The sequence below is a fragment of the Kitasatospora sp. NPDC059747 genome (assembly GCF_042732955.1).
Classification (GTDB): domain Bacteria; phylum Actinomycetota; class Actinomycetes; order Streptomycetales; family Streptomycetaceae; genus Kitasatospora.
On record NZ_JBHWGV010000022.1, the window covers coordinates 1586 to 58448 of the forward strand.

Sequence of the window (56863 nt, forward strand, 5' to 3'; positions counted from 1 at the left end):
TCGGGGCGCGGGGGGGGGGGGGGGGGGGGGGGCGCGGGGGGGGGGGCCGGGGGGGGGCCCGGGGGGGGGGGCCCCGGCCCGGCGGGTCGGCCGACTCGGCGAGCCGACCGACGATCACGCGACCGCTCAGGCGGCGTTGGTGACGATGTACTCGACGGCGTCGCCGACGGTCTTCAGGTTCTTGACCTCGTCGTCCGGGATCTTGACGTCGAAGCGCTCCTCGGCGGCCACGACGACCTCGACCATGGAGAGCGAGTCGACGTCCAGGTCGTCGGTGAACGACTTGTCGATCTGGACGTCCTCGGTCGGGATGCCGGCGATCTCGTTGACGATCTCGGCGAGACCTTCCAGGACCTCGGCCTTGTCCATAGCCATACTGGCTGCTCCTCTTCGGTGTTGAACGCGTCCGACCGGCGGACGGACGCAGGCTTGCGGATGAGTGGGGCGAAACGCGCCTAGGGGAGCGTAACGACTGCCGCGGCGTACACGAGACCCGCCCCGAACCCGATGATCAGCGCGAGGTCTCCGCTGCGGGCCTCGCCGCTCTCCAGCATGCGCTCCATCGCCAACGGGATGGAGGCCGCCGAGGTGTTCCCGGTTTCGGTGATGTCGCGGGCGACCGGCACCGAGTCGGGCAGCTTGAGGGCCTTGATCATGGCATCGGTGATGCGCATGTTGGCCTGGTGCGGGATGAAGGCGCCGAGCTGGTCGGCGGTGATGCCGGCGGCGTCCAGCGCCTGCTGGGCCACCTTGGCCATCTCCCAGACGGCCCAGCGGAAGACCGTCTGGCCCTCCATCCGCAGGGCCGGCCACTTGGCCTCCTCACCCGCGCCGTTGACGGCGTCGGGCTTGGCGAACGCGGTGTCCCAGGCCTGGGTCTGCGAGATGACGTCCTTCTGCGAGCCGTCCGAGCCCCAGATCACCTTGCCGATGCCGGGGGTGTCGGAGGGGCCGACGATCGCGGCGCCGGCGCCGTCGCCGAAGATGAACGCGGTCGAGCGGTCCGACTGGTCGGTCAGGTCGCTCAGCCGCTCGACGCCGATCACCAGCACGTACTCGGCGCTGCCGCCGCGGATCATGCCGTCGGCCAGGCCCAGGCCGTAGCCGAAGCCGGCGCAGGCGGCCGAGATGTCGAAGGCCGGGGCGGTGCCGCAGCCCAGGCGCTCGGCGATCTCGGTGGCGATCGCGGGGGTCTGCTTGAGGTGCGAGACGGTCGCGACGATGACGCCGCCGATCTGGTCGGGGGCGATCCCGGCCTGGGCGATGGCCTTGCCGGCGGCCTGCACCGACATCTCGGCGACGCTCTCCTCCGGACCGGCCCAACGGCGCTCGGCGATGCCGCTGCGGGTGCGGATCCACTCGTCCGAGGACTCGATCCACTCCAGGACCTCGGAGTTCGGGATCACGCGGACGGGACGGTAACCGCCCACGCCGTGGATCCGTGAGTACTCGGCCCCGGTCGAAGGACGAATCTGCGGCTTGCTCATGCGGCCACCTCGCTGCGCTCGGCGGTCGCTTCGCAAGATGCGCACCTGCCGATCATTCGTTCGCTGCGCTCACTCATGCCTGGCTCTCCTGGTCCTTACCGCCGTGCTCCGCGATCAGCTCGCGAGCCTTGTCGAGGTCGGCGGGGGTCTTGAGGGCGAGCGTCGCCACACCCTTGAGGTTGCGCTTGACCAGGCCGGTGAGCGTGCCCGCGGGGGCCAGCTCGATCACGGCGGTCGCGCCCAGCGCGGCCAGCGTCTCCATGCAGAGGTCCCAGCGGACCGGGTTGGAGACCTGCGACACCAGACGCTCCAGCACCTCGGTGCCGGAGGAGACCACCGCGCCGTCCCGGTTGGAGACGTAGCGCACCTGCGGATCGGCCACGGTCAGGGTCGGGGCCAGCTTCGCCAGCCGCTCGACGCCCGGGGCCATGTGCTCGGTGTGGAAGGCGCCCGCCACCTTCAGCGGGATCAGCCGGGCGCCGGTCGGCGGGTCCGCCTTCAGCGCCTCCAGCTGGGCGAGCGTGCCGGCAGCGACGATCTGGCCGCCGCCGTTGTTGTTGGCCGGGGTCAGGCCGTGCTCGGTCAGCTTGGCCGCGACGGCCTCCGGGTCGCCGCCGAGGACGGCGGTCATGCCGGTCTCGGTGACGGCGGCGGCCTCGGCCATCGCGCGGCTGCGCTCCCGGACGAAGGTCAGCGCGTCGTGGGCGCCGAGCACACCGGCGCCGGCGGCGGCGGTGATCTCACCGACGCTGTGGCCGGCCACGGCGCCGACCAGGGAACGGGCGGCGGTCTCGTCGGGGAAGAGCGCGCGGGCGGTGACCAGGCCGGCGGCGACCAGCAGCGGCTGGGCGACGGCGGTGTCCTTGATCTCCTCCGCGGAAGCCTCCGTGCCGGCGTGCAGGAGGTCGAGTCCGGCGACCTCCGACCAGCCGCTCAGGCGGTCGGCGACACCGTCGACCTCCAGCCAGGGGCTGAGGAAACCGGGGGTCTGGGCACCCTGTCCAGGGGCGACGATTACGAGCACGGTTCAACCCTCTCTCGCCAGGCGCCCGGGGGCGGGTAGGCGACGGTAACGAAGAAAACCATCCGGGATTGTAAGTTCCCTACATCCTGGTCAGCCCTGCTCGCCGACGGACGTCAGTCGGCCGAGGGCCAGGGCGATCCGCAGCGTGAACGCCGATCGAACGTCCGATGGCGCGTAGCCCGTGACGTCGGTCACACGTCGGAGCCGGTAGCGCACCGTGTTCGGGTGGACGAAGAGCATCCGGGCGGCGCCCTCCAGCGAGGAGGCCTGCTCCAGGTAGACGCTCAGCGTCTCCAGCAGGGCCGAGCCCGCCTCGTCGAGCGGTGTGTAGATCTCCTCCACCAGCTGGCGGCGGGCCGCCTCGTCGCCGGCGAGCGCGCGTTCGGGCAGCAGGTCGTCGGCCAGCACCGGGCGGGGGGCGTCCGGCCAGGCGGCGCAGGCCCGCAGGCCGGCCGCGGCGGCGTGCGCCGAACGGGTGGCCGAGAGCAGGTCGGGCACGGTCGGGCCGACCACGACCGGGCCCGGCGCGAACTGGCCGATCAGCGCCCGGGCCGCGTGCACCGGCTCCTTGTCGCCGCCCACCACGACCACCAGGCGCTTGCCCAGGACGCCCGTCAGCACGTTCAGCTTGGCGTAGCGGGCGGCCCGGCGGATCGCCTCGACGACCAGCTCGCTGTCGCCGTCCGGGGCGCTGCCCATCACCACCCGGACCTGGCTCGGCTGGCCCCAGCCGAGCGCCGCGGCGCGCGAGAGCACTCCCTCGTCCGCATCGCCGGAGAGCAGCGAGTTGACGACCAGCGCCTCCAGCCGGGCGTCCCAGGCGCCGCGCGCCTCGGCCGCCTGGGCGTAGACCTGGGCGGTGGCGAAGGCGATCTCCCGGGCGTAGACCAGCACGGACTCGCGCATGTCCGCCTCGTCGCCGGGGGCGGCCACCTCCTCGATGGCCTCCTCCATCACCTCGATCGTGGTGCGGATCAGCTCGACGGTCTGGCGCAGCGTGATCGCCCTGGTCAGCTCGCGCGGGGCGGTGCCGAAGACGTCGGTGGAGATCGCCTGCGCGGCCTCCGGCTGGCGGTACCACTCGGTGAAGGCGGCGATGCCCGCCTGGGCGACCAGGCCGATCCAGGAGCGGTGCTCCGGCGGCATCCGCCGGTACCAGCCGAGCTGGTCGTCCATCCGCGCGATCGCGGCGCTGGCCAGCTTGCCCGAGGACTTCTCCAGCCGCTTGAGCGTCGCGGCCCGGCGCTCGGCGCGGTCCGCGGCGTTTCTGCGCTCCTGCGGGGTCAGGCGCGGCGCGGAGCGGCCGGGGCGGTGGCGGCCCGGTGCGGAGGCCGGGGCCTTCCCGCCCGGCGCGGGATTCTCGGTGGGGTCGCTGGTGGCGTCTGAGGAAGCGGCTGGCACAAGGACAAGACTGCCTCACGTGAGTCACTGCTCGTGCACACCCCCCGGCGGAGCGCCGCGGTGGCACCCGTCACACCGGTTACGGTGGGGCCGTGACCGACGCCCCCGCCCGCCCCCGCGCGGACCACCGCCGCACCGCCGAGCGCTACCTCTCCACCCCGGCCGAGGGCGTCGAGACCAGGCACGCGTTCTCCTTCTCGGGGCACTACGACCCGAAGAACACGCACTTCGGCGCGCTGCTCGCCTGCAACGAGGAACTCCTCGCGCCAGGGGCCGGGTTCGACGAGCACAAGCACCGGGACACCGAGATCCTCACCTGGGTCCTGGAGGGCGCGCTGGCGCACCGGGATTCGCACGGCCACAGCGGCGTCGTGCGCCCGGGGATGCTCCAGCACCTGAGCGCGGGCTCGGGCGTGACCCACACCGAGCGCAACGTCGGCGGTGCCGAGGGGCCGGTCCGGTTCGTCCAGATGTGGCTCCAGCCGGACGCGTTCGACGCGCCCCCGGCGTACGGGCTGCGCCGGGTGGAAGCGGCCGCGGGCGGGTTGACGCTGCTGGCCTCCGGGCTGGAGCGCGACGCCGGGGCGGACGTCCTGCGGCTGCGGCGCAGCGACGCCGCGCTCTGGCTGGCGACCGCGGGGCCGTGGCAGCCGCTGCCCCGACTGCCCTCCGCGGCTTGGCGCTACGCGCATCTGACGGCCGGCGCGCTGGGCTACCGGACGGTGCCGGGCCCGAAGGGCGAGGGGCGTTCGATGGTGCCGGGGGACAGCGTGCGGATCACCGGTGACGCGTTCGCGGACCCGTCGGCCGGTGAGACCGGCGCCGAACTCCTGCTGTGGGAGATGCACTCGCCGGTCTCGTACGGCTGACTCGGCCGGCCAGCCCCCGGCAGCCAGGCCAGTCCCGGCAGCCAGGCCAGTCCCGGCAGCTAGGCCAGCCCCGGCAGTTCGGCCAGCACCGCGTCGGACAGCTGCGGCCAGGCCTCGGCCGCCCAGGGGCCGAAGTCCCGGTCGGTGAGGGCGATGCAGGCGGCCCCGGCCGCCGGGTCGACCCACAGGAAGGTGCCGGACTGGCCGAAGTGGCCGAAGGTCGCGGGGGAGTTGGCGGTGCCCGTCCAGTGCGGGGTCTTGCCGTCGCGGATCTCGAAGCCGAGGCCCCAGTCGTTGGGGCGGCGGTGGCCGTAGCCGGGCAGCACGCCGCTGGTGCCGGGGAAGGCGACCTCGCGGGTGGCCCGGTGGACGGTGGACGGGTCGAGCAGCTTGGGGGACTGCAGCTCGGCGGCGAACCGGGTGAGGTCGGCGAGCGTGGACAGGCCGCCCGCGCCGGCCGGGGACTTGTGGGCGGTGTTGACCAGGGTGTCGTGCATGCCCAGCGGCTCGAACACCGCCTCGGCGGCGTAGCGCGAGAACTCGATCCCGGCGGCCGTGGCGAGGGCGTTCGCCAGCGCGTCGAAGCCGGCGTTGGAGTAGAGGCGGCGCTTGCCCGGCTCGCCGAACACCCGGTCCTCGTCGAAGCCGAGGCCGGAGGTGTGGGCGAGCAGGTGGCGGACGGTCGAACCGGGCGGGCCGGCCGGGTCGTCGAGCTCGAAGACTCCCTCCTCCACGGCGACCAGCGCGGCGTAGGAGGTGAGCAGCTTGGTCACCGACGCGAGCGGGAACAGGTGCTGCTGCGGTCCGTGCGAGCCCAGCACCGCTCCGTCCGAGCCCCGGACGACCGCCGCGGCGGCGTGGGGGACGGGCCAGTTCTCGATCATCCGCAAGCTCTCCATGGGCCCGACTCTAACGGGGCTCGAAAGCGGGTGGCGGGACCACCCGGTTGTGAGGCTTGCTTGGAGTGCACTCCAACTAGGTAGCGTCGTCGTCATCACGGCACAGGGGGTATCGGTCATGGCCACACTCGCACCCGTCGAGGTCGATCTGCGGAGCTGTTCCGAGGTGTTCGGCCGGCCGGTCGGCGATCCGGACCGGACTCCGCGGCACACCATCAGCGAGGTCTCGGCGGCCAGTGGACTGACCACGCACACCCTGCGCTGGTACGAGCGGATCGGCCTGCTCGACCCGGTCGACCGCGCGGTCGGCGGCCAGCGCCGCTACTGCGACGCCGACCTGCACCGGCTGGCCTTCCTCGGCCGGCTGCGGCTGACCGGCATGTCGGTGGCGGACATGCTCAGGTACGTCGACATGGCCCGCGAGGGCGAGCGGACGTACGAGGGCCGGCGGCAGCTGCTGGTGACGCAGCGCGAGGAGGTCCGGCAGCGGATCGCCGACCTCCAGGCCACTCTCGCCGTCCTCGACTACAAGATCGATCTCTACGCGGGGAAGATCGCCGACGCCGCCGGCGCACCCGTCCAGTGCCAGTACTACCGAGCAGAGGAAGAGCAGCGAGCATGACGCACCCCGCACTCCCCACCGCCCGACTCGGCGCCGACGGCCCGCTCGTCGGTGTCCAGGGCCTCGGCTGCATGGGCATGAGCGAGTTCTACGGCCCGACCGACACGACCGAGTCGCTGGCCACCCTGGACGCCGCCCTGGAGGCCGGCGTCACCCTGTTCGACACGGCCGACATGTACGGCTCCGGCCACAACGAGGAGCTGATCGGCCCGTTCGTCCGGGCCAACCGCGACCGGGTGGTGATCGCCACCAAGTTCGCCATCGAGCGCAGGGCGGAGGACCCGGGCTACCGGGCCGTCCGCAACGACCCCGAGTACATCCGGGCCGCGGTCGACGCCTCGCTGCGCCGGCTGGGTGTCGACGTCATCGACCTCTACTACATGCACCGCCGCGACCCGGCCGTGCCGCTCGCCGAATCCGTGGGCGCCATGGCCGAGTTGGTGCGGGCCGGCAAGGTGCGCCACCTCGGGCTCTCCGAGGTGACCGGGGCCGAGCTGCGCGAGGCGCACGCCGTCCACCCGATCGCCGCGGTGCAGTCCGAGTGGTCGGTGTTCTCCCGCGACGTCGAGCGCTCGGTGGTGCCGGCCGCGGCCGGGCTGGGCGTCGCGTTCGTGCCGTACTCGCCGCTCGGCCGGGGTTTCCTGACCGGCTCCTTCCAGGACGCCGAGCAGCTCCCGGCCGACGACTTCCGGCGCACCCAGCCGCGCTTCACCGGCGCCAACGCGAAGGCCAACGACGCCCTGCTGGAGCCGGTGCGGCGGATCGCGGCGGACCGCGGGGTGACGCCGGCCCAGGTCGCGCTGGCCTGGGTGCACCAGCGGGCGCAGGTGCACGGGCTCACCGTCGTGCCGATCCCCGGCACCCGCAAGCGCACCCGGCTCGCGGAGAACACCGCCGCCGCGACGCTGGAGCTCCGCCCCGCCGAACTGGCGCTGCTGGAGCCGGTGGCCGGCGAGGTGGCCGGGGATCGCTACCCGAGCATGGCGAACACGCAGGTCGAGCGCGAGTAACGGCCTTCGGGGCCGGGCGGGTTCGGCCCGGGGGCTGCTCCGGCTCCCCGGGCCGCTCGCGTACGGCGGGTCAACTCCCGGTAATCGAACGGGATTTCGTATCGAGCGGGCAATCTCCGGGTAAAGCCTGACAACGGCCGTCATGATTGCTGCGATTCTGCTGCCATGAAGGCCGACCGGCTGCTCTCGATCCTCCTGCTGCTGCAGACCCGCGGCCGGATGCCCGCCACGGAACTGGCGGAGCGCCTGGAGGTGTCCGTCCGCACCATCTACCGCGACGTGGAGTCGCTCGCCGCGGCCGGCGTCCCGGTGTTCACCGAGCGCGGCCGGCGCGGCGGCATCGGCCTGCTGCCCGGCCACCGCGCCGACGTCGGCGGGCTGACCGGGGACGAGGCCCGCGCGCTGCTCGTGCTGTCCGCGCGGGGCGCGCACGGCGAGCTCGCACTGGACGGGGCGCTCGGCTCGGCGCTGCGCAAGGTGATGGCGGCGCTGCCGGCGCCGGAGCCGCCCGCCGGCGGGCGCGGCGGCGAGCGCGTCCTGGTCGACCCGCCGCGCTGGCTGCCGAGCGGGGCCGGCGCCGCTGCCGGACCGGACCTGGGCGAGCTGCAGTACGCGGTCTTCGCCGACCGGCGGCTGCGCCTGCGCTACCGGCACGGCGGCACGCCGGTGCCGGTGGAGTACACCGTCGACCCGTACGGCCTGGTGAGCCGGGCCGCGCTCTGGTACCTGGTGGCCGACCTGAACGGCGAGCCCCGGCTGTTCCGGGCCGACCGGGTGCTGGCCGCCGAGACGGCCGAGGAGCCGGTGCGCCGCCGCCCCGGGGCGGGGCTCGGCGACGTGTGGGCGGGGCTGCGCGAGCACGTGGAGCGGCGGCCGAACGAGCTGCCGGTGCGGGTACGGGTGCGGCGCGGGCGGCTGGACCTGTTCGTCCGTGTCCACGGCGGGCGGGTCACCGCGCAGCCGCCGGAGGCGGGCGCCGGGCCGGCCGAGGAGTGGGTCGAGCTGGCGATGGCGTTCCCCACGCCGGCCGCCGTCCGCGCGCTGCTCGCCTTCGGCCCGGAGGCCGAGGTGCTGTCCCCGCCCGCCGCCCGTCGGGAACTGGCCCGGGCGGCGGCGGAGGCGCTGAGGCTCTACCAGGAGTAGGGCGTGCCTTTCGCCCCCGGCCTTGAGCTCCCTGCGGGGATCAGGAGCCGGACTGCGGCCGGAGGACGACGTCCTGGTAGTGGCCGAGCGAGATCGCCGCGAAGTTGTGCAGGCTGTCGGTGCCCTCGGTGAAGTAGCCGTTGTGGCCGGCCGCGCGGGCCGAGGAGATCTCCTCGGCGCCGAAGCCGGAGGACGTCGGGTCGGCGCCGTGGCCCAGACCGCCGACCTCCAGGTACGGGACGTTGCCGATCCAGTCGCTGGGGTTGCGGGTGGCCCACACCTTGACCCCGGTGCCGAGCTCGCTGGTGCTCTGCACGCCCATGCCGGGGCTGCCGAACACCATCATGTCGGTGACGCCGGAGGTGTCGGACGGCGAGGCCGCGGCGCGCGGGATCTCGGGGGCGGCGTCGCCGCAGACCACGGACCCGTAGGAGTGGCACAGCAGGGACGGCGGCGCGTCCGGGCGGGTGGTCTCCTTGAGCCCGGCGAGCAGGCGCTGCAGCCGGGGCGCGCCGATGTCGGCGAGGCGGGAGGTGACGGCGTCCGGGCCGAGGCCGGAAGGGGTGACGTAGCCGGTCCAGGCGATCACCGCGGTGCGGGTCTTCGGGGCCTGCTTGTGCTCCTCGGCGTACAGGGCGCGGGCCATGCCGGCGGGGGAGCGCAGCGGGTCGGCGGCCTGGTCGAAGTGGCCGAGGTCGGCGTCCGAGCCGGGCACCAGGACGGAGACCCGCTCGGCGTCGGCGAGGTCGCCCCACACCTCGGTGACCAGGCCGCGCCCGCGCGGGTCGAAGGCGAGGACCTGGCGGTCGCGGGAGAGCAGGTGCTCGACGTCGTTGGCGCGGGAGACGGCCAGTGCGCGGGCGTCGGAGTCGAGCTTGGGGTCGTTGGCGCGGGCGCGGGCGGCGTCGCGCTCCTCGGTGAGGGCGATCCGGTTGGCGCGGTAGCGCAGGTCGAGCGGGGCGCCGTCGAAGTTGCCGACGACCAGCGGGTACTGCCGGATCAGCCGGTCGAGCTCGGTGGGGGCCAGCGAGGCGAAGAACTCGGCGGCGGCGGCCGGGGTGGTGGTGGCCGGGTCGGGCAGGCCGCGGCCGAAGGAGTGGTCCTGGACCCAGGCGGCGCTGCCGGCCGGGGGCGTGCTGATCGCCAGCTGCTCGGTGGAGGCGGCGGCCGCGGCGGCCGAGGCGCCGGCGTCGGCGAGGACCGCGAAGCCCGCGAACGCCCCGATCAGTACACGCTTCCAGCGTCGACGGTTGCGCACCGCACCAACTCCCTTGGGCCCGTCACCATGTCCTGGGCGGGGCCCGAGGGGTGCGTCAGACTGCGAACTTCCCTCCGCAAGCGTAGAGGTCACGGGAGGGTGACGGACACGCCCAAACTGTGGGATGGATCACATGAACCGTGGGTGTCCGGGTCGCGTCTTCCCGTGGTTCGGGACGCCCCGCCGGGCCGGGGGCGCCGTCGTCCCGGGCGTCACCGCGCCCCCTCGTCGAACTCCCTGACGAGTCGCTTCGGCGCGGTGCGCCGCCAGGCCTCGGTGACCAGGTCGCGGAGCTCCTCGGGGTCGACGAGGTCCAGCCGGACGCTCACCCAGCCGTGCCGGCCGACGTAGGGGGCGGACGAGAACACCTCCGGCTCGGCGGCCAGGAGTTCGGCCTGGTCCTCGGGACTGGCCTTGACGGTGACCCGCTCGCCCTCGGGTGAGCCCATCGCGAAGATCCTGGCCCGCACCCGCAGCGTCTCGATCTCCCACGTCGGCTCCTGCGCGGCCTCCGGAAGGGCCAGGGCCATCGCGCGGAACTCGTCGAACGTCACCATGACGGCAGGTTAGAGCACGCCACCGACAACGCGCCCCCGGTGCGCGCCAAGGCGCTCCGGGGGCGTGTGGCGGCTGGGGCGGGCGGGTCACACCACGCCCAGCGCGTACGCGGTGAACAGGGCCGCACCGGCTCCGGCCACGGCCTTCCACGGGCGGGAGAGGGCCGTCCACGGCGCGTCGAACCGCCGGGCGAACCAACCGATCGCCACCAGTGCGGCCGCGAACAGCGGGAGCAGCGCCAGCCGGGCGGCCACCCAGACGAGGGAGTCCGGCGCGGTGGTCAGCCCGGGGACGGCGCCGAGGCCGGCGGCGCCGGGCACCGCCACGGCGAGCATCGCGGTCTGGTGCCAGCAGAAGACCGTCATCGCCGACAGGTTGACCACGACCACCGGCAGCCACAGCAGCGGACGGCGGGTCAGCAGCCGGCCCAGGCGCTCCCGCAGCAGCACCGCGGCGCCGCACTGCGCCGCCGCCAGGGCGAGCACCAGCAGGGACGGCGGGTGCGAGTTGGTCCGCTCGACGCCGGGCACGCCGACCATGCTCGCCGGGTAGTGGAACACCAGCAGCAGCGCGGCGAACAGCACGGCGCCGCCGCCCAGCAGGACCCGCGCGGCCCGGCGGTCGAGCCGGCCCCGCGCCCACAGCACGCCCAGCTGGTAGCCGAACAGCCAGCCCGGCAGGATGTTGACCAGCCCGACCCAGGACGGCACCGCCTCCGCCCACGGCCCGTACCGCAGTGCGTCCACCACGGCGACGACGGCCACCAGGAGCCCCGCCGACCACGCGCCGAGCCGGCGGGCGGCGGCCAGGCAGACCGAGGTGAGCGCGGTCACCCCCAGGTAGACGGCGATGTACCAGAGCGGCTGCACCACCAGCGTCGCGCCGGTGCGGACGGTGCCGGCCGGGACGCCGAGCCGGGGCAGCAGCGGGATCAGCACCGCCCACACCGCCGTCACGCCGAGCACCGGGCGCAGCAGCCGGACCGTCCGGGCGCGCAGCCAGCCCCCGTAGGTCGTGCCCCTGGCGCGGGCGCGGTCCAGCGAGCGGACCGAGGAGTAGCCGCCGACCAGGAAGAACACCCCGAGCATCTGCAGCACCCAGCTGACCGGGGCGAAGCCGCCGAGGGTGGAGAGCGGGCTGGCGTTGTGCAGGGTGCCGTCGGGGTCGCGGGTGAAGCCGCCGAGCATCCAGTGCCCGAGCGGGACGGCGAGCAGGGCGAGGGCGCGCAGGCCGTCGAGGGCGCGGTCGCGGTGCGCGGGGGTGCGGGCGTCGACCTCGTGGGCGGCGCGGCGCAGGGCGGTGAGCGGGTGGGCCATGGCGGTGCTCCTTCTCCGGTTGCGGCGGTCCGGGCTGGTCAGCGGCCCTGCGCGAGGGCGGCGTAGGCGGTGAGCGAGGCGGTGCCGGGGGCGAAGTAGCCGGTGTGGCCGTGCGAGCCGGTGGACGGCAGGGGGCGGGCGCCGAAGTCCGGGCCGGTCGGGTCGGCGCCGTGGCCGAGGCCGAACAGCGAGACGTTGGGCACCCGGCCGATCCAGTCGGAGTCGTTGCGGGTGGTGGCCCAGAGCGGGACGCGGGGGTCGAGGTCGGCGGCGGAGCCGACGCCCATGCCGGGCGAGCCGAGCACCACCACGCCGGAGGCCTGTGCGGGGCCCGGGTGGGCCAGGCCGCAGACGACCGAGCCGTAGCTGTGGCAGAAGACGGTGGCCGGGGCCTCGGGGCGGGTGCTGACGGCGAGCCCGTCGAGCAGCCGGGTCAGCCGGCCGGCGCCGGCGCGGGCCAGGTCCTCGGTGGCGGCGTCCACGCCGAGTCCGACCGGGGTGGTGTAGCCGGCCCAGGCGATGACGGCGGTCGTCCGGCCGGTGGCCTCGTACAGGGACCTCGCCATGCCGGCGGGGGTGCCGTACGGGTCGGCGGCGCGGTCGAAGTTCAGCAGGTCGATGTCGGAGCCGGGGACGACGACGGCGGTGCGACTCGCGCCGGCCAGGTCGCCGTAGACCTCGGCGACCTGGCCGCGGCCGCGCGGGTCGAAGGCGAGGACCTGCCGTCCGCCGTCGAGCAGGGTGCGGTAGCGCTCGGCGCGGGTGCGGGCGGCGGCCTGGTCCTGCGGGGTGAGCGCCGGGTCGGCGGCGCGGGCGGCCTCCCGGTCGCGCTCGGCGGCGAGGGCCAGGGCGTTGGCGTGGTAGCGGAGTCGGACGGGCGCGCCGTCCAGGTTGCCGACCACCAGCGGGTGCCGGGCGGCGAGGGCCTCGCCCTGGGCGGGCGTCAACCGGGCGAAGAACGCGGCGACTTCGGCCGGGTCGGTGGCGGCCGGGTCGGGCAGCCGGAGGCCGAGGGCGGTGTCGGCCGTCCACGCGGCGCTGCCGGGCGGCGGGCCGGTGACGGCCTGCTGCGTGTCGGCGGCCCAGCCGCCGGCGCCGAGTACCGCCGCGAGCGCGACCGTGGCGGCGGCGATCGCACGCCTGGCCCGAAACTTTCCCATCTTCCCGTGCTCCCTTGTCCGTTGCTCACTGGCGACGGAGAGGAAGGTAGGAACGGGAAGGCCCCGCGGACGTCACACCGCGGGGCCAAGTCGGGGGTGCTACCCCGGTACTACCTGCTACCCACCAGGGGTCACGAGCCCGGACTCGTAGGCGAGCACGACCGCCTGGGCGCGGTCGCGCAGGTCGAGCTTGGCGAGGATCCGGCCGATGTGCGTCTTGACCGTCTGCTCGGCCAGCACCAGGCGGCCGGCGATCTCCTGGTTGGACAGGCCGCGGGCGATCAGCTCCAGCACCTCGGTCTCGCGCGGGGTCAGGCCGTTGAGCCGCACCTTGGGGTCGCGCCGGCGGGCCGGGCGGGTGCGGGCGAAGTCCTCGATCAGCCGGCGCGTCACCGAGGGTGCGAGCAGCGCCTCCCCGGCCGCGACGACCCGCACGGCGGCGATCAGGTCGGCCGGCGGGGCGTCCTTCAGCAGGAAGCCGCTCGCCCCGGCGCGCAGCGCCTCGTACACGTAGTCGTCCACGTCGAAGGTGGTCAGCATCAGCACCTTGGGCCGGTGCGCGCCCGGCACGGCCGGGTCGAGCAGCCGGCGGGCCGCCTCCAGGCCGTCCATGCCGGGCATCCGGACGTCCATCAGGACGACGTCCGGGTGGGTGCGGCCGCTGACCTCCAGGGCCTGCGCGCCGTCCGCCGCGTCCCCCACCACGTCGATGTCGCTCTGGGCGTTCAGCAGTGCGGCGAAGCCGGCCCGCACCATGGCCTGGTCGTCGACGATGATCACGCGGATGGTCATGCGGGTGTCTCCCGGGCGGGGTCGAGGGGCAGGACGGCGGCCACCTTGAAGCCGCCGTCCGGCAGCGGGCCGGTGTCCAGCCTGCCATCCACGAGCCGGACGCGTTCGCGCATGCCGACCAGCCCCTGCCCGGTGCCCTCGGCCGTGGCCTCCAGCGACTCGCGGGGTTCGGGCGGCGGCGCGTTCACCACGGTGACCAGCAGCTCGGGGCCGTCGGCCGTGAGCGACACCCAGGTCCGCGCCCCGGGCGCGTGCCGGACGACGTTGGCCAGCGCCTCCTGGACGATCCGGTACGCGGAGAGGGCGACGGCCTGCGGCACCCGCTCCGCCAGCCCCGGATCCGCCGTCAGCTCGGCCGGCACCCCGGCCCGGCCCACCGTCTCGACCAGCTGGCCGAGTTGCTCCACGCCCGGCTGGGGCGCCGTCTCGGCCGCGCTCTCCTCGCTGCGCAACACCCCCAGCAGGCGCCGCATTTCGGCGAGCGACTCGCGGGCCGAGCCGGCGATCGCGGTGAACTCCTCGACGGCCTCGTCCGGGACACCGCCGATCCGGTACGGCGCGCTGGCCGCCTGCACCGCGATCACCGACATGTGGTGCGCCACCACGTCGTGCAGCTCGCGCGCGATCCGGGCGCGCTCCTCCAGCAGCGTGCGGCGCTCGCGCTCGGCCTCGCTGATGTGCTCCTGCTCGGTGAGCAGCCGGCGGGCCTCGGCGCGTTCCCGCAGGGCACCGCCGAGGACCAGGACCGCGCCGCTGAGGGCGATCGCCAGCAGGCTGTTGTCCCCGCCCCAGTCGCGCACCGCGCCGAGCACGGAGAACACGAGGCTCACGGCGGTGGTGGCCAGCCACACCGCGACCAGGGTGCGGCGCGCCTCGCGGAGGGCGAGCGGCACCATCAGCAGCAGGTACCCGACCAGGTTGGTGGCCGGCCAGGGGAAGACCGGCGCGGTCTTGGTGGCCGTGGCGAGCACCACCACGGCCGTGAGGAGGTCCGTCAGCCCGATCATCCACCAGGCGGGCAGCGGCCGGGCGGGCGCCAGGAGCAGCGGCGCGGTCTGCGCGACGGCGAGGGCCGCCGCGAGCCCGGTGTCGATGCCGTAGTCGTTGGCGAGCACGTTGATCGAGCTGGGCAGCAGCGCGGAGATCGCGGCCAGCGCGAGGACGTACGGCAGGTAGCGCAGCCAGGGCCGGCGTGACTGCGCCAGGAGCGGCGTGTGGTCGGTGGACGGGCTCAGCAGCGCGACGAACAGGGCGCGCGGGGACGGCCGGCGGGGTTTCCCGGTGGGCGGGGCGATCATCCGGCCAGCGTAGGGGCGGGTGGCGCGGTCGGCGTCGGACCGGGGACCGGATCGCGCCTAGTACTCCGGTATGACGCCGGCCATGACTCCGGCGTGACGCCGGGTGCTACGAGCGCCAGTGGCCGGCGAGGGCGGGGCCGAGCTGGTCGAAGTGGCGCTCGATCACGGCGATCATGCCCTCCGGGCCGGCCGGTTCCTGGTCGGCGGTCCAGGAGAGGTGGGCGGCGCGCAGCACGCTGCCGAAGACGGCGGCGAGGACGGTGGGGCGCAGGTCCAGGGCCGGGTCGAGGCCCTCGCGCTCGGCGATCACCTGGACCACGACCCGCTCCTGTTCGGTGACCCGGCGCAGGTGGGCGGCGAGCAGGGTGGGGGTCTCCTCGATCATCCGCATGAGTTCGAGGGCGCTGTGGATGGAGCCGAGGCCGGTGCGCTCGGCGCTCCCGAGGTCGCGCCAGGCCTTGACGATCGAGGCGCGCAGCGCCTGGAGCGGGGTCTCGGCGGCGGGGCGGTGGCGCAGGCACTCGATGAAGTAGTCCTCGGCGTCGGCCATGACGGCGAGCGCGACCTCGTCCTTGTTGGCGAAGTAGCGGAAGAAGGTGCGCTGGGAGACGTCGACGGCCGTGGCGATCTCGTCGACGGTGGTCCGCGCGAAGCCCTGGCCGAGGAAGAGGACGTGGGCGGCCTGGACGAGGGCGTCGCGGGTCTGCTGCTTCTTGCGCTCGCGCAGTCCGGGCACCCGCCCCGGCGGGGTGATCGGCGCGGGGCCGGTCGGGGCAGCGGGGTGGGGGGCGTGAGCGGCCATGGCAGGGCCTTCCGGGCGCGGGTGCGGTCGGGGTGGGAGGACAACCTTAGCGGCCTGACAAATGGCAGCACTGGCCAGAAGTCAGCCTTTGCCTATTGTCAGTGGCTGACATAATCTGCCGGAAGTGGCGCCCGTCGGGCCGGGTAGCTCGTGGGGACGGGTGGGCCGGGGCGCCACGACCACGTTCATTCGGCTTCGTTCGCCGCACACGCCCCGTGGAGGGCCCCAGATGAGCCAGTCCGTCGTCAACAACGCCAAGGCGGACGACCCGCCTCAGCGCTCGGCACAGCCGGGGGGTGGGATCAAGGGCCACCCGTGGCTGACCCTGCTGACCGTCGCGGTCGGCGTGATGATGGTCGCCCTGGACGGCACGATCGTCGCGATCGCCAACCCGGTCATCCAGGAGAAGCTGAAGGCCGCGCCGTCCGAGATCCAGTGGGTGACCAGCGGCTACCTGCTCGCGCTCGCGGTCTTCCTGATCACCGCCGGCAAGATCGGCGACCGCTTCGGGCACAAGACCACGTTCCTGGTCGGCGCGGTCGGCTTCGCCGCCACCTCGGCCGCGATCGGCTTCGCCGGCGACATCCGGACCGTGATCGCCTTCCGCGTCCTGCAGGGCCTGTTCGGCGCGCTGCTCCAGCCGGCCGCGCTCGGCCTGCTGCGCGGGGCCTTCCCGGCCGAGAAGCTCAACATGGCGATCGGCATCTGGGGCGGCGTGATCGGCGCCTCCACCGCGGCCGGCCCGATCGTCGGCGGCCTGCTGGTCGAGCACGTCAGCTGGGAGTCGGTGTTCTTCATCAACATCCCGGTCGGCCTGATCGCGCTCGTCCTCGGCCTGCTGGTGCTCCGGGACGTCCGCGCCGAGAACGCCGCCAAGTCCTTCGACGTGCCCGGCATCGTGCTGCTCTCGGTGGCGATGTTCGCCCTCGTCTTCGGCATCATCAAGGCCCCCGAGTGGGGCTGGGGCGACGCGTCCACGCTGCTGCTCCTCGGCGGCGCCGTCGTGCTGATGGTGCTGTTCGCGCTCTGGCAGGGCAGGGCCGGGGAGCCGCTGATCCCGCTCGGCCTGTTCCGCTCGGTGCCGCTGTCGGCGGGCACGCTGCTGATGGTGCTGATGGCCTTCGCGTTCTTCGGCGCGATCTTCTTCGTCACCTTCTACCTGCAGAACGTGCACGGGATGACGCCGGTCCAGGCGGGCGTCCACCTGCTGCCGATGACCGGCATGATGATCGTCGGCTCGCCGGTCGCCGGCATCGCGATCGGCAAGCTCGGCCCGCGCGTCCCGATCGTGGCCGGCATGCTGATCACCACCGCCGCGATGTTCGGCATGTCCACCCTGGACACCGGCTCCGGCACCGGCGTGATGTCGCTGTGGTTCGTCCTGATGGGCCTCGGCATCAGCCCGGTCATGGTCGGCGCCACCGAGGTGATCGTCGGCAACGCCCCGCTGGAGCTGTCCGGTGTGGCCGGTGGCCTCCAGCAGGCCGCGATGCAGGTCGGCGGCAGCCTCGGCACCGCCGTGCTGGGCGCGCTGATGGCCGCCAAGGTCGGTGACGTGCTGCCCGGCAACTGGGCCAAGGCCGGGCTGCCGCCGGTCGAGGGCCCGCAGGCCGAGGGCCTCAAGCAGGCCGCCCAGCTCGGCATCGCCCCGCCGGCCCCGCCCGGCACCCCGCAGCAGGTCGTGGACGGCATGGCCGGCGCGGTCCACCAGTCCTTCGTGAGCGGCATGTCGCTCGCCTTCGCGGTCGCCGCGGTGGTGGCCTTCGGCGCCGCCCTGCTCGGCCTGCTCACCCGCCGCGGCGCCAACGACGCGGGCCCGGCCGTGCACATCTGACCGCCGCGCGCCCGTACGGCGGCCCCGGACTCGGCGGAGTCCGGGGCCGTTCGCGCACCCGGCGCCGCCCCGGAAGGCCGAAGGGCCGGACCCCCTGCGGGAGTCCGGCCCTTCAGTGTCTACGGGCTGATCAGGCGTCGCCGCCGGCGGCGCCCGGGTCGGCCGCGGTCACGTCGAGCAGCTGGTAGCGGTCGACCGCCTCCTTCAGGGCGCTGCGGTCGATCTTGCCCTGCTTGGCGAGCTCGGTGAGCACCCCCAGGACGACCGACTGCGCGTCGATGTGGAAGAAGCGGCGGGCGGCGCCACGGGTGTCGGCGAAGCCGAAGCCGTCGGCACCCAGCGACTGCCACTGACCCGGCACCCAGCGCGAGATCTGGTCCGGCACCGCGCGCATCCAGTCGGACACGGCGACGAACGGACCCTCGGAGCCCTGGAGCTTCTGGGTGACGTACGGGACGCGCTGCTGCTCCTCGGGGTGCAGCAGGTTGAACTCCTCGGCCTCCACCGCGTCGCGGCGCAGTTCGTTCCAGGAGGTCGCGGACCAGACGTCGGCCTTGACGTTCCACTCCTCGGCGAGGATGCGCTGGGCCTCCAGGGCCCACGGCACCGCCACGCCGGAGGCGAGGATCTGGGCCGGGATCTGGCCGGCGGTGGCCGGCGCGTACTTGTGCAGACCCTTGAGGATGCCCTCGACGTCCACGTTCTCGGGCTCGGCCGGCATCTTGATCGGCTCGTTGTAGACGGTCATGTAGTAGAACACGTCCTCGCCGTGCGGGTGCTCGGCACTGGTGCCGTACATCCGGCGCAGACCGTCCTGGACGATGTGCGCGATCTCGAAGCCGTACGCCGGGTCGTACGCGACGACGCCGGGGTTGGTCGAGGCCAGCAGGTGCGAGTGGCCGTCGGCGTGCTGCAGGCCCTCGCCGGTCAGCGTGGTGCGGCCGGCGGTGGCGCCGATCACGAAGCCGCGGGCCAGCTGGTCGGCCATCTGCCAGAACTGGTCGCCGGTGCGCTGGAACCCGAACATCGAGTAGAAGACGTAGACCGGGATCAGCGGCTCGCCGTGGGTGGCGTAGGACGAGCCGGCGGCGATCAGCGAGGCGGTGCAGCCGGCCTCGGAGATGCCGTCGTGCAGCATCTGGCCGGTCGGCGACTCCTTGTAGGCGAGGAGCAGGTCGCGGTCGACCGACTCGTAGGTCTGGCCGAGCGGGTTGTAGATCTTCGCCGACGGGAAGAGCGAGTCCATGCCGAAGGTGCGGTACTCGTCGGGCGCGATCGGCACGAAGCGGTTGCCGATGCCCTTGTCCCGCATGAGGTCCTTGAGCACCCGGACGAACGCCATGGTGGTGGCGATGGTCTGGTTGCCGGACCCCTTCTTGACCGCCTTGTAGGCGTCGTCGCCGGGCAGTTCCAGCTTGCGCGGGCGCACCTTGCGGGTCGGCACGTAGCCGCCCAGCTCGCTGCGGCGGTCGTGCATGTACTGGATCTCTTCCGAGTCGCGGCCCGGGTGGTAGTAGGGCGGGTAGCCCTCGTCGAGCTGCTTGTCGGTGATCGGCAGGTGCAGCCGGTCGCGGAAGCGCTTCAGGTCCTCGACCGTCAGCTTCTTCATCTGGTGGGTGGCGTTGCGGCCCTCGAAGTTGGGGCCCAGCGTCCAGCCCTTGACCGTCTGGGCCAGGATGACCGTCGGCTGGCCCTGGTGCTCGCGGGCCGCCTTGAACGCCGCGTAGATCTTCTTGTGGTCGTGGCCGCCGCGACCCAGGTGCTGGATCTGCTGGTCGGTCATGCTCTCGACCATCTTGCGCAGGCGCAGGTCGGAGCCGAAGAAGTGCTCGCGGATGTACTGGCCGGTCTCGGTGGCGTAGGTCTGGAACTGGCCGTCCACCGTGGTGTTCAGCTTGTTGACCAGGACGCCGTCGCGGTCCTGCGCGAGCAGCGGGTCCCAGCTGCGGTCCCAGACCAGCTTGATCACGTTCCAGCCGGCGCCCCGGAACTGGGACTCCAGCTCCTGGATGATCTTGCCGTTGCCGCGGACCGGGCCGTCCAGGCGCTGCAGGTTGCAGTTGACCACGAAGGTCAGGTTGTCCAGGCCCTCGCGCGCGGCCAGGGACAGCTGGCCCAGCGACTCGGGCTCGTCCATCTCGCCGTCGCCGAGGAAGGCGTACACCTGCGAGTCGGAGGTGTCCTTGATGCCGCGGTGCTCCAGGTAGCGGTTCATCCGGGCCTGGTAGATCGCACCGAGGGGGCCGAGGCCCATCGAGACGGTCGGGAACTCCCAGAAGTCCGGCATCAGCCGCGGGTGCGGGTAGCTGGACAGGCCGTACGGGGCCTTCGACTTCTCCTGGCGGAACGCGTCGAGCTGCTGCTCGGTGAGTCGGTCCAGGAGGAAGGCGCGGGCGTAGATGCCGGGGGAGGCGTGGCCCTGGAAGAAGATCTGGTCGCCGGACTCGCCCTCGGCGTCCTTGCCACGGAAGAAGTAGTTGAAGCCGACGTCGTAGAGCGACGCGGAGGAGGCGAAGGTGGCGATGTGCCCGCCCACGCCGATGCCGGGACGCTGGGCACGGGAGACCATGACGGCCGCGTTCCAGCGGGTCGCGTTCAGGATCTTGCGCTCGATCTCCTCGTTGCCGGGGAAGAACGGCTCGTCCTTGGTCGCGATGGTGTTGACGTAGTCCGTGCTGCGCATCTCGGGCACGGCGACACGCTTCTCGCGGGCGCGCTCGATCAGGCGGAGCATCAGGTAACGGGCACGCTCGCGCCCCCGCTCGTCGATGGCCGCGTCAAGCGACTCCAGCCATTCCGCGGTCTCCTCGGGATCGAAGTCCGGGACCTGACTCGGAAGGCCGCCAATGATGATCGGGTTGCGATCGGATCCGGAAGCCACGCTGTTCCTTCACTGTCGGTCGAAACTGAGGTGTGTCGCGCCGCCTCCATCGTGCTACCGCGCTCGGAGATCCGTCATCTCTACCGATCGGTAACCGTTCCGCCTGGTGGGCGGGACGGTCTGGCGGTGAGCGGAACAGGCGTCTTCGCCTGCGTCGCGCACCCCCGGGTGTTACGAAAAGAGGTGGTCCGACCTGGTTTCCCGTCCGCCCGATGGCGGGCGGCCGGGGTGAGGGCCAACAGGAGACTCTACGCCCGCGCACGCGCGGACCCGAATGCCGTTCGCATCTCGGGCATGCGTACGGCCTGTGGGCCGGGACCACCCGAAGCATCCTTGTCCCATGCAGAGAAGGGCAAATCGGTGTGATTCCCGCCACCTCGACCGGCGTGTCCCGGTGCGACACGTCAACCTTTGGAGGGGATCGGGGGTCGGGTACTTGCGCGAACCGCCGCGCCCGTGTGGACTACGGCCACAGCCTCGGCATGGATGCCGAGCCGAATACTGGAGGTTATTCCCGTGAGCGCGACCGCGGACCCCGCGGACAAGTCCAACCCGGCGGCCCGTCTCAACTTCGAGGAGGGCCAGATCGTTCAGGAGCTGGGGTACGACGAAGACACTGACCAGGATCTCCGCGAGGGCATCGAGGAGATCACCGGGACGGATCTCGTCGACGAGGACTACGACGACGTCGCCGACGCCGTCCTGCTGTGGCACCGCGACGACGACGGGGACCTCACCGACGCCCTCGTCGACGCCCTGGAGTACCTGGCCGAGGGCGGCCTCATCTGGCTGCTGACGCCCAAGACCGGCCGCGACGGCCACATCGAGGCCTCGGACATCGCCGACGCGGCCAAGACCGCCGGCCTGTCGCAGACCAGCTCCATCGCCGTCGCCAAGGACTGGGCGGCCACCCGCCTGGCGACCAAGGCCGCCCCGAAGGCGGGCGGCAAGCGCTGACCGCGCACCGAGCCCCGGGCCGCTGAAGAGCCCCGGCCCGGGGGCGCCGCGGCGCACACCCACGCGGCGCCCCGGCGGGGGGGCGCCACGCGCGCCCCGCCCCCCCCCCCCCGCGCCGCTCACCCCCCCCGGCGGGCCCCCGGCCCAACCCCCCCGCGGGCCCCCGGCCGTTTTCCGTTCCGGTGTTCCGGTGCTCCGGTGCTCCAGTGCTCCGGCGCCGCTCGGCGTACCGGCTGCCAGGCGTTCCGGTGCCGCCCGGCCTCCGGAGTTCCGCCGCTGCGGCCGGACGCCGCGCCGGGGGAGGCGTTCGCCCAGGGCGAACGCCGTCGGCCGTCCGGCGGCCTGCCCTCACCCGTCCGGCCGAACGCACCCGAACGGATGCGAGGATGTTGGCTCGCCGCGCCCGCCGGGCGGCGCCCGCCCGTCAGAAAGGTCCCACCATGGCCATCGAGGTCGGCACCGGGGCTCCGGACTTCGAGCTCAGGACCCAGCACGGCGAGCTGATCGGGCTCTCGGACTTCCGGGGCGCCAAGGCCGTCGTCCTGGTCTTCTACCCGTTCGCCTTCACCGGGGTCTGCACCGGCGAGCTCGGCGCGATCCAGAAGGAACTGCCGCGGCTGCAGAACGACGCCGTCCAGGTGCTCGGGATCTCCGTCGACTCGCAGTTCTCCCAGCGCGTCTTCGCCGACCGGGAGGGCCTGGACTTCCCGCTGCTCGCCGACTTCTGGCCGCACGGCGAGGTCGCCCGCGCGTACGGCGTGTTCGACGAGGAGAAGGGCTGCGCCCTGCGCGGCACGTTCGTGATCGACAGCACCGGAACGGTCCGGTGGAGCGTCGTGAACGGCCTCCCGGACGCCCGGGACGAGCAGGAGTACCTGCGCGTCCTCGCCTCGCTCTGACGGGCGCGGCCCGGGCCTTCCACGGGTGCGTCGTGGGCCGGCGGGGGAACTTCGAACTACGCTCGGTCCGTTGATCGGGTGGGGCGCGGAGGCCGCCAGGCCGGCTCGTGCCCCGCACCGCACCACCGGGGGCGCGCCGCGCGTGCCTCCCGATTCTTGGAGGACACGTGGGAGTCAGCCTCAGCAAGGGCGGCAACGTCTCGCTCACCAAGGAGGCCCCCGGCCTCACGGCCGTCGTCGTCGGCCTGGGCTGGGACGTCCGGACCACCACCGGCACGGACTTCGACCTGGACGCCAGCGCCCTGCTCTGCAACGACCTCGGCAAGGTGTCCGGCGACGGCAACTTCGTCTTCTTCAACAACCTGCGCAGCCCGGACGGCTCGGTCGAGCACACCGGCGACAACCGCACGGGCGAGGGCGAGGGCGACGACGAGGCGATCAAGGTCAACCTGAGCACCGTCCCGGCCGACGTCCAGAAGATCGTCTTCCCGGTCTCGATCTACGACGCCGAGACCCGCTCGCAGAGCTTCGGCCAGGTGCGCAACGCGTTCATCCGGGTCGTCAACCAGGCCGACAACAAGGAACTCGCCCGCTACGACCTCTCCGAGGACGCCTCGACCGAGACCGCGATGGTCTTCGGCGAGCTGTACCGGGCCGGCGGCGAGTGGAAGTTCCGCGCCATCGGCCAGGGTTACGCCTCCGGCCTGCGCGGCATCGCCCAGGACTTCGGCGTCAACGTCTGATCCGCCGTTCGTCCGACGGGGCGTGCGGCGCCCCGACACCGCGTCACCCGGCCGGGGCGGCCGCGGACCCGAGGGTCCTCGGCCGCCCCGGCTTCGTGCTGTCCGCGGGCGCTGCGAGGATGTGAGTTCAGGAAGTTCAGGCGGCTCAAGGGGGCCGGCCGGGGCCTCGGGCGACTAAACCTGGAACGTCGCGCCGAACAACGCGCCCCGGGAGAAGGCAAGGGAGGAAGAACAGCCATGGTCGTCACACTCGCCAAGGGCGGGAACGTCTCGCTCAGCAAGGCCGCGCCCAATCTGACGCAGGTGCAGATCGGACTCGGCTGGTCCGCCCGCTCCACCACCGGCGCACCGTTCGACCTCGACGCGAGCGCGCTGATCTGCGGCGGGGGCCGGGTGCTGGGGGACGAGTACTTCGTCTTCTACAACAACCTCAGGAGCCCGGAGGGCTCCGTCGAACACCAGGGTGACAACCTCACCGGTGGCGACGACTCCGGCGACGACGAGATGGTCCTCGTCAACCTGGAACTGGTCCCGGCCCAGGCCGACAAGGTCGTCTTCGCGGTCTCGATCTACGAGGCCGAGGCGCGGCTGCAGAACTTCGGCCAGGTGCGCAACGCGTTCATCCGGGTCGTCGACTCCGTGGACGGCCGGGAGATCGCCCGCTACGACCTCTCCGAGGACGCGTCCAGCGAGACCGCGATGATCTTCGGCGAGCTGTACCGGTACGCGGGCGAGTGGAAGTTCCGCGCGGTGGGCCAGGGTTACGCCTCCGGCCTGCGCGGCATCGCCCTCGACTTCGGCGTCAACGTCCAGTAGGGGGTCGGTGGCAGCGGAGGACGGACCAAGCGCATCCATTCCATGATCACGAAACCGTCATGACGACGGAGGGCAGTGCGGAGGTGACCTGACCGGGCGGCGCCCGGTCGGGGCGTCTCGGGACGAGGCCGCACCTGGGCACGCCCGAAACATCCCGAAAGGTAACCAAGTCCCGTGTTCCTCCGCACTTTCGGCTGGTCGTTCGCGATCACCGCCGTCGGCCTGGCCGCGGCCGGTCTCTTCTGGGGGGCCAAGGGGTTCGGCATCGTGCTGATCCTCTCGATCCTGGAGATCTCCCTGTCGTTCGACAACGCGGTGGTCAACGCCACCGTGTTGAAGCGGATGAACCCGTACTGGCAGAAGATCTTCCTGACCGTCGGCGTCCTGATCGCCGTCTTCGGCATGCGCCTGGTCTTCCCGCTGCTGGTCGTCGGCCTCACCGCGAAGCTCAACCCCGCGACGGTCGTCGACCTCGCGCTGCACTCCGACAAGACGCACGACGGCCTCACCTACGGCCAGTACCTGGCGGCGGCCAACCCGGCCATCGCGGCCTTCGGCGGCGTCTTCCTGCTCATGATCTTCCTGGACTTTGTGTTCGAGGAGAAGGAGCACAACTGGCTGTCCTGGATCGAGCGCCCGCTGGAGAAGGTCGGCAAGCTGGACGCCCTGTCCTCGGTCGTCGCCCTGGTCGCGCTCGTGCTCTCGGCCCGCTTCTTCGCGGCCGAGCACGCCGAGACCGTCCTGCTCGCCGGCGTCCTCGGCCTCATCACCTACCTCGTGGTCGGCGGACTCTCGTCGATCTTCGAGTCGGGCCTGGAGGCCGAGGCCGAGCGCGAGGAGGAGGACGAGAAGGCGGGCAAGTCGCTGATCCAGGTGGGCGGCAAGGCCGCGTTCTTCCTCTTCCTCTACCTGGAGGTTCTGGACGCCTCGTTCTCCTTCGACGGCGTGGTCGGCGCGTTCGCCATCTCCAACGACATCTTCATGATCACGCTGGGCCTCGGCATCGGCGCGATGTACATCCGCTCGCTGACCGTCTTCCTGGTCCGCAAGGGCACCCTGGACGACTACGTCTACCTGGAGCACGGCGCGCACTACGCGATCGGCGCGCTGGCCGGCATCCTGCTGGTCGGCATCAGGTTCCACATCCCGGAGATCGTCACCGGCCTGATCGGTGTCGCCTTCATCGGGCTCGCGCTCGGCTCGTCGATCCTGCGCAACCGGCGCGAGGGCGACGGTGCGGGCGAGGAGAACGAGCTGGTGGGCGCGGACAAGTAGCCCGTCCGCTCCGCCCGTTGTACGCGAAAACGGCCGCCTCCCGGGAATCCGGGGGCGGCCGTTTCGCGTGTCGTGCGCGGGTGCTTAGCCCAGCTCGGCTCGGCTCAGCCCAGCTGCTGCTCGATGGCGCGCAGCTTGCGCTCCAGGGAGTCCAGCTTCGGCATCGACAGCGTGTCGTCGTCGGCCGTGAGGTCGATCGCCGAGCTGCGGCGGGCGGAGCCCGACGTGTCGAGGGCGGACGACGAGGAGGACGAGGACGAGTAGGCGGAGGAGGACGACGAGGACGAGTAGGCGGAGGAGGACGACGAGGACGAGTAGGACGAGGACGACGACGAGTAGGTCGTCGGCGACGAGTAGGAGGACGAGCCGACGGCGGCACGCGGGGTGCGGCCGGAGTCCAGGGCGCTGCGCGAGGAGGGCTCGAACAGGGAGCCCGTGGAGGCGGGGGAGGCGGTGTCCGACCCGGCGGCTAGGGCAGGCTCCGTAGCGGTCGGGCCGTCGCCGGCCGCCGTGAGCGCGGGCAGGTTGCGGCCGCCGCGGGTCCGCGACAGCACGCCGCCCTGGCGCCGGGAGAGCGCCTTCAGCTCGGCCCGCTCGCGGCGGTCGGCGGTGCGGGCGCGCACCTTGGCGTCCTGCTTCGCCTGGCGCTCCTCGCGCACCTCCTCGACCGCCTCGTCCAGGCTGCGGACGTTCTCCAGCAGCATCAGGGACCACGCCGCGTACGTCTCGCGCGGGGCGCGCAGCCAGCGCACGATCCGGATCTGCGGCAGCGGGCGCGGCACCAGGCCCTGCTCGCGCAGCGCGGCCTTGCGGGTCTGCTTCAGCGCCCGGTCGAACAGGATGGCCGCCGAGATCGACATGCCGGAGAAGAACTGCGGGGCGCCGGCGTGACCGAGGCCGCGCGGCGCGTGCACCCAGTTGAACCAGGCCGAGGCGATCGCGAAGACCCAGACCAGCAGCCGCGAGCCGAGCGCCGCGTCACCGTGGCTGGCCTCGCGGACGGCGAGCACCGAGCAGAACATCGCGGCGCCGTCCAGGCCGAACGGGACGAGGTACTCCCAGCCGTTCGACAGGCCCAGGTTCTCCTTGCCGAAGCCCACCAGGCCGTGGAAGGACAGCGCGGCCGCGACGCCGGCGCAGCAGAACAGCAGCGTGTAGGAGGAGATCCCGTAGATCATCTCCTTGCGGCGGCGCCGCTCCTCGCTGCGCTCCCACGAGTCGCCGGACTCGTCCTTCTTCGCGTTCTTGAATCGCAGCGTCGCCATGAGGATGGCGACGAACAGCAGGGCTGCGCCGCCGACGACGGTCCAGACCAGCTGTATGGAGGTCAGGTTCATTGCGGGTCGGGCCTCGGGTTTCCGCAGGGGACAGTTTCACGGGCGAGCGGGGCTGAGCGGTACGGGCGGTCAGGTCCGGTCGTACGGACCGGGTCTGACGGGCCGTCCGTCTCGTTCGTCGCCGCACGGTGTGCCCACCGCGCCCGCGCAGGGGCGGACGGGACACCTGTGCGGCTAGACGATATCGCGTCCGAAGGGGCGGCATGTTACGGGAGGGCGGCTTCCTCCCGCCAATCGGCCCTTCCGCGGACTTCGGTGAACGCGGGGCGGCCGGATCGGGTAGGGGAGGAGGAGGTCGGGGTATCCGACGGCCGGGCCGATGCCCGATCATGGAGCGGCGCACCGTCAGATCGCCTGGCGGGAGCAGGGGGAGGACTGGATGGTCTCGATCTGGGAGTACCTGCGCGGCGACCGGAGCTACACCTTCGACAACCCGGGCGGCCAGCACAAGGTCACCCTCACCAAGTCGGCCCCGCAGCACGCGATCACCGGCGCCGCGGCCACCACCGGCTACCTCTACGTCAACCTGCACTGGACCATGCGCTCCAGCGCCGGCCGCCCCAGCGGGCGGGAGACGCTCAAGCGCTTCTTCAGCCCGCGCATCTTCAGCCCGGTGGAGCCGGCGTCCCAGGTGAACGAACAGGTCAACGTCGACCTCGACCTGGCGTGCATGTACGAACTCACCGACGGCACCCGGGGCGTGGTGCAGCCGCTCGGCAACTTCTTCGGCGACCTGCGGGACCCGCCGTACATCAAGCTCAGCGGCGACGATCAGTACGGGGCGCCGTCGGGCGAGACGATGTACGTGAACCTGGAGAAGAAGGACAAGTTCAAGCGGCTGCTCATCTTCGTCTACATCTACGACGGCACCCCGGCCTTCGAGCAGTCCCACGCGGTGGTGACGATCGTGCCGCAGACCGGGCCGCGGATCGAGATCAAGCTGGAGGAGCGGACCCGGGCGGCGCGGTCCTGCGCGGTGGTGCTGATCGAGAACGCGGGGGACAACCAGCTGACGGTGCGCCGCGAGGTGCGGTACGTCAACGGGTTCCAGGCGGACATCGACCGGCTGTACGGGTTCGGGATGCAGTGGCAGCGCGGGTACAAGAACCAGGGCGACTAAGCGGGGGCGGCCGTGACGGCCCCGCCGGGCATTCTGCGGGCTCGGCGGGGCTTCGTTGTGCGGGTTTCGCTGGGTGGGGTTTTGCTGTGCGGGTTTCGCTCGGCGGGGTTTTGCACAGCGGGGTTTTGCTCAGCGGGGTTTTGCTCAGCGGGGCTGGAACTGCGGGCCCTGCGGGGGCAGCGCGAACTCCTCGGCCGGGGGCTGGTTCTGGGTCGTCGGCGCGGCCGGCGGCTGGGGTTGCCGGGGCGGCTGGGCCTGGGGCGGGTAGCCGTAGCCGCCGGGGTGCTGCTGGTGCGGGACCGGTGCCTGCGGCGGGTAGCCGTACCCGGTGCCGGGCTGGGGCGGCGGGTAGCCGTAGCCCTGGGCGGGCTGCTGCTGGGAGGCGTGTCCGGGCGGCGGCGGGTAGCCGTATCCCGTGCCGGGCTGCGGGGGCGGCGGGTAGCCGTAACCGGTGCCGGGCTGCGGGGCGGGGTGCGTGGGTGGCATCGGCGGGGGTGTGTTCGGCGCCGGCGAGCCGGGCGGCGGGGTCATCGTGGGCGGGTTCGCCGGCGGCGGGGGCGCGGCGGGGCCGGCCGTCGGTGCCGTGGCGGGCGGGGGCGGGGTGGCCGCGGCGGCGGATGCCGGGACGGCCGGGGCCAGCGTGAAGGTGCCGGGCTCGGGCCGGGCGGCCGCCGGGCCGGACGTCGGCAGCGGGGTGCTGCGCGGGTCGACGGCGTGGCCGGGGGCCTGGCCGGCGGCGGGCGGCGGGCCGGCCGGTGCGGCGGCGGCCTGCTGGACCGCCTGCTCGGCCTCGTCGTCGACGGTGATGCCGAAGTCGGTCGCGAGCCCGATCAGCCCGGCGCTGTAGCCCTGGCCGACCGCCCGGAACTTCCAGGTGCCCGAGCGCCGGTACAGCTCGCCCACGACCAGCGCGGTGACGGTGTCGGCGTCGGTGATCGCGAACTCGGCGATCGGGGGCCCGCTCTCGCCGGTCGAGGCGTCGAAGAGCAGCACGCGCAGCCCGGTCACCGTGCCGAAGGCGCCGCCCTCGGAGGAGCCCGCCAGCACCACCCGGTCGACGTCGGCGGTCAGCTTGGCGAGTTCGACCTCGACGGTGTCGGTGATCTCGGTGCCGTCCGGGGTCCGCTGCTTGGGCAGGTGGCGCACCAGGCCGGAGGGGTGCCGCGGCTGGTTGTAGAAGACGAAGTCGGCATCCGAACGGACCCTGCCGTCGGTGCCGAGCAGCAGCGCGGACGCGTCCACGTCCGGCGCACCGGGCGTGGCGCTCCAGCGCAGCACGGCGCGGACCGCCGCCGCCGGCAGTGCGATGTTGGCGCCCTTGGCCATCACGTGCGTCATAGCCGACCATCCTGCCTGTTCGCCACCCCTTCGGACAACGTGACCGAAGCAGCCGGGATCGCGCCGGATTTTGCCAAGCCTTGCGTTTGGCCGCCCGTTCCCTGGTGCGATCTGGGCCGGGTCAAGTGGACGATAGCCTTCCGGTGGCCGTGCGGAGCAGGGTGCGGGACCGGTCGTCTTCGGCCGGAAGTCGCCCCCCGGCGCGCGGTGCGTCCGACGGCCGGGCGCACCGGGCGCCCCGGACGGGACGGTACCGGCGGTGCACACGGACGGGTGATCGGGAACCACCGCGACGGGCGGACCGGTTAACTCTCGTGTCGTCCCGCGCCGCCGCGCGCCGCTTCGCACCCCGGAAACGTGCCGGCGGGCGTCGAAACCCCTGAGGAGAGCACCTTGCGCCATTTCGGCCACCTCGCCGACGACGTACGCGGCCGGCTCTTCCTCGAACCGCCCCGGCCGTTCTCCGCCGACGGCGACCCGGCGCTGCTCGCCACCGCCCTCGGCGGGACCCTCTACAGCCCCGCGACGCGGCCCGCCCTGGCCGCCGACATCCGCAAACAGGCTGCTCGGGGGGTGGTCTCGATGGTCCTCTGCCTGGAGGACGCCATCGCCGACCACGAGGTGGACGCGGGGGAACGCAACCTCGTCGAGCAGTTGGGTGACCTGGTCAGGGATTTCACCGACTGCGCACAGTCCCATCCCCTGCTCTTCATCAGAGTTCGCACCCCCTCCCAGATCGTCGATCTCACCCGGCGGCTCGGCGCCGCCGTCGGACTGCTCAGCGGCTTCGTCCTGCCCAAGTTCACCGAGCACGCCGGCGGTGCGTACCTGGCCGCGCTCGCCGAGGCCGAGCACGCCTGCGGGCGGCGGCTGTTCGCGATGCCCGTCCTGGAGTCGCCCGAGCTGGCCCACCTGGAGACCCGGCGCACCCAGCTGTTCGGCATCGCCCGCCTCCTCGCCGAGCACCGCGACCGCGTGCTCGCCGTCCGTCTCGGCGTCACCGACCTCTGCTCCGCGTACGGCCTGCGGCGCTCGCCCGACCTCACCGCGTACGACGTCGCGCTGGTGGCCGGGGTGATCGGCGACGTCGTCAACGTCCTCGGGCGGGCGGACGGCACCGGGCACACGATCACGGGCCCGGTCTGGGAGTACTTCCCGCACCAGGAGCGGATGTTCCGCCCGCAGTTGCGGCGCACCCCGTTCACGTCGTTCACGTCCGGCTCCCGCCAGGCGTCCGGCGCGGGCGAGGGGGTCCGGCGGCGGATCATCGAGCACGACCTGGACGGGCTGATCCGGGAGATCCAACTCGACCGCGCCAACGGACTGTTGGGCAAGACCTGCATCCACCCCAGCCACGTGCCCGCGGTGCACGCGCTCTCCGTCGTCACGCACGAGGAGTACTGCGACGCCCAGGACGTCCTCCGGCAGGAGCGCGGCGGCGGCGGGGTGCTGCGTTCGGCGTACACCAACAAGATGAACGAGGCCCGGCCGCACCGGACCTGGGCGGAGCGGGTGCTGCTGCGCGCCGAGGTGTTCGGCGTGGCGCGGGAGGACGTGGGCTTCGCGGAGTTGCTGGTGAGCACCTTGGACGGGTGAGCGCCTCGTGGACTCGCGAAGAACATGCCGTCGTGCCAGTCGTACCAGTGGAAGCGGGACCGCAGTGACAGCACAGCGAACGTGGACCGGCCGTTGGGTCGCCGAGCGGGCCGGGGTCGGCCTGGTCGGCTCCGACCACCTCCCCGACCTCGTCGGCCTCGCCCTCCGCGAGAACCGCAAACGCGCCCACCTGCTGGTCTCCACCGTGCTCGGCAAGCACGTGCCGCAGCGCCCCTCCGTCGTCCACGGCGCCGGGCTCGACCTCGGCCTGCGGGTCCGCGCGCTGCTCGGCGCCGAGGCCGCCGCGCGCGCCGTCGTCCTCGGGTACGCGGAGACCGCGACGGCGCTCGGCCACAGCGTCGCCGACGGGCTCGACGCGCCCTGCCTCCACTCCACCCGGCGCCCCGTGCCCGGCGTGCGACCGCTCGGCGGCTTCGCGGAGGAGCACTCGCACGCGACCGCGCACCTGCTGCTCCCGGCCGACCCCCGACTCCTCGCCGGTGACGGTCCCCTGGTGCTCGTCGACGACGAGCTCTCGACCGGCACGACCGTCCTCAGCACCATCCGCGAACTGCACGCGCGCCACCCGCGCTCCCACTACGTCCTCGTCGCCCTGGTCGACCTGCGCACCGAGGCGGACCGCCACCGGCTCGCCGACTTCGCCGCCGAACTCGGCGTCCGCCTGGACCTGGTGGCCACCGCCAGCGGCGCCGTCCGGCTGCCCGGGGACATACTCGACCGCGCCGAACGCCTGATAGCCGACGTCGGTCCGGCGCCTGAACTCCCGCCCGCCGCCGCGCCCGCCCCGCTCGTCCGCGTCCCCCTCGACTGGCCGACCGCCCTCCCGGACGGCGGGCGGCACGGCTTCACCCCCGCGGACCGCGCCCGCCTCGACGCCGCCCTGCCCCGCCTGGCCGGGCAGCTGGCCGACGCCCTCGGTGGTGGTCTCGGGGGCAGTCTCGGTGGTGGTCTCGGGGACGGTGACGGTGACGGTGGTGGTGGCGGTCTCGTCGGCGAACTCCCTGACCGGATCCTGGTGTTGGGCTTCGAGGAGCTGATGTACGCGCCGCTGCGGCTGGCCGGTGCCCTCGCCGACCGGCTGGGAGGGGATCGCGTGCGGTACTCGACCACGACCCGCTCGCCCGTCCTCGCCGTCGACGACCCCGGCTACGCCATCCGCACCCGCCTCGCCTTCCCCGCCCACGACGACCCGCAGGACGACGCCCCGCGCGAGCGCTACGCCTACAACGTCGCCCCGGGCGCCGACCCCGACCGCCGCTTCGACGCCGTCGTGCTGGTCGTCGACGACGTCGCCGACACGGCCGCGCTGGCCGAGGGCGAGCGCGCGCTGCTCACGCAGCTGCGGCAGGTCACCGACCGGGTGGTGCTCGCGGTGCTGCCGTCGTATCGACCGGAGGCTCCCGTGCATCCGTCACTCCCGTTCCCGGAGCCGTCGGCCTTCCCGGAGCCGCTGGCCTTCCCGGAGCCGCTGGCGTTCCCGCAGCCGTTGGCCTTCCCGCAGCCGTTGAGGGGGCCGGGGTTCTCCTCCTACCGCCCCGACGAAGTCGCCTGGCTGCTCAAGGACCTCTCCGGTGTCCCGCTCGAAGCCCCCACCGAGGAGCGCGAGGAGGCCGTCCAGCACGGCGGTGCTCACTACGCAGAGTCGCTCCCGGTCGAGTACCGGCCGAGCCCCGAGTACCAGGAGCTGTACCACCAGGCGCTGCGCGCCTCCGCCCGCCGCATGGCCGTCGCCGTCGGTACCGTCGCCGAGACGCTGCTGCGCGAGCGCGGCCGGGGTCTGGTGCTCGCGTCGCTGGCGCGGGCCGGGACGCCCGTCGGCATCCTGGTGCGCCGCTGGCTCGCCTTCGCGCACGGGTTCGACGCGCCGCACTACGCCGTCTCGATCGTCCGCGGCCGCGGCCTCGACCCCGTCGCGCTGCGCTACCTCGCGGCCCACCACCACGCCTCCGGCGTCGTGTTCGTCGACGGCTGGACGGGCAAGGGCGCGATCACCCGCGAACTCGCCGCCGCCCTGGCCGGCACCTCCTTCGACCCCGGCCTCGCCGTGCTCGCCGACCCCGGCCGCTGCGTGCGCACCTACGGCACCCGGGACGACTTCCTGATCCCCTCCGCCTGCCTCAACTCCACGGTGTCCGGGCTGGTTTCGCGCACCGTCCTGCGCGGCGACCTGATCGGCCCGGACGACTTCCACGGCGCCAAGCACTACACCGAGCTGGCCGACGGGGACGTCTCCGCCGCCTTCCTCGACACCGTGGCCGGCCACTTCGCGGCCGTCCGGGACGAGGTCGCGCTCGCCGCCGGCCGGCTCGCCACCGACCCCGACCGCACGCCCGACTGGGCCGGCTGGGCCGCCGTCGAGCGGATCGCCGCGGAGTACGGCATCGGCAGCGTGAACCTCGTCAAGCCCGGCGTCGGCGAGACCACCCGGGTGCTGCTGCGCCGCGTCCCCTGGCGGGTGCTCGCCCGGCGCGGCGCCGGCGCCGACCTCGACCACGTGCGGCTGCTCGCCGCGCAGCGCGGGGTGCCGGTGGAGGAGGTCGACGACTTGCCGTACACGTGCGTCGGCCTCATCCACCCGCGCTACAGTCGGGGAGCAACCGGGGCTTCCGGTACGGCCGTTGTGGGGGAGGCCTGATGCCCGCCCGACTCTCCTCGCTGGTCGTCAGCGACCTCGACCGCACCCTCGTCTACTCGAACCAGGCCCTCGCCCTGACCGCCCCCGACCGGCACGCCCCGCGGCTGCTGTCGGTCGAGGTGTACGAGGGCAGGGCGCACTCATTCGTCACCGAACGGGCCGCGGCGCTGCTCGCCGAACTCGCCCGGGAGGCCTGGTTCGTCCCGGCGACCACCCGGACCGTCGAGCAGTACGAACGGGTCAACCTGCCGGGCCCGCAGCAGGGTTGGACCCCCGCGTACGCGATCTGCGCCAACGGCGGGCAACTGCTCGTCGACGGCGTGCCGGACGGCGACTGGCGGGCGGAGATCACCGGCCGGGTCGCCGCCGCCTCGGCGCCGCTCGCCGAGGTCGTCGACCGCCTGGCGTTGGGGGCCGACCAGGAGTGGGTCCACCGGCGGCGCGTCGCCGACGGGTCGTTCGTCTACTGCGTCGTCGAGCGGGCGCGGATGCCGGCGGGCTGGCTCGACGACCTGGCCGGCTGGTGCGCCGAACGCGGCTGGACCGTCTCGCTCCAGGGGCGCAAGGTGTACGCCGTCCCGGCGGGGCTGACGAAGAGCGCCGCCCTGGCCGAGGTGGTCCGGCGCACCGGCGCCGGCACCGTCCTCGCCGCCGGGGACTCCCTGCTCGACGCCGACCTGCTGCTCGCCGCCGACGCCGCCTGGCGCCCCGGGCACGGCGAACTCGCCGACCGCGGCTGGACGGCCCCCGGCGTCACCGCCCTGGCGGAGACGGGGGTGGCGGCGGGGGAGGAGATCGTCCGTCGGTTCCTGGCGGGGGTGCGGGGAGCCCTTTAGGGCGCGTTCAGTGGGGCGTTCAGTGGGGCGTTCAGTGGGGCGTTCGGCGGGCTGTTCGGCGGGGTGTCCGGCGGGGTGTTCAGCCGCAGCAACCCCCGCCGCAGCAGCCGCCCCCGCCGGAGGGGGCGGACTGCGGTGCGCTGCTGCCGGCGCCGCCCGTGACGGCGACGGCGGACAGCAGCTTCACGGTGTCCTCGTGGCCCTGCGGGCAGACGGCGGGGTCGTTGGCCTGCGCCATCGTGCGGCGCAGTTCGAACGTGGCGCCGCAGGAGCGGCAGCGGAAGTCGTAGCGTGGCATACCCGCAGGGTACCGACGAGCGGGCCGGTCGGGTGGCTCGGCGGTGCGATCCGAGGCCGCCTCGGCTCAGCGGTGGATCCGAGGCCGCCTCGGCTCGGCGGTGGATCCCTGGTCGCCGCGGATCAGCGATGGGAGCCGAGGTCGCCGCGGATCAGCTCGATCACCCGGGCCGCGGTGTCCCGGGCCGCCGCCAGTTCGGTCAGGAAGAGCCAGTAGTCCGGGTGCCGGCCGCCCTCCTCCAGCGTCGCGAGCGCCCGGTCGATCCGCGCGACCGCCTCGTCCAGCGGCGCGGCGTGCCGCGGGTCCGGCGCGTGCCGGCCGGCCATCGCGAGCCGCTGCGCGTCCCGGACGGCGAAGCGGGCCCGCTCGACCTCCCGGCTCGGGTCGTGCTGCACCTCGTTCAGCTGCCGCAGCCGCTCGTTGACCGCGGCGACCGAGCCGTCCGCGGTGTCCAGCAGGGCGCGCACCGTACCGATCGCGCCGGTCGCGTCCGCCCAGCGCTGCTCGTCGCGCGCCCGCGCCGCCTCCGCCAGCTTCCCCTCCGCCGACCGGCCGGCCTCCGCCACCTGCTCCGGCACCCGCTGCAGGTCCTGCCAGCAGGCCGTGCTGAACCGGCGGCGCAGCTCGCTCAGCGCGGGCCCGACCGTCTCGGCCTTGGTCTCCAGCGCCTGGACGCGGGTCCGCAGGCTGGACAGCCGGCGGTCGATCTCCCGCGCGCGCTCGGGCAGCTGCGCGGCGTCGGCCGTGATCGCCCCCGCCTGCTGCGCGACGGTCTCCGCCCGCTGCAGCGTCGCCGCCACGCCGTGCCGGGCGGCGCCCTCGTTCAGCCGGCCCAGTTCCGGTGCCAGCTCGGCCAGCCGGGCCGCCAGGTCGTCCGCCCGCAGGCCCGCGGCGCGTGCGGCGTCCAGCGCGTTGCTCGCCGCGAGCAGCGCGCGCTTCGCCTGCTCGACCGCCGGGGTGACCCGCATCAACTGCTGCTCGGCGTGCTGGAGCACCGGCTGGAGACGCTGCAGGAAGTCGTTCAGCTCGGCCCGCGCGGAGCCCAGCTGGCCCCGCACGTCCTCCAGGACGCGCCGGGCCCGGGCCGCCGCGCCGGCGTCCAGCGTCTCGTCGTCCAGGTCGTACGCGTCCAGCGCGGCCAGGTAGTTCACGGTGACCTGGTCGACCCGGCCGGAGATCGCGTCGAAGTCCGCCTGCGTCCGCTGCGAGGTCGCGGCGTTCCCGGCGGCCCTGACGGTCTCCACCGCCAGCTGCACCTCGCGCTGCGTCGAGTCCAGCTCGTAGAACGCCTCCTGCGCGGCGTCCCGCGCCGCGCGGGCGTCCGCCCGCACGCCGTCGCCACCGCGCCGCCCCCACCAGCCGCCGCCACCGCCGGCCGACGCCAGCCCGACCGCGCCCAGCGCACCGGCCAGCACCACCGGCAGCACCAGCGCCTCGGCCAGCCCGCTCCCCGCCCGACGCCGTCCCACCGACACTGCGCGCTCCCTGCTCCGACCGCTGATCCGCCCGCCATTGTCCCCGATCACCCCACCCCACCGGCACCCCCACCCACCCCACTCCCCGCCCACCCGCACCACACCACCCCCGACGACCAGGTACCCTAGGCAGTCGTCGTGCCCCCACCGGGCCGCGACGGGGGGCGCGTAGCTCAGTGGTAGAGCGCTGCTCTTACAAAGCAGATGTCGGCGGTTCGAAACCGTCCGCGCCCACCAGTTGTCTCGAAGGGCCGGTTCAGGAGTCATTCCTGGGCCGGCCCTTCGGCGTTGTGGGGTGTGGTGGTGAGGGGCTCATTTTGGTCCGTCGGGTGGGGGTGCTGTGGGTGGCGGGGGGTGTTGGGGCGGGTGAGGATCGGGGGGTGGATGAGTCGCGGGCGGCGTTGTCGGCGCGGTTGAACTGGTTGCGGGCCGCGGTGCTCGGGGCCAATGACGGGGTGGTGTCGACCGCGGGGATCGTGACGGGTGTCGCGGGGGCGGCGGGGTCGCGGACGGCGTTGCTGGCGGCGGGGGTCGCTGGGCTGCTCGCGGGGGCGATGTCGATGGCGGCCGGTGAGTACGTCTCGGTCAGCACCCAACGGGACACCGAGCGGGCCGCGTTGGCGAAGGAGCGGCGGGAGCTGGCGGAGGATCCGGAGGGGGAGCTCGACGAGCTGACGGACTACTACCGGGGGAGCGGGCTGACGGACGGGCTCGCCCGTGAGGTGGCGGTGGCGCTGACCGAGCGGGACGCCCTCGCCGCGCACGCGCAGACCGAGCTCGGCATCGACCCGCAGGTGCTGACCGATCCCTGGCAGGCGGCGCTGGCGAGTGCCGCCGCGTTCACCCTCGGGGCGCTGGTCCCGTTGCTGGCGGTGCTGTTGCCGCCGGAGTCGTGGCGGCTGCCGGTGACGGTGGCGGCGGTGGTGGCGGCGCTGACGCTGTCCGGGTGGACGAGCGCCCGGCTCGGCGGGGCGGGTCCGGTGCGTGCGGTGCTGCGCAACGTCGCGGGCGGGCTGCTGGCGATGGCGGTGACGTACAGCGGGGGCGTGTTGCTGGACCGCTTCACCGGGTGAGCGTGCCGGAGCTTCCGGAGGCGGCCCGCCACGGCCTGTGTTTGTGTGGCAGCAAACCGCTTGGGAGAGGTGAGCCGTCGTGACCATGCCCCCGTTCGGATCCAGCGATCCGTTCTCCGACCTGCTCAGCCGGTTCTTCGGGATGAGTCCGCTGGCCTCCCCGCCCGCCGTTCAGCGGGTGCCGATCGGCCGGTTGCTGAGCGAGTCGTCGCAGGAGCTGCTGGCGATGGCGGCGCACCGCGCGGCGGAGGACGGGAGCAGCGACCTCGACACCGCGCACCTGGCCTGGGCGGCCACCCGGGTGGAGCCCTCGCGCCGGATGCTGGAGCGGGCGGGCATCGATCCGGACGAGCTGTCCGCGGACCTGGAGCAGGTGCTGCCGTCCGGCCCCGTGCCGGCGGTGGACGGGCAGCCGGCACTCACGCCCTCGGCCAAGCGCGCGCTGCTCGCGGCGCACGCCCGTTCGCAGGCGGCGGGGGCGTCGTACATCGGTCCGGAGCACATCCTCGGCGCCTTGCTGGACCAGGAGCGCTCGGGCGCGGGGGCGGCGCTGCGCAACGCGGCGCCCTCGCAGGAGGCGCTGAAGACGGTGCTGGACGGGCGGGGCGTCGGCGGGGAGCGCAGCAGTACGGGCGCGCACCCGAGCGGGACGCCGACGCTCGACGAGTACGGGCGGGACCTCACCGAGGAGGCCCGTTCGGGCCGGCTGGACCCGGTGGTCGGGCGGGCCGAGGAGATCGAGCAGACCGTCGAGATCCTGTCCCGCCGCACCAAGAACAACCCGGTGCTGATCGGCGAGCCGGGCGTCGGCAAGACGGCGATCGTGGAGGGGCTGGCGCAGCGGATCGTCTCGGGGGACGTGCCGCAGAGCCTCAGGGACAAGCGCGTGGTCACCCTGGACCTGACCGCGCTGGTGGCGGGCTCGAAGTACCGGGGCGAGTTCGAGGAGCGGCTGAAGAACGTGATCGACGAGGTCACGGCGGCCGAGAAGAGCGTGGTCCTGTTCCTGGACGAGCTGCACACGGTGGTCGGCGCGGGCGGTGGCGGCGAGGGTTCGATGGACGCCGGCAACATCCTCAAACCGGCCCTCGCGCGCGGCGAGTTGAGCGTGGTCGGGGCGACGACGCTGGACGAGTACCGCAAGCACGTGGAGAAGGACGCCGCGCTGGAGCGCCGCTTCCAGCCCGTGCTGGTGCCGGAGCCGAGCGTCGAGGAGACCGTGGAGATCCTCCGGGGGCTGCGCGACGCGTACGAGGCGCACCACCAGGTGCGGTTCGGCGACGATGCGCTGGACGCGGCGGCGACGCTCTCGGACCGGTACGTCAGTGACCGCTTCCTGCCTGACAAGGCGATCGACCTGCTGGACCAGGCGGGCGCGCGCGTGCGGTTGCGCAGCCTGTCCGGTTCGACCGCGGCGACCTCGGTGCAGGACCGGATCACCAAGCTCAAGCGGGAGTTGGAGGAGGCCGTCGCGGACGAGGAGTTCGTGCGGGCCGCCAACCTGAAGACCGAACTGCGGCAGACCGAGGACGAGCTGGCGGCGGTCGCCGAGTCCCGTGAGGAGGTCGTCGCGGTCACCGCGGACGACATCGCGCAGGTGCTCTCCTCCCGGACCGGCATCCCGGTGGCGGAGCTGAACGCGACCGAGCGGGAGCGGCTGCTCAAGCTGGAGGAGCACCTGCACGAGAGGGTGATCGGCCAGGACGAGGCGGTCACCGCGGTGTCCCAGGCGGTGCGCCGCGGCCGGGCCGGGATGGGCGACCCCGAGCGGCCGACCGGCTCCTTCCTCTTCCTCGGGCCGACCGGCGTCGGCAAGACGGAGCTCGCGAAGGCGCTGGCGGCGCTGCTGTTCGGCGACCCGGACCGGATGGTCCGCTTCGACATGAGCGAGTTCCAGGAGAAGCACACCGTCTCCCGGCTGGTCGGCTCGCCGCCCGGGTACGTCGGCTACGACGAGGCCGGGCAGCTCACCGAGGCGGTGCGCCGCAAGCCGTACAGCGTGCTGCTGTTCGACGAGGTGGAGAAGGCGCACCCGGACGTCTTCAACCTGCTGCTCCAGGTGCTGGACGACGGGCGGCTGACCGACTCCCAGGGGCGTACGGTCGACTTCCGCAACACCGTGGTGATCATGACGAGCAACATCGGTTCGCAGCGGATCCTCGACCACGCGGGGAACGTCGACGAGATCCGTGACGACCTCATGCGGGACCTCCGCCTGCACTTCCGGCCGGAGTTCCTCAACCGGATCGACGAGGTGATCGTCTTCCACGCGCTCACGCGCAAGGACCTGTTGTCCGTCGTCGACCTGCTGCTGGAGCGCAGCCGGCGCCGGCTGAAGGCGCAGGACGTGCGGCTGGAGGTGACCGGGGCGGCCAAGGAGTTCCTGGTCAACCGGGGGTACCAGCCGGAGTTCGGGGCCCGGCCGCTGCGCCGGACGATCCAGTCGGAGCTGGACAACCGGGTGTCGAACCTGCTGCTGGACGGCACCGTGCGGGAGGGGGACACGCTGATCGCGGACGTGGGGGAGGGCGGTCTGGTGGTCACACTGGCGCGGCCGGAGCCGTCGGCGACCTTCGACGAGGCGGAGGCGAAGGCGGCGGTCGGGGCCGGGACCGGAGCTGGGACCGGAGCCGGGACTGGGGTCGGGACCGGGGCCAGGGCGGCCGATGCGGAGGCCGGCGCGGCTGCGAGGGGGTGAGCCGCGGCGGCCGGGTTCCGGGCGTGGCCCGCAGGGGCGTACTCCTGGGGGAGTACGCCCGAACGCCACTGGTGGAGGACGCGCGCGGGCGGGGCGCGGGTCTAGCCTTCCGGGCATGATGCCGCCGATGTCCCCGCCGCCGTCGGAGCGGCCGCCCGGTCGGAGCGGGGCCGAGCCCGGTGCCGCGGACGGCCCCACGCCCGCCGACGGTCCGGTCGGGCCGCCGCCCGAGCCGTGGCGTCCGCCGTGGGTGCGGGGTGCCTGGGGCGGCCGGTCGCTGGGGCTCGCGGTGGGCGTCGCCGTGGTGCAGGTGGTCGGGTCGTCGTTCGCCGGGCGGCACCAGAGCGGGCGGGTCCCGCTGGACGCGTTCGGCTACGTCCTGCTGCTGCTCGGCCCGGCCCTCCTGGTGGTGTGCCGCAGCCGGCCGGTGCCGGCGGTGGCGGGCACCTCCGTCGTCACCGCGGGGTACCTGGCCGCCGGGTACCCGTACGGGCCGGTGTTCGCGAGCTGGCTGATCGCCTGCTGCTCGGCGATCGCCTGCGGGCACCGCAGGGCGGCCTGGGCGGGGATGGCGGGGGTGTACCTGGTGCACGTCCTGGTCACCTTCGTGCTGCCGGACGGCTGGCAGCGCGTGCCGCGCACAGCGTTCTCGTGGCAGCAGGAACTCGGCCTGCTGGCCTGGCTGTTGCTCGTGCTGGCGATCGCCGAGATCATCCGGTTCCGGCGCGAGCGGATCGCCGCCCACCGGGCCTACCGGCAGCAGCTGGAGCAGCGCCGGGCCAACGAGGAACGGCTCAAGATGGCCCGGGAGCTGCACGACATCCTGGCCCACAGCCTGTCGCTGATCAACATCCAGGCGGGGGTCGGGCTCGCGCTGCTGGACCAGCGGCCGGAGGAGGCCCGCGCGGCGCTGGCCACCATCAAGTCGACCAGCAAGGAGGCGCTCGGCGAGGTCCGCCAGGTGCTCGCGACGCTGCGCGGGCCCGGGGCGGCGCCGCGCGGCCCGGCGCCCGGGCTGGCCCGGCTCGACGAACTCACCGACCAGGCCGACCGGGTGGGGCTCACGGCCGAGGTGCACGAGCTGGGCGACCGGCGGCCCCTGAGCGCCGCGGCCGACCTCACCGCCTTCCGGATCGTCCAGGAGGCGCTGACCAACGTCGTCCGGCACTCGGCGGCGCGCGAGGCGGTCGTCGTCCTGGACTGGACGGATCCGGAGGCGCTCGTCGTCAGGGTCGAGGACCCGGGCCCGGCGGTGCTCGGCGACGCCGGCGGATCGGGCAGCGGGCTGGCCGGCATGCGGGAACGGGCGGGCGCGTTCGGTGGCACCATCTCCGCGGGAGCGCTGCCGGGCGGCGGCTTCCGGGTACGGGCGGAGCTGCCGACACCGAAGGCGGAGGGCGAGTGATCCGGGTACTGCTGGCGGACGACCAACTGCTGGTGCGGGCGGGCTTCCGGGCCCTGCTGTCGCTGCAGGACGACATCACCGTGGTCGGGGAGGCGGACGACGGCGAGGCCGCGGTGCTGCTCGCCCGCGAACTCGTGCCGGACGTCGTCCTGATGGACATCCGGATGCCGCGGATGGACGGCCTGGAGGCGACCAGGCGGATCGCCGAGGACCCTTCGCTGTCCTCCGTCCGGGTGGTCGTGCTGACCACCTTCGAGCTGGACGAGTACGTCTTCGAGGCGCTGCGGTCGGGGGCCGCGGGTTTCCTGGTCAAGGACACCGACCCGGCCGACCTGCTCCGCGCGATCCGGGTCGCCGTCGCGGGGGACGCCCTGCTCTCCCCGGGCGTGACGCGGCGGCTGATCGGCGAGTTCGCGGCGCGTTCGAAGGCGCCGGAGGCGGCGCCGGCCGGGCTGGCGGACGTCTCAGGGCTCACCGAGCGGGAGCGCGAGGTGCTGGCGCTCGTGGGGATGGGGCTGTCGAACGAGGAGATCGCGCGGCGGCTGGTGGTGAGCCCGCTGACGGCGAAGACGCACGTCAGCCGGGCGATGGTGAAGCTCGGCGTGCGGGACCGGGCACAACTCGTCGTGCTCGCTTACGAGTCGGGGCTCGTGCGGCCGGGCTGGCTGGGCTGAGCGTCCGGGGCCCGGCGCTCCTCCTGGCGGCCGGGCCGCCCCTGGCCGCCGCCTCCCCGGCGACGTTTCGTCCCTCTCCGGCTACTTCCTCCCGGCTGCTTCCGCTCCGGCTACTTCCTCCCCGGCGTGTCACAGCCCGCTCGTACTCCCTCGGGAGTACCCCAACTGCCTCTGCCGGTGGGACGCGTGATGAGACCGCCCGGCGGGACGCTCTAGTCACCTCGGGAAACCGCCCGAGGTCCTGGAGGCCCCACGCCGAGGAGATGAACCACCCATGTACACGCTGCTCGCCGACTGGGACGGGCACGGGCCCGGTCCCTGGATCCTGTTCTTCCCGCTGATCTGGATCGCCGTCGTGTTCCTGGTGATCTTCGTACTGCGCCGGACGGTCTGGCGCCGCGGCTGCGGGTACCGCGCGGGCGCCGACCACCCGCTGGCCGTCCTCGGCCGCCGCTACGCCGAGGGCGACATCGACGCCGAGGAGTACCGCTCGAAGCGGGCCGTGCTCAGCGAGTCGCCGCGGTCGCCGCGCGACGGGGCGGGGGGAGGTGCCGGGAAGTGACGACCCTCGACGTCCTGCACGGCACCGCCGCCCGGGTCGGGGGGGGGGGGCGCGGCCGGCCCCGCCGGGGGGGCCCCGGCGGGCGGGCCCGCGGCGCCCGCCCCGGCCGCCCGGGGGGGGGGGGGGGGGGGGCGGCAAGACCCCCCCTCCGCCGCCCCCCCCCCCCCCGCCGCGGGGGTCGCCGCCGCGTTTACGGTCTACGGCGTCGGCGGCACGGAGGTCCGGGCGCTGGACCGCGTCACGGTGGAGTTCCCGGCCGGGCGCTTCACCGCGATCATGGGACCGTCCGGCTCGGGCAAGTCCACCCTGATGCACTGCGCGGCCGGCCTCGACACCCTCACGGCCGGCCGCGCGTGGATCGGGGACACCGAGCTCGGCCCACTGGGCGACCGGCGGCTCACGCTGCTGCGCCGGGAGCGGCTCGGCTTCGTGTTCCAGGCGTTCAACCTGGTGCCCACGCTCACCGTCCGGGAGAACATCACCCTCCCGCTGGACCTCGCCGGGGCCGCCCCCGACGAGGCCTGGCTGACGACCCTCATCGACGTCGTCGGCCTCGGCGACCGGCTGCACCACCGGCCGAGCGAGCTCTCCGGCGGCCAGCAGCAGCGGGTCGCGGTGGCCCGGGCGCTGGCCGGGCGGCCGCAGGTGGTCTTCGCCGACGAGCCGACGGGCAACCTCGACTCCCGCACCGGCGGCGAGGTCCTCGGCCTGCTGCGCCGCGCGGTGGACGAGATGGGCCGGGCCGTCGTCATGGTCACCCACGACCCGACGGCGGCCGGGTACGCCGACGAGGCGCTGTTCCTCGCCGACGGACGCCTGGTGGACCGGATGGAGCGGCCCACGTCCGGGCTGGTGCTGGACCGGATGAAGGCCTTCGAACGGGGGCGGTCGTGACGGTCCTCGACCCGGTCGTGCTGCGCCTCGGCCTGCGCTCGCTGCGCGCTCACAAGCGGCGGCTGGCCGGCACGCTCCTGTCCATCCTGCTCGGCGTCAGCTTCCTCACCGGCACGATGGTGCTGGGCGACACCCTGCGGGCCAACTTCGACACGTTGTTCGCCGATGCCAACGCGGGCACCGACGTCGTCGTGCGCAGCGCCGACGTGCTCGACTCCCCGGGGACGGCCGGCGGTGTCCGGGCACCGGTGGACGCGGCGCTCGCCGACCGGCTGCGCGCCGTGCCCGGGGTCGCGGCCGCCGAGCCGTCCGTCCAGGGCGCGGGCCAACTCGTCGGCGCCGACGGCAGACCGATCGGTGGCCAGGGCCCGCCCACCCTCGCGGGGAACTGGCTCGCCGACGGTCGGCTCAACCCGTACCGGCTGGCCGAGGGCCGGGCACCGGCCGCCCCGGGCGAGGTCGTGATCAACCGGGGGGCCGCCAAGAGCGGTGGGCTGCACGTCGGTTCGACCACCGTGCTGCGCACGCCCGATCCGGTGCCGGTCACCGTCGTCGGCATCGCGACCTTCGGCGCGAGCGCGGACGGCATGGGGCCGAGCACGTTCACGGCGATGACGTTCGCGGACGCCGAGCGCCACCTCACTCCCGAGGGCGCGGGGCAGGCCAGTTCGATCCAGGTCCGCGCGGCGGGTGGGGTCTCCCAGCAGGAGCTGGCGGCCCGGATCGCGCCGCGGCTGCCGGCCGGGGTGCAGGCGGTCACCGGCGCGGCGGCCACCCGGGAGAGCACCCAGCAGCTGTCCGGGCGCTTCCTGAGCATGTTCACCACGCTGCTGCTGGTCTTCGCCGGGATCGCACTGCTGGTGGCCACGTTCACCATCCACAACACCTTCGCGATCGTGGTCGCCCAGCGGACGAGGGAGAACGCGCTGCTGCGGGCGCTCGGCGCGGTCCGCGGCCAGGTGCTCGCGGCGACGCTCGCCGAGGCCCTGGCGGTCGGCGTGCTGGCCTCGCTCGGCGGGCTGCTGGGCGGGATCGGGGTGGCGACCGGGCTCAAGGCGCTGTTCTCGGCGCTCGGCTTCGCGCTGCCGACCGGCGGCATGGTGATCAGCACCGCCGCGGTGGTGCTGCCGCTCGCGGTCGGGACGCTGGTCGCGGTGGGCTCGGCGCTGCTGCCCGCCGTGCGGGCCGGGCGGACGGCACCGCTGGCAGCGCTGCGCGAGACCGGCGTCGACCGGGCGGCCCAGGGGCGTTCGGGCGTCCTGCGGGTGCTGCTCGGGGGCCTGCTGATCGCGGGCGGGGTGCCGGCGGCGGTGCTCGGTGCCACGGACGGTCCGTCGGTGCTCCTGACGGCCGGCGGGGCGCTCGCGGTGCTGGTCGGCGTGGTGGTGCTCGGGCCGGTCGCGGCGGCGTTCGCGGTACGGGTCCTGGGCGCGCCACTGCCCCGGCTGCGCGGGGTCTCCGGCACCCTGGCCCGTCGCAATGCGGCCCGCAACCCGCGCCGGACGGCGGCCACGGCGAGCGCGCTCATGATCGGGGTCGCGGTGGTGACGCTGTTCACCGTCTTCGGTGCGTCGATCAAGGCCACCCTGGACGACACGGTCGACAAGTCCTTCGCGGGCGATCTCGCCGTCACCGCACCGTCGTTCGGCGCGGGCGGCAGCGGGATCAGCCCCAAGGCGGCCGACGCGCTCGCGGGACTGCCCGAGGTGCGGCAGACGGTCGGCCTCGGCCGCGGCGTGGCCCGGATCGACGGTCACGGCCGGGTGCTGGACGTCACCGATCCGGCCCGCCTGGTCGGGATCGTCGACCTCGGCCGGGTCGAGGGCTCGCTGGACGCCCTCGGCACGGACGGACTGGCGGTCTCCCGCGGCGAGGCGGAGCAGCAGGGCTGGAAGCTCGGCCAGAGCGTGACGGTCGGCTTCGCGGACGGCGCGAGCGGTCCCTTCACCATCCGCGCGCTCTACGAGGGCGGCGGGCTGGCAGGTGACTACCTGATGACCCGCCAGGCCTGGGCGCCCCACCGGGGGCAGGACAGCGACACCCTGGTCGCGGTCGGGCTGCGGGCCGGCGTCTCCCCGGCGGCCGGCAAGGCGGCGGTGCAGCAGGCGCTGGTCCCGTACGGCGGTCCGCAGGTGCAGGACCGGGCGGAGTACGCGGCGAGTGCGGCCGCCGGGGTCGACACGATGCTCTCGGTGGTCTACGCCCTGCTGGCGCTGGCGGTGCTGATCGCGCTGCTGGGCATCGCCAACACGCTGACGCTGGCGGTGCACGAGCGGACCAGGGAGCTGGGCCTGCTGCGGGCGGTCGGCCAGACCAGGGCGCAGCTGAGGGGCATGGTGCGCTGGGAGTCGGTGCTGGTGGCCGCCTTCGGGACGGTCGGCGGGCTCGGCCTCGGGGCCTTCCTCGGCTGGGCGCTCGTGCGGGCCTCCGACAGCGCGGGGACGGGTTCGTTCGCGATACCGCCGGTGCAACTGGCGGTGGTCCTGACGGCCGGTCTGCTGGCGGGCGCGGTGGCCGGGCTCCGTCCGGCGGGCCGGGCGGCACGGCTGGACATCCTGCGGGCGATCGCCACGGACTGACCGGCGGGAGAGCGCGGGACCACAGGGAGGTGACCCAGGAAGGGCCCGGGCCGGAGAGGGCCCACAGCGAGGAAGGGCGCAGACCGAGGAGGGGCTCAGGGCAGGAAGGGCCCAGGACGAGGAAGGGCTCAGCGGAAGGAGGGCCAAGGAACGGACATGGTGAACGCCCCAGAAGAAGGCACCGACCCGGCACCCGGCCGGGACGTCAGTCCGCCGCCCGCGGGAACACCTCCCGCAGCAGCGGGTCCGGCAGGCCGCGGCGGCGCCACTCGCGCGGGTAGCCGAGCGAGACCTCCTCGAAGGGCACGCCGTCGTAGCTGGTCTTGCGCGGGATGTGGAGGTGGCCGTAGATCATCGCGGCGGTGTTGAAGCGGCGGTGCCAGTCGGCCGTCAGCTCGGTGCCGCACCACTGGGCGAACTCGGGGTACCAGAGGATCTCGGTGGGGTGGCGGACCAGCGGGTAGTGGTTGACCAGGACGAGCGGCAGGTCCGGGTCGCAGGCCGCGAGCCGCTGCTCGGTCAGCCGGACGCGCTCGCGGCACCAGGAGTCGCGGTCCGGGAACGGATCGGGGTGCAGCAGCCGCTCGTCCGCGCACACGATGCCGCTCTCGTAGGCGGCCGCCAGGGACTCCTCCTTGGTGGTCGTGCCCGGCGCACGGAAGGAGTAGTCGTAGAGGAGGAAGAGCGGGGCGACGGCGACCGGCCCGCCGGCACCCTGCCAGACCGGGTACGGGTCCTCGGGGGTGAGCACCCCGAGCCGGCGGCACATGGCGACCAGGTGCTCGTAGCGGGCCACGCCGCGCAGCTGCACCGGGTCCTCGGGGTGGGTCCACAGCTCGTGGTTGCCGGGGGCCCACACCACGCGGGCGAAGCGTTCGGCGAGCAGTCCGAGCGCCCACTCGATGCTGGTGGAGAGCTCGGCGACGTCACCGGCGACGATCAACCAGTCGTCGGGGCTGGTGGGTTGGAGCTTCTCCACCAGGCCGCGGTTCTCCTCGTAGGAGATGTGCAGGTCGCTGACGGCGAGCAGCCTCCCGCCCGCCGCGCCGCTCCCCGGCTGCGCTCCGCTGCCGTACTCGGTCGTCACTCCTGCCCCCTGTGGTCACCGGTCGATGCCGCCACAGTACGGGGCAGGGCCGGGTTCGCGGGGCGGAACCGCGGAGCTCAGCGGCGCGCGGGGACGCGGCCGGGCTCAGGAGCTGGGGGTCCGGTTCAGGAGCCGAACTCCATGATCACGCCGTGCGCCGAGACGGTGGTGGCGGTGAAGACGGCGAGCGCGGCGACGCCGAGCACGAGGCCGAGGACCGCCCGGCCGCGTCGCCGGGTGCCGCGGACCAGGGCGAGCGTGCCGAGGACGATGGCCAGCGGACCGAGGACGATGTTGAAGATCAGCAGGCCGGGGAGGCCGAGCAGGAAGGAGGCGACGGCGAGGTTGTCGGCCTCGGTGACGGTCGCTTGGCTCGCGGTGGCCGGCTGGTGGTCGGTGACGGTGCTCATGACGGTGGCGGGTCCTCTCGGGTGAAAGGAGCGGAGAAAGGAGCTGGGTCGGAAGGAGCCGAGGGCGGCAGGGGCTCAGCGCTGCCGCAGGCGGGCGATGCCCTCGCGGGCGCCAAAGGCGAGCAGCCAGGCGGTGATGGCGGCGGAGGCGGTGAGGAAGACCGGGAGCGAGGTGTGTGCGGCGGCGCCGATCAGGACACCCATGGCGACGAGGGCGGAGAGCAGGATCACGGCCGACCAGTCCTTTCCGGTTTCGGCTTCGGGTTCGACGTCGGTTTCAGTCTCGGCGTCGAGCCTGACCCCGGTTTCGGTTGACAAGTGTTCACCGAGTTGGCCTCACTCTACGCCGGGCTGGCCAGGTTCGGCAAACAGTTGTTTACTGAATGGCGTGAATCACACCGAGGGGGCCGAGTCGCCCCGGAGCGCAGGGGCCGAGCAGCCCGAGATCGTCGGCGCCAGACAGGCCCAGAAGCAGCAGAGTCGCCGGGCGCTGCTGGACGCAGGCCTGCGCCTGCTGGCCGATCAGAATCTCGCGAGCCTCGGCGTCCGCGAGGTCACCCGCGCCGCCGGGCTGTCCCCGGCCGCGTTCTACCGGCACTTCCCGGACCTCGCCGCGCTCGGCGTCGCGTTGGTCGAGGAGTCCCTGGCGAGCCTGCACCTCATGATCCGCTCGGTGCTCGTCGGGGAGGGCGGCGCCGAGGAGCTGATCGACCGTGCGGTCGACGTCATCCAGCGGCACGTCCGTGAGAACCGTGCGCACGTGCGCTTCCTCGCGCGCGAGCGGCACGGCGGTGTCCGGCGGGTGCGGGAGGCGATCGACGCCGAACTCGGCCGTTTCGCGGCGGAGGTGGGTGCGGCGCTCGGGCTCCAGCCGGTCTCGGCGGGCTGGAGCGAGGGCGACCTGCGGATGCTCGCCGAGTTGTACGTGGACCACATGGTGTCCACGGCCGCCGCGTTCCTGGAAGCGCTGGAGGCCCAGGAGGCCGATCCGGGCCGCGAAGGGCGGATCGCCGCGACGGCCCGGCTGCAGTTGCGCCTGATCAGCGTCGGTCGGCGCCACTGGCAGGGGAGTTGAGCGCACCGGCCGGCCGGAGTCGATGACCGCGGCCGGGGTGTGCCCCGGCCCTTCCGAGCGACCTCTCCGTTGACCTCTCCGTTGACCTCTCGGTGGCGGCGGACCTCTTGACATCTAGTCATGTCCGCGACAGCTTTGGTGGACCCCCACACCGAGAGGTCTCTCATGAGGAAGCCGCTCATAGGCATGCTCGCGACGGTCCTGGTCGCCGGAGCCACCACGCTGGCCGGACTGGCCCCGGCACAGGCCGCCCCCCTTGCGAACGCCGCCCCCCTTGCGAACGCCGCCCCCCTTGCGAATGTCGCGACGGGCGCCAAGGGCGCCATCGCCGCCCCCGCCCCGGCGGATGCCGCCGTCGACTTCACCGGCACGGTGGCGCTCGACAACTGTTCCGGGTCGCTGGTCCGGATGCCCGGCTCGGCAGGCAGTGACCCCGCACTCGTCCTGTCCAACGGCCACTGCCTGGAGTCCGGTATGCCCGGCCCCGGTCAGGTGGTCACCGACCAGCCGTCCAGCCGGACGTTCACCCTGCTCGACGGTTCCGGCGCCGACCTCGGCACGCTGAACGCGGTCAAGGTGGTCTACGGCGCCATGACCGACACCGACGTGTCGATCTACCAGCTCGACTCCAGCTACGACACGATCCAGGCGCAGTACGGGATCGCCCCGCTGACCGTCTCCGCCGACCACCCCGCCCAGGGGGCCGCCATCCGGGTGGTCTCCGGTTACTGGAAGCGGATCTACTCCTGCTCGGTCGACGGTTTCGCCTACCAACTGCGCGAGGCGGACTGGACGTTCAAGGACTCGGTCCGCTACACGTCCGGCTGCAACGTGATCGGCGGCACCTCCGGCTCGCCGGTGGTCGACGCGAACAGCGGGTTGCTGGTCGCCGTCAACAACACGATCAACGAGAACGGCCAGTCCTGCACGCTGAACAACCCGTGCGAGGTCGACCAGGGCGGCGCGGTGACGGTCCACCAGGGCATCGGCTACGCCCAGGAGACGTACATCATCCCGCCCTGCTTCGGCGCCGGGAACGTCCTCGACCTCACCCTGCCCGGCTGTGCCCTTCCCCGCCCCTGACCAGCACCTTCCGCGATGGGCCGCCCGCCACCCGGCGGGTGGCCCATTCGGCCGTCCACCGGGCGGCCGCCGCACCAACCGCACCGCAGAGTAGTGCCGATGAGGCAGCTGTCATATCCGTTGACCAGATGGAGAGTTGATGAGCACCAGGTTCAGAAGACTGCTGGTTTCCGCCCTGCTGATACCGCTGCTGAGCGCCAGCGGCGGCCTGGCGGCCCCGGCGTTCGCTCAGGCCCCGGCGTTCGCGCAGGGCACGGCCGCGACCGCCGCCCACGCGCAGCGCGACGTGGCCGCCGACCCGACCGCGGACATCAAGGCCCGCCTCGCGGCGATCCCGGGGATGACCATCACCGAGGAGAAGCCGACCGACGCGGACCACCGGTACTTCCTCCTCACCTACACCCAGCCGATCGACCACTTCCGTCCCTGGCTGGGCACCTTCCAGCAGCGCATCAGCGTGCTGCACCGCGGCTACGACCGCCCGACCGTCTTCTACACCAACGGCTACACGCTGGGCACCACGCCCTCGCGCACCGAGCCGACCCGGCTGGTCGACGGCAACCAGGTCTCCATCGAGTACCGGTACTTCACCCCGTCGCGCCCGGAGCCGGCGGACTGGACCAAGGCCGGCATCCGCCAGGCGGCCGCCGACTCGCACCGGATCGTGACCGCGCTCAAGGAGATCTACCAGCAGGAGTGGCTCTCCACCGGCGCCAGCAAGGGTGGCATGTCCTCCACCTACTACCGCCGGTTCTACCCGGACGACGTGGCGGGCACGATCGCGTACGTCGCGCCGAACAACACCGACGTGAACGACGACGCGCCGTACTCCGAGTTCTTCCGGAACGTCGGCACCCCCGAGTGCCGGGCCGCGCTCGACGCGGTGCAGCGCGAGCTGCTGGTGCGCCGGGATCGGCTGGAGGCGCGCTTCACGGCCGACAACAAGGCGGCCGGCTCGACCTTCGCCGTCGTCGGTTCGGTGGACCGGGCCTACGAGGGCAGCGTGCTCGACGTGGTCTGGGGCTTCTGGCAGTACAGCCTGCAGTCCGACTGCGCGAAGGTCCCGGTGGCGGCCACCGCGACCGACGACGAGCTGTACAAGTGGTTCGACGCGCAGGAGGGCGTGACCAGCTCCAGCGACCAGGGCCTCGCCAAGTACACCGCGTACTACTACCAGGCCGCGACCGAACTCGGCGCGCCCTACTTCGACGTCTCGTACCTGAAGGACCTCCTGCACTACGACTACAAGGAGCTGTACGCGCCCCGCGCGTACGTGCCCAAGGAGATCCCGACCACCTTCAACCCGAAGGCGATGCCCGACATCGACCGCTGGGTGAAGCGCGAGGCCGAGCGGATCATCTTCGTCTACGGCGGCAACGACCCGTGGGGCGCCAAGCCGTTCGAGCTCGGCCGGGGCAGCGACGACTGCTACGTCTACACCGTCCCGGGCGGCAACCACGGCTCCAACATCGGCAAGCTGCCGGCCGAGGAGTCGGCCGCGGCGACCGCCAAGGTGCTGGAGTGGGCCGGCCTGGCCGGTGGCCAGGACGACGCGCGCTCGCTCGCGAAGTCGCAGTCGCAGTCGCAGGCACCGTCGTCGCAGTACCGGATCCCGCCGTTCGGCCCGCTCGACGAGGAGGGCCAGAAGCTGGAGCGCCACCCGCTCTAGTGCCGTAGCCGGGTACCACGCACGCAGGAAGGCCGCCTCCGCTCGGTGAATTCGAGGGGGCGGCCTTTCGCGTCCGGTTCTCGCTCCGGCTTTCGCGTACGGCTCTCGCTCCGGCTCTCGCATCCGGCCGGAAGCCGCCCCCGCCGAACCCCTCCCCGAAGCAGTGAATCGGTGCTTCAATGCTTCCATGGCCTACCGACGCACCCCCGCCGTCCAAGCCCGTCTGGACGCCCAGCGCGAGGCCGTGCTGCAGGCGGCCGTCGGCCTGCTCGCCGAGCGCGGGTACGGCGGCTGCACGATGGCCGCGGTCGCGGACCGCGCCGGGATCGCCACCGGCAGCGTGTACCAGCACTTCACCAACAAGGCAGAGTTGTCGGTGCAGTTGTTCCGCCGGGTGGTCACGCGCGAGATCGCCGCGGTGAACGCGGCCGTCGCCCGCCGGGAGACGCCCGAACAGCGGATCGCCGCGGTCGTGGAGACGTTCGCCGCCCGCGCCCTGCGCGCGCCACGGCTGGCGTACGCGCTGCTGGTCGAGCCGGTCGACGCGGTCGTGGACGCCGAACGCCTGGTGTTCCGGCGGGCGTTCCGCGACGTGATCGCGGCCGAGATCGCCGCCGCCGTGGCCGCCGGGCGGCTGCCCGCCCAGGACCCGGTGCTGACCGCCGCCGCCCTGGTCGGCGCGGTCGGCGAGGCCCTGGCCGGCCCCCTGGCCGCCGAGCCCGAGCCCGAGTCGGCCCGCGCCGAGCCCGAGCCCGAGTCGGCCGGCATGGAGCCCGAGTCGGCCCCCGCCGAGCCCGAGCCGCCCCGCACCACCCCCGCCGGAGCCGGACCCGAACGGACCACCGCCGAGGTGGTCCCCGCCCTGGTCTCCTTCACCCTGCGTGCCCTGGGAGGACGCGATGACAGCGACGCATGAGGTCACCAACCAGGTGCCCCTGCCGTACGGACACGACACCGCCGCCGATCCGACCCTGCTCGCCGCCCTGGACCGGGCCGGCGCCGGCTGGGCCGAGCCCGAGCTGCGCGAGCTCGGCCGACTGGCCGGCTCCGAGCAGGCCGCCGAGTGGGGCCGGCTGGCCAACGAGAACCCGCCGGTGCTGCGCACCCACGACCGCTTCGGCCACCGGATCGACGAGGTCGAGTTCCACCCGGCCTGGCACGAGCTGATGCGCACCGCCGTCTCCCACGGCCTGCACGCCGCGCCCTGGCGGGACGGCCGGCCCGGCGCCCACTCCGCCCGCGCCGCGAAGTTCTTCGTGTGGGGCCAGGTCGAGGCGGGTCACACCTGCCCGGTCTCGATGACCTACGCCGCCGTCCCGGCCCTGCGGGCGAACCCTTCCCTGGCGGCCGAGCTGGAACCGCTGCTGGCCGCCACGGAGTACGACTTCGGGCTGCGCGAGCCGCGCTCCAAGCGCGGGCTGATCGCCGGCATGTCGATGACCGAGAAGCAGGGCGGCTCGGACGTCCGCACCAACACCACCACGGCCACCCCGCACGCGGACGGCACCTACCGCCTGACCGGCCACAAGTGGTTCACTTCGGCGCCGATGTCCGACCTCTTCCTGACGCTCGCCCAGGCGCCGGGCGGGCTCAGCTGCTTCGTGCTGCCGCGCGTGCTCCCGGACGGCGGCCGCAACCGCCTCCACCTGATGCGGCTCAAGGACAAGCTGGGCAACAAGTCCAACGCCTCTGCCGAGCTGGAGTACGACGGCGCGGTGGGCTGGCTGGTCGGCGAGGAGGGCCGGGGCGTGCCGACCATCATCGAGATGGTCAACATGACCCGCCTCGACTGCACCGTCGGCGGCGCCTCCGGCATGCGCTACGGCGCGACCCGGGCCGTCCACCACGCCGTCCACCGGCGGGCGTTCGGCAAGGCGCTGGTGGACCAGCCGCTGATGCGCAACGTGCTCGCCGACCTGGTGGTGGAGTCCGAGGCCGCCACGGCCGTCGCCATGCGGCTGGCCCACGCCACCGACCTCGCCCTGGCCGGGGACGAGAACGAGGCGCTGGTACGGCGGTTGGGGCTGGCCGTCGCCAAGTACTGGGTCTGCAAGCGCGGTCCGGCGCACGCGGCCGAGGCGCTGGAGTGCCTGGGCGGCAACGGCTACGTGGAGGAGTCCGGCATGCCGCGGCTCTACCGGGAGGCGCCGCTGGTCTCGATCTGGGAGGGCTCGGGCAACGTCGCCGCCCTGGACGCGCTGCGGGCCATGGCCAGGCGCCCGGAGAGCGTCGAGGCGTTCCTCGGCGAGCTCGACTCGGCGGCCGGCGCGGACCGCCGCCTGGACGCGGCGGTCGCCGAACTGCGCAAGCAGCTCTCCGACCCGACGGACCTGGAGTACCGCACCCGCCGCCTGGTCGAGGCGATGGCGCTGGCCTTCCAGGGCTCGCTGCTCGTCCGGTACGGCAGCCCGGCGGTGGCCGACGCGTTCTGCGCGACCCGCCTCGGCGGCGACCACGGCGGTGCGTTCGGCACCCTGCCGCCCGGCGTCGACGTCACGGAGATCATCGACCGCGCCCGCCCGGTGCCCGCGTGAACGACCACACCGCGGAAGGCGCCGAGGCGGCGGCCGTCCGGGCGTTCTGGCGGGACCTCGGCCTGCCCGGCCTGATCGATGTCCACACCCACTTCATGCCGCAGAACGTCCTCGACAAGGTGTGGGCGTACTTCGACGCGGCCGGCCCGCTGGTGAACCGCCCCTGGCCGATCACCTACCGGGAGGCCGAGGAGCGGCGCGTCGAGCGGCTGCGGGAGTTCGGCGTCCGCGCGTTCACCTCCATGCTCTACCCGCACAAGCCGGGCATGGCCGCCTGGCTGAACGCGTGGGCCGCGGACTTCGCCGCCCGCACGCCGGACTGCCTGCACACCGCGACGTTCTTCCCCGAGCCCGGGGCGGCGGAGGACGTGGCGCGCGCGATCGACGAGGGCGCCCGGGTGTTCAAGGCACACCTCCAGGTCGGCGGCTACGACCCGGCGGACGCGCGGCTGGACGACGTGTGGGGGCTGCTGGCGGAGAGCGGCACCCCGGTGGTGACGCACTGCGGATCCGGGCCGGTGCCGGGCAAGTTCACCGGTCCGGGGCCGATCGGCGAGGTGGTGGCCCGCCACCCCGGGCTGGTGCTGGTGGTCGCCCACCTCGGCATGCCCGAGTACCGGGACTTCCTCGACCTCGCCGAGCGCCACCCGGCCGTCCGGCTGGACACCACGATCGCGTTCACCGACTTCGCCGAGGCCGACGTCCCGTTCCCGCGCGACGAACTCCCGCGCCTGCGCGGGCTGCAGGAGCGCGTCCTGCTCGGCAGCGACTTCCCGAACATCCCGTACCGGTACGTCCACCAGCTGGAGTCGCTGGCCGGGCTGGGCCTGGGGGAGGAGTGGCTGCGGGCCGTCTGCCACGACAACGCGGCGGGTCTGTTCGGTCTCGGCGGCCCGTCCGCGTAGGCCGCAGAACGATCGCGTGCAGCAGGTCAGTCGACGTCCGCAGCATCCGGACCACGTCCGCGTGCAGCAGGTCAGTCGACGTCCCCAGCACCTGGACCACGTCCGCGCCCCGCAGGTCAGTCGACGTTCCGCAGCACCCGGACCACGTCCGCGTGCAGTCCGGGCGCGGCGGCGAGGAACCCGTCGGACGCGGCCGTCCAGGCCGCCCCGGCGGTGTCCGTCACCGTCGCGCCCGCCTCGCTCGCGATCAGTGCGCCGGGCAGCAGGTTGGGCGCGTCGGCGCCGTACTCCCAGAACAGCGCGAGGTGCCCGGAGCCGACCTGCGCCACCTGGAGGGCGGTCGGGCCGAGGTTGCGCACCGCGACGACGGCGCCGGCCATCGCGGTCAGCGACTCGCCCGCCCGGCGCAGGGCGACCGGGTCGCCGGCGGCGGTCGGCGGCTGGCTGGTCGCCGCGACGGCCGACCCCAGGGTGCGGGGCAGCGGGGCGATCGGCCGCCCGTCCAGGTGAGCGCCGCCGCCGAGCACGGCGCGGTAGGTCCGTCCACCGAGCAGCTCGGGCGCGTGGACCACGGCCAGCACGGCCCGGCCGTCCCGGACGAGCGTCGCGGTGACGGCCCAGTACGGCAGGCCGAGCAGGTACTGCACCGCGCCGTCGGTGGCGTCGCACAGCCACCACTCGCCCTCGGCCGGCACCGCGCCGTCGAACTCGTCGTCCAGCCAACCGGCGTCCGGGCGCAACGAGCCGAGCCGCTCCCGCAGTTCGGCTGCGGCGGGGCCGTCGATCTCGGCGAACCGCGCCACCGCCTCCTCGGCCGTCCGCGCCGGGGTCGGCTCGGTGGGCCGTCGCGCCACCAGCTTCGCGCCGACCTCGCGCACCGCGGCCTCCACACCCTCGGCCAGCGCCCACAGCTCCATCGTCGTACCCCACTCCTGGCCGGACCGTCCGGCCGCACAGGACAAGGAGTACCGTCAGACCGGATGAACGAGACGCTCAATGGGCTAGGAATGATGGAGATCGGACACCATGGACCTATTGACGGCTGATCCGGACACGGCCCTCGACCTCCTCGACCGCCGGCTGGTCTGCGCGCTCCAGGTCGACGGCCGGGCCGAGACCGGCCGGATCGCCGAGGTGCTGGGCGTCTCAGCCCGGACGGTCACCCGTCGCCTGGCCAGGCTGCGCGGGGCCGGCGTGCTGCGGGTGGTGCGGATGCCGGACGTGGAGGACGCGGCCGTCGGCGCGCTGCTGCTGCGCGTGCGGGTGCTGCGCGGCACGGTGGACGCCATTGCGAAGGCCTTGGCCGACCGCCCGGATGTGCCGTTCGTCGACGTGATGCTCGGCGGCCAGGAGATCGGCGCCGTCATGTTGAGCGACGCCGGCGGCCGCGACCGCCTGCTGTACGGGCAGCTGCCCGCGACCGCCGCCGTCACCGAGACCACCACCCACGCCGTCCTGCACGCCTACGCGGACGCCGGGCAGTGGCAGGCCGGATACCTGGAGGCGGACGAAGCCGCGGCGCTCGCCCGGCCCGTCGCACCGCGCCCGCGGACGCCCCCGCCGTTGGACGAGCTGGACCACGCGCTGCTGGCCCGGCTCACCGAGGACGCCCGGCAGTCGCACGCCGCCCTCGCCGAGGCCGTCGGCGCACCCGAGTCGACCGTCCGCCGCCGCCTGCACCGCCTCGACGAGTCCGGGCTGCTGCGCACCCACGCGACCGTCGACCCCCGGCTGCTCGGCCTGGCCGTGGACGCCAACCTCTGGCTGGACGTGCCGCCCGGCCGGCTCGCCGAGACCGGCGCGGCCCTGGCCCGGCACCCGCACGTGCACGGGGTGCTCGCGACCAGCGGGCCGACGAACCTGATGGCCGCGGTGTTCTGCCGGGACCACGCGGGGCTCTACCGGTTCGTCACGGACACCCTCGGCCCGCTCGGGGTGACGCGCGCCGAGACGGCGATCGTCGCGCGCGCGGTGAAGCGGGCGGGCGTCCCGCTCAGGAGGCTCGGCCCACAGCGGTGACCGGGCCCACCGGGGCCTCACCAGCGTCCCGGCGTCCCAAGTGCCCAAGCACCCAAGCGCCCCGGCGCCCCAATGCCCAAGCGCCTACCGGCCTCAGACGCCGGTGCTCGACCCCGGACGGATGACCATCAGCACCACGACGACCGCCCACAGCAGGTTGAAGACGCCGGCCGTCATCGGCAGCATCTTGAGGCCCTTCACGGCCTTGTCGCGCTGCTCGTCCCCGGTCTCCTGGGCGAGCGCGTCGACGGCGGCCTGCTGGCCGGGCAGCACGAAGAGCAGCAGCGAGAGCGCGGCGACCGCGGTCAGGACCATCGAGACGATCAGCCAGGACTGCCCGAGCACGTCCATCACCTGGGCCAGTCCGATGCCCAGCACCGGCACGGCCACCCCCAGCAGCGCGTAGACCTGGGTGATCCGGTGCAGGATCCGCAGCACGCCGGCGTCGGAGGCCTGGTCGGGCCCGCCCGCCAGCGCCGCCTTCGCACGGCGCGGG

General features: G+C 73.7%; 50 protein-coding genes and 1 tRNA gene (1 of these 51 only partly in view). 29 read left to right on the top strand and 22 right to left on the bottom strand.

What is annotated here, in order from left to right; translation table 11 throughout:
- Positions 1–126: 126 nt before the first annotated feature.
- The 4 genes from ACFV4G_RS12335 to ACFV4G_RS12350 all read right to left on the bottom strand — a co-directional run bounded on the left by ACFV4G_RS12335 (position 127) and on the right by ACFV4G_RS12350 (position 3798).
- On the bottom strand, positions 127–375 hold the full coding sequence (locus ACFV4G_RS12335) for an acyl carrier protein (RefSeq protein WP_380439280.1): 249 nt from the start codon (positions 373–375) through the stop codon (positions 127–129).
- An 80-nt stretch (positions 376–455) separates the two neighbouring features.
- Positions 456–1487: a beta-ketoacyl-ACP synthase III gene (locus tag ACFV4G_RS12340; protein ID WP_380439283.1), complete on the bottom strand. Its 1032-nt coding sequence runs from the start codon at positions 1485–1487 to the stop codon at positions 456–458.
- Positions 1488–1560: 73 nt separating this feature from the next.
- Positions 1561–2511: an ACP S-malonyltransferase gene (locus ACFV4G_RS12345; protein WP_380439285.1), complete on the bottom strand. Its 951-nt coding sequence runs from the start codon at positions 2509–2511 to the stop codon at positions 1561–1563.
- 90 nt (positions 2512–2601) lie between these two features.
- Complete coding sequence (locus tag ACFV4G_RS12350) at positions 2602–3798, bottom strand: PucR family transcriptional regulator (protein ID WP_380439440.1); 1197 nt, start codon at positions 3796–3798, stop codon at positions 2602–2604.
- A gap of 206 nt (positions 3799–4004) precedes the next feature.
- Between ACFV4G_RS12350 and ACFV4G_RS12355 the strand changes: the two genes are divergently transcribed.
- The gene (locus tag ACFV4G_RS12355) at positions 4005–4781 is read left to right on the top strand and encodes a pirin family protein (RefSeq protein WP_380439287.1); all 777 of its coding nucleotides are present in this window, start codon (positions 4005–4007) and stop codon (positions 4779–4781) included.
- A gap of 59 nt (positions 4782–4840) precedes the next feature.
- Here the strand turns inward: ACFV4G_RS12355 and ACFV4G_RS12360 are convergent, their stop codons facing one another.
- Positions 4841–5680 carry a serine hydrolase domain-containing protein gene (locus ACFV4G_RS12360; RefSeq protein WP_380439289.1) on the bottom strand — a complete coding sequence of 280 codons (840 nt, stop codon included), beginning with the start codon at positions 5678–5680 and terminating at the stop codon, positions 4841–4843.
- A 118-nt stretch (positions 5681–5798) separates the two neighbouring features.
- On the opposite strand from ACFV4G_RS12360, the gene ACFV4G_RS12365 reads away from it, so the two are divergent.
- The 3 genes from ACFV4G_RS12365 to ACFV4G_RS12375 all read left to right on the top strand — a co-directional run bounded on the left by ACFV4G_RS12365 (position 5799) and on the right by ACFV4G_RS12375 (position 8455).
- Positions 5799–6302 carry a MerR family transcriptional regulator gene (locus tag ACFV4G_RS12365; protein WP_380439291.1) on the top strand — a complete coding sequence of 168 codons (504 nt, stop codon included), beginning with the start codon at positions 5799–5801 and terminating at the stop codon, positions 6300–6302.
- Complete coding sequence (locus ACFV4G_RS12370) at positions 6299–7312, top strand: aldo/keto reductase (RefSeq protein WP_380439293.1); 1014 nt, start codon at positions 6299–6301, stop codon at positions 7310–7312. The genes ACFV4G_RS12365 and ACFV4G_RS12370 overlap by 4 nt, the downstream gene beginning before the upstream one ends.
- 165 nt (positions 7313–7477) lie before the next feature.
- Complete coding sequence (locus ACFV4G_RS12375) at positions 7478–8455, top strand: helix-turn-helix transcriptional regulator (protein WP_380439294.1); 978 nt, start codon at positions 7478–7480, stop codon at positions 8453–8455.
- 40 nt (positions 8456–8495) lie between these two features.
- Here the strand turns inward: ACFV4G_RS12375 and ACFV4G_RS12380 are convergent, their stop codons facing one another.
- The 7 genes from ACFV4G_RS12380 to ACFV4G_RS12410 form a co-directional block, all read right to left on the bottom strand.
- Positions 8496–9713: an alpha/beta hydrolase gene (locus ACFV4G_RS12380; protein WP_380439296.1), complete on the bottom strand. Its 1218-nt coding sequence runs from the start codon at positions 9711–9713 to the stop codon at positions 8496–8498.
- A gap of 212 nt (positions 9714–9925) precedes the next feature.
- On the bottom strand, positions 9926–10270 hold the full coding sequence (locus ACFV4G_RS12385) for an MmcQ/YjbR family DNA-binding protein (RefSeq protein WP_380439298.1): 345 nt from the start codon (positions 10268–10270) through the stop codon (positions 9926–9928).
- An 87-nt stretch (positions 10271–10357) separates the two neighbouring features.
- Positions 10358–11587: an acyltransferase gene (locus tag ACFV4G_RS12390; protein WP_380439300.1), complete on the bottom strand. Its 1230-nt coding sequence runs from the start codon at positions 11585–11587 to the stop codon at positions 10358–10360.
- A 38-nt stretch (positions 11588–11625) separates the two neighbouring features.
- Complete coding sequence (locus ACFV4G_RS12395; protein WP_380439302.1) at positions 11626–12747, bottom strand: alpha/beta hydrolase; 1122 nt, start codon at positions 12745–12747, stop codon at positions 11626–11628.
- A gap of 117 nt (positions 12748–12864) precedes the next feature.
- Positions 12865–13539, bottom strand: coding sequence for a response regulator (locus ACFV4G_RS12400; protein ID WP_380439304.1), 675 nt, complete (start codon positions 13537–13539; stop codon positions 12865–12867).
- Entirely contained in the window at positions 13536–14837 is a 1302-nt protein-coding gene (locus ACFV4G_RS12405; RefSeq protein ID WP_380439306.1) for a sensor histidine kinase, read from the bottom strand. Before ACFV4G_RS12405 ends, ACFV4G_RS12400 begins: the two co-directional genes overlap by 4 nt.
- A gap of 106 nt (positions 14838–14943) precedes the next feature.
- A complete protein-coding gene (locus ACFV4G_RS12410; RefSeq protein ID WP_380439308.1) occupies positions 14944–15639 on the bottom strand; it encodes a TetR family transcriptional regulator in 696 nt (231 codons plus the stop codon).
- Between the two features lie 229 nt (positions 15640–15868).
- Between ACFV4G_RS12410 and ACFV4G_RS12415 the strand changes: the two genes are divergently transcribed.
- Complete coding sequence (locus tag ACFV4G_RS12415; protein WP_380439310.1) at positions 15869–17473, top strand: MFS transporter; 1605 nt, start codon at positions 15869–15871, stop codon at positions 17471–17473.
- A 130-nt stretch (positions 17474–17603) separates the two neighbouring features.
- On the opposite strand, the gene aceE is transcribed toward ACFV4G_RS12415, so the two are convergent.
- On the bottom strand, positions 17604–20354 hold the full coding sequence (aceE, locus tag ACFV4G_RS12420; RefSeq protein WP_380439312.1) for a pyruvate dehydrogenase (acetyl-transferring), homodimeric type: 2751 nt from the start codon (positions 20352–20354) through the stop codon (positions 17604–17606).
- A 516-nt stretch (positions 20355–20870) separates the two neighbouring features.
- Here aceE and ACFV4G_RS12425 point away from each other — a divergent pair.
- From ACFV4G_RS12425 to ACFV4G_RS12445, 5 genes are all read left to right on the top strand, one after another.
- A complete protein-coding gene (locus tag ACFV4G_RS12425; protein ID WP_380439314.1) occupies positions 20871–21311 on the top strand; it encodes a DUF3052 domain-containing protein in 441 nt (146 codons plus the stop codon).
- A 440-nt stretch (positions 21312–21751) separates the two neighbouring features.
- Complete coding sequence (locus tag ACFV4G_RS12430; RefSeq protein WP_380439316.1) at positions 21752–22210, top strand: peroxiredoxin; 459 nt, start codon at positions 21752–21754, stop codon at positions 22208–22210.
- A 167-nt stretch (positions 22211–22377) separates the two neighbouring features.
- Positions 22378–22953: a TerD family protein gene (locus ACFV4G_RS12435; protein WP_380439318.1), complete on the top strand. Its 576-nt coding sequence runs from the start codon at positions 22378–22380 to the stop codon at positions 22951–22953.
- 237 nt (positions 22954–23190) lie between these two features.
- On the top strand, positions 23191–23769 hold the full coding sequence (locus tag ACFV4G_RS12440; protein ID WP_380439321.1) for a TerD family protein: 579 nt from the start codon (positions 23191–23193) through the stop codon (positions 23767–23769).
- 174 nt (positions 23770–23943) lie between these two features.
- Positions 23944–25044 (top strand): DUF475 domain-containing protein, encoded by a 1101-nt coding sequence (locus tag ACFV4G_RS12445; protein WP_380439323.1) that lies wholly within the window; start codon positions 23944–23946, stop codon positions 25042–25044.
- A gap of 104 nt (positions 25045–25148) precedes the next feature.
- On the opposite strand, the gene ACFV4G_RS12450 is transcribed toward ACFV4G_RS12445, so the two are convergent.
- Complete coding sequence (locus ACFV4G_RS12450; RefSeq protein ID WP_380439325.1) at positions 25149–26381, bottom strand: DUF2637 domain-containing protein; 1233 nt, start codon at positions 26379–26381, stop codon at positions 25149–25151.
- Between the two features lie 379 nt (positions 26382–26760).
- Between ACFV4G_RS12450 and ACFV4G_RS12455 the strand changes: the two genes are divergently transcribed.
- Entirely contained in the window at positions 26761–27501 is a 741-nt protein-coding gene (locus ACFV4G_RS12455; protein WP_380439442.1) for a Tellurium resistance, read from the top strand.
- Between the two features lie 144 nt (positions 27502–27645).
- On the opposite strand, the gene ACFV4G_RS12460 is transcribed toward ACFV4G_RS12455, so the two are convergent.
- Positions 27646–28839, bottom strand: a complete 1194-nt coding sequence (locus tag ACFV4G_RS12460) for a TerD family protein (protein ID WP_380439327.1) — start codon at positions 28837–28839, stop codon at positions 27646–27648.
- 393 nt (positions 28840–29232) lie between these two features.
- Between ACFV4G_RS12460 and ACFV4G_RS12465 the strand changes: the two genes are divergently transcribed.
- The 3 genes from ACFV4G_RS12465 (at position 29233) to ACFV4G_RS12475 (ending at position 33927) form a co-directional block, all read left to right on the top strand.
- Positions 29233–30435, top strand: a complete 1203-nt coding sequence (locus ACFV4G_RS12465; RefSeq protein WP_380439329.1) for an HpcH/HpaI aldolase/citrate lyase family protein — start codon at positions 29233–29235, stop codon at positions 30433–30435.
- Between the two features lie 64 nt (positions 30436–30499).
- Entirely contained in the window at positions 30500–33091 is a 2592-nt protein-coding gene (locus ACFV4G_RS12470) for a phosphoribosyltransferase (RefSeq protein WP_380439331.1), read from the top strand.
- On the top strand, positions 33091–33927 hold the full coding sequence (locus ACFV4G_RS12475) for an HAD family hydrolase (RefSeq protein WP_380439334.1): 837 nt from the start codon (positions 33091–33093) through the stop codon (positions 33925–33927). The genes ACFV4G_RS12470 and ACFV4G_RS12475 overlap by 1 nt, the downstream gene beginning before the upstream one ends.
- Positions 33928–34006: 79 nt before the next feature.
- On the opposite strand, the gene ACFV4G_RS12480 is transcribed toward ACFV4G_RS12475, so the two are convergent.
- On the bottom strand, positions 34007–34225 hold the full coding sequence (locus ACFV4G_RS12480; RefSeq protein WP_380439336.1) for a zinc ribbon domain-containing protein: 219 nt from the start codon (positions 34223–34225) through the stop codon (positions 34007–34009).
- A 122-nt stretch (positions 34226–34347) separates the two neighbouring features.
- A complete protein-coding gene (locus ACFV4G_RS12485) occupies positions 34348–35700 on the bottom strand; it encodes a hypothetical protein (RefSeq protein WP_380439338.1) in 1353 nt (450 codons plus the stop codon).
- A 162-nt stretch (positions 35701–35862) separates the two neighbouring features.
- Between ACFV4G_RS12485 and ACFV4G_RS12490 the strand changes: the two genes are divergently transcribed.
- The 8 genes from ACFV4G_RS12490 to ACFV4G_RS12525 all read left to right on the top strand — a co-directional run bounded on the left by ACFV4G_RS12490 (position 35863) and on the right by ACFV4G_RS12525 (position 45585).
- Positions 35863–35937: transfer RNA gene (locus tag ACFV4G_RS12490), tRNA-Val, on the top strand.
- 143 nt (positions 35938–36080) lie between these two features.
- Positions 36081–36773 carry a VIT family protein gene (locus tag ACFV4G_RS12495; RefSeq protein ID WP_380439340.1) on the top strand — a complete coding sequence of 231 codons (693 nt, stop codon included), beginning with the start codon at positions 36081–36083 and terminating at the stop codon, positions 36771–36773.
- A gap of 85 nt (positions 36774–36858) precedes the next feature.
- Entirely contained in the window at positions 36859–39471 is a 2613-nt protein-coding gene (locus tag ACFV4G_RS12500; protein ID WP_380439444.1) for an ATP-dependent Clp protease ATP-binding subunit, read from the top strand.
- Positions 39472–39586: 115 nt separating this feature from the next.
- Complete coding sequence (locus ACFV4G_RS12505) at positions 39587–40876, top strand: sensor histidine kinase (RefSeq protein ID WP_380439342.1); 1290 nt, start codon at positions 39587–39589, stop codon at positions 40874–40876.
- Entirely contained in the window at positions 40873–41550 is a 678-nt protein-coding gene (locus tag ACFV4G_RS12510) for a response regulator (RefSeq protein ID WP_380439344.1), read from the top strand. The genes ACFV4G_RS12505 and ACFV4G_RS12510 overlap by 4 nt, the downstream gene beginning before the upstream one ends.
- 274 nt (positions 41551–41824) lie before the next feature.
- A complete protein-coding gene (locus ACFV4G_RS12515; protein WP_380439346.1) occupies positions 41825–42112 on the top strand; it encodes an SHOCT domain-containing protein in 288 nt (95 codons plus the stop codon).
- Between the two features lie 243 nt (positions 42113–42355).
- Entirely contained in the window at positions 42356–43006 is a 651-nt protein-coding gene (locus tag ACFV4G_RS12520) for an ABC transporter ATP-binding protein (protein ID WP_380439348.1), read from the top strand.
- Positions 43003–45585 carry an FtsX-like permease family protein gene (locus tag ACFV4G_RS12525; protein WP_380439350.1) on the top strand — a complete coding sequence of 861 codons (2583 nt, stop codon included), beginning with the start codon at positions 43003–43005 and terminating at the stop codon, positions 45583–45585. Before ACFV4G_RS12520 ends, ACFV4G_RS12525 begins: the two co-directional genes overlap by 4 nt.
- A 205-nt stretch (positions 45586–45790) precedes the next feature.
- Here ACFV4G_RS12525 and ACFV4G_RS12530 read toward each other — a convergent pair whose 3' ends face one another.
- The 3 genes from ACFV4G_RS12530 to ACFV4G_RS12540 form a co-directional block, all read right to left on the bottom strand.
- A complete protein-coding gene (locus tag ACFV4G_RS12530) occupies positions 45791–46672 on the bottom strand; it encodes a metallophosphoesterase family protein (protein WP_380439352.1) in 882 nt (293 codons plus the stop codon).
- A 125-nt stretch (positions 46673–46797) separates the two neighbouring features.
- Positions 46798–47082: a hypothetical protein gene (locus ACFV4G_RS12535; protein WP_380439354.1), complete on the bottom strand. Its 285-nt coding sequence runs from the start codon at positions 47080–47082 to the stop codon at positions 46798–46800.
- Positions 47083–47157: 75 nt separating this feature from the next.
- A complete protein-coding gene (locus ACFV4G_RS12540) occupies positions 47158–47313 on the bottom strand; it encodes a hypothetical protein (protein WP_380439356.1) in 156 nt (51 codons plus the stop codon).
- A gap of 157 nt (positions 47314–47470) precedes the next feature.
- On the opposite strand from ACFV4G_RS12540, the gene ACFV4G_RS12545 reads away from it, so the two are divergent.
- The 6 genes from ACFV4G_RS12545 to ACFV4G_RS12570 all read left to right on the top strand — a co-directional run bounded on the left by ACFV4G_RS12545 (position 47471) and on the right by ACFV4G_RS12570 (position 54348).
- Positions 47471–48157: a TetR family transcriptional regulator gene (locus tag ACFV4G_RS12545; RefSeq protein ID WP_380439358.1), complete on the top strand. Its 687-nt coding sequence runs from the start codon at positions 47471–47473 to the stop codon at positions 48155–48157.
- A 165-nt stretch (positions 48158–48322) separates the two neighbouring features.
- Entirely contained in the window at positions 48323–49240 is a 918-nt protein-coding gene (locus ACFV4G_RS12550; RefSeq protein ID WP_380439360.1) for a trypsin-like peptidase domain-containing protein, read from the top strand.
- Positions 49241–49379: 139 nt separating this feature from the next.
- Positions 49380–50909 (top strand): S28 family serine protease, encoded by a 1530-nt coding sequence (locus ACFV4G_RS12555; RefSeq protein WP_380439362.1) that lies wholly within the window; start codon positions 49380–49382, stop codon positions 50907–50909.
- Between the two features lie 187 nt (positions 50910–51096).
- Complete coding sequence (locus ACFV4G_RS12560; protein WP_380439364.1) at positions 51097–51825, top strand: TetR/AcrR family transcriptional regulator; 729 nt, start codon at positions 51097–51099, stop codon at positions 51823–51825.
- Positions 51809–53443, top strand: a complete 1635-nt coding sequence (locus tag ACFV4G_RS12565) for an acyl-CoA dehydrogenase family protein (RefSeq protein WP_380439366.1) — start codon at positions 51809–51811, stop codon at positions 53441–53443. The genes ACFV4G_RS12560 and ACFV4G_RS12565 overlap by 17 nt, the downstream gene beginning before the upstream one ends.
- Positions 53440–54348: an amidohydrolase family protein gene (locus ACFV4G_RS12570; RefSeq protein ID WP_380439368.1), complete on the top strand. Its 909-nt coding sequence runs from the start codon at positions 53440–53442 to the stop codon at positions 54346–54348. Before ACFV4G_RS12565 ends, ACFV4G_RS12570 begins: the two co-directional genes overlap by 4 nt.
- Positions 54349–54464: 116 nt before the next feature.
- On the opposite strand, the gene ACFV4G_RS12575 is transcribed toward ACFV4G_RS12570, so the two are convergent.
- Positions 54465–55265, bottom strand: a complete 801-nt coding sequence (locus ACFV4G_RS12575; protein WP_380439370.1) for an inositol monophosphatase family protein — start codon at positions 55263–55265, stop codon at positions 54465–54467.
- A gap of 109 nt (positions 55266–55374) precedes the next feature.
- Between ACFV4G_RS12575 and ACFV4G_RS12580 the strand changes: the two genes are divergently transcribed.
- Positions 55375–56367, top strand: a complete 993-nt coding sequence (locus ACFV4G_RS12580) for an Lrp/AsnC family transcriptional regulator (protein ID WP_380439372.1) — start codon at positions 55375–55377, stop codon at positions 56365–56367.
- 93 nt (positions 56368–56460) lie between these two features.
- Here the strand turns inward: ACFV4G_RS12580 and ACFV4G_RS12585 are convergent, their stop codons facing one another.
- A protein-coding gene (locus ACFV4G_RS12585; RefSeq protein ID WP_380439374.1) for a DUF2269 family protein crosses the window boundary here: on the bottom strand, positions 56461–56863 show its 3' portion. 80 nt of this gene lie beyond the right edge of the window; only the last 403 of its 483 coding nucleotides appear in the window; its start codon lies off the right edge, out of view; it ends in the stop codon at positions 56461–56463.

Coding starts and splice junctions, on each gene's coding strand:
- ACFV4G_RS12460 (WP_380439327.1), bottom strand. CDS start 28,839: ATGACGCACGTGATGGCCAAGGGCGCCAACATCGCACTGCCGGCGGCG.
- ACFV4G_RS12415 (WP_380439310.1), top strand. CDS start 15,869: ATGAGCCAGTCCGTCGTCAACAACGCCAAGGCGGACGACCCGCCTCAG.
- ACFV4G_RS12475 (WP_380439334.1), top strand. CDS start 33,091: ATGCCCGCCCGACTCTCCTCGCTGGTCGTCAGCGACCTCGACCGCACC.
- ACFV4G_RS12480 (WP_380439336.1), bottom strand. CDS start 34,225: ATGCCACGCTACGACTTCCGCTGCCGCTCCTGCGGCGCCACGTTCGAA.
- ACFV4G_RS12430 (WP_380439316.1), top strand. CDS start 21,752: ATGGCCATCGAGGTCGGCACCGGGGCTCCGGACTTCGAGCTCAGGACC.
- ACFV4G_RS12335 (WP_380439280.1), bottom strand. CDS start 375: ATGGCTATGGACAAGGCCGAGGTCCTGGAAGGTCTCGCCGAGATCGTC.
- ACFV4G_RS12390 (WP_380439300.1), bottom strand. CDS start 11,587: ATGGCCCACCCGCTCACCGCCCTGCGCCGCGCCGCCCACGAGGTCGAC.
- ACFV4G_RS12340 (WP_380439283.1), bottom strand. CDS start 1,487: ATGAGCAAGCCGCAGATTCGTCCTTCGACCGGGGCCGAGTACTCACGG.
- ACFV4G_RS12440 (WP_380439321.1), top strand. CDS start 23,191: ATGGTCGTCACACTCGCCAAGGGCGGGAACGTCTCGCTCAGCAAGGCC.
- ACFV4G_RS12400 (WP_380439304.1), bottom strand. CDS start 13,539: ATGACCATCCGCGTGATCATCGTCGACGACCAGGCCATGGTGCGGGCC.
- ACFV4G_RS12360 (WP_380439289.1), bottom strand. CDS start 5,680: ATGGAGAGCTTGCGGATGATCGAGAACTGGCCCGTCCCCCACGCCGCC.
- ACFV4G_RS12565 (WP_380439366.1), top strand. CDS start 51,809: ATGACAGCGACGCATGAGGTCACCAACCAGGTGCCCCTGCCGTACGGA.
- ACFV4G_RS12370 (WP_380439293.1), top strand. CDS start 6,299: ATGACGCACCCCGCACTCCCCACCGCCCGACTCGGCGCCGACGGCCCG.
- ACFV4G_RS12450 (WP_380439325.1), bottom strand. CDS start 26,381: ATGAACCTGACCTCCATACAGCTGGTCTGGACCGTCGTCGGCGGCGCA.
- ACFV4G_RS12535 (WP_380439354.1), bottom strand. CDS start 47,082: ATGAGCACCGTCACCGACCACCAGCCGGCCACCGCGAGCCAAGCGACC.
- ACFV4G_RS12580 (WP_380439372.1), top strand. CDS start 55,375: ATGGACCTATTGACGGCTGATCCGGACACGGCCCTCGACCTCCTCGAC.
- ACFV4G_RS12560 (WP_380439364.1), top strand. CDS start 51,097: ATGGCCTACCGACGCACCCCCGCCGTCCAAGCCCGTCTGGACGCCCAG.
- ACFV4G_RS12410 (WP_380439308.1), bottom strand. CDS start 15,639: ATGGCCGCTCACGCCCCCCACCCCGCTGCCCCGACCGGCCCCGCGCCG.
- ACFV4G_RS12550 (WP_380439360.1), top strand. CDS start 48,323: ATGAGGAAGCCGCTCATAGGCATGCTCGCGACGGTCCTGGTCGCCGGA.
- ACFV4G_RS12395 (WP_380439302.1), bottom strand. CDS start 12,747: ATGGGAAAGTTTCGGGCCAGGCGTGCGATCGCCGCCGCCACGGTCGCG.
- ACFV4G_RS12365 (WP_380439291.1), top strand. CDS start 5,799: ATGGCCACACTCGCACCCGTCGAGGTCGATCTGCGGAGCTGTTCCGAG.
- ACFV4G_RS12455 (WP_380439442.1), top strand. CDS start 26,761: ATGGTCTCGATCTGGGAGTACCTGCGCGGCGACCGGAGCTACACCTTC.
- ACFV4G_RS12375 (WP_380439294.1), top strand. CDS start 7,478: ATGAAGGCCGACCGGCTGCTCTCGATCCTCCTGCTGCTGCAGACCCGC.
- ACFV4G_RS12515 (WP_380439346.1), top strand. CDS start 41,825: ATGTACACGCTGCTCGCCGACTGGGACGGGCACGGGCCCGGTCCCTGG.
- ACFV4G_RS12405 (WP_380439306.1), bottom strand. CDS start 14,837: ATGATCGCCCCGCCCACCGGGAAACCCCGCCGGCCGTCCCCGCGCGCC.
- ACFV4G_RS12555 (WP_380439362.1), top strand. CDS start 49,380: ATGAGCACCAGGTTCAGAAGACTGCTGGTTTCCGCCCTGCTGATACCG.
- ACFV4G_RS12500 (WP_380439444.1), top strand. CDS start 36,859: ATGCCCCCGTTCGGATCCAGCGATCCGTTCTCCGACCTGCTCAGCCGG.
- ACFV4G_RS12575 (WP_380439370.1), bottom strand. CDS start 55,265: ATGGAGCTGTGGGCGCTGGCCGAGGGTGTGGAGGCCGCGGTGCGCGAG.
- ACFV4G_RS12385 (WP_380439298.1), bottom strand. CDS start 10,270: ATGGTGACGTTCGACGAGTTCCGCGCGATGGCCCTGGCCCTTCCGGAG.
- ACFV4G_RS12505 (WP_380439342.1), top strand. CDS start 39,587: ATGATGCCGCCGATGTCCCCGCCGCCGTCGGAGCGGCCGCCCGGTCGG.